Origin of the sequence: Pseudodesulfovibrio sp. JC047, from assembly GCF_010468615.1 — a bacterium.
Lineage (GTDB): Bacteria > Desulfobacterota > Desulfovibrionia > Desulfovibrionales > Desulfovibrionaceae > Pseudodesulfovibrio.
The window spans coordinates 115,344-160,376 of record NZ_WUEH01000008.1 but is presented as its reverse complement, the minus strand read 5'-3'; the positions used below and the strand labels follow the sequence as shown (position 1 = coordinate 160,376).

56 protein-coding genes and 1 tRNA gene (1 of these 57 cut by a window edge) are annotated in these 45,033 nt (G+C 50.5%); 45 read left to right on the top strand and 12 right to left on the bottom strand.

All coding sequences use genetic code 11. The annotated features are described in order from the left end of the window. Positions 1 to 88: 88 nt before the first annotated feature. The 4 genes from GO013_RS07425 to GO013_RS07410 form a co-directional block, all read right to left on the bottom strand. Positions 89 to 427, bottom strand: coding sequence for a hypothetical protein (locus GO013_RS07425; RefSeq protein ID WP_163809718.1), 339 nt, complete (start codon positions 425 to 427; stop codon positions 89 to 91). 19 nt (positions 428 to 446) lie between these two features. Beyond that, positions 447 to 659 (bottom strand): hypothetical protein, encoded by a 213-nt coding sequence (locus GO013_RS07420; RefSeq protein ID WP_163809716.1) that lies wholly within the window; start codon positions 657 to 659, stop codon positions 447 to 449. Positions 660 to 775: 116 nt separating this feature from the next. Beyond that, the gene (locus GO013_RS07415) at positions 776 to 955 is read right to left on the bottom strand and encodes a hypothetical protein (RefSeq protein WP_163809714.1); all 180 of its coding nucleotides are present in this window, start codon (positions 953 to 955) and stop codon (positions 776 to 778) included. Continuing rightward, positions 942 to 1,412 carry a hypothetical protein gene (locus tag GO013_RS07410; protein ID WP_163809712.1) on the bottom strand — a complete coding sequence of 157 codons (471 nt, stop codon included), beginning with the start codon at positions 1,410 to 1,412 and terminating at the stop codon, positions 942 to 944. The genes GO013_RS07415 and GO013_RS07410 overlap by 14 nt, the downstream gene beginning before the upstream one ends. Positions 1,413 to 1,566: 154 nt before the next feature. Here GO013_RS07410 and GO013_RS07405 point away from each other — a divergent pair, with 154 nt between their 5' ends. Further along, a complete protein-coding gene (locus tag GO013_RS07405; RefSeq protein ID WP_163809710.1) occupies positions 1,567 to 2,226 on the top strand; it encodes a hypothetical protein in 660 nt (219 codons plus the stop codon). Between the two features lie 133 nt (positions 2,227 to 2,359). Next, positions 2,360 to 2,536 carry a hypothetical protein gene (locus tag GO013_RS07400; protein ID WP_163809708.1) on the top strand — a complete coding sequence of 59 codons (177 nt, stop codon included), beginning with the start codon at positions 2,360 to 2,362 and terminating at the stop codon, positions 2,534 to 2,536. Positions 2,537 to 2,740: 204 nt separating this feature from the next. Here GO013_RS07400 and GO013_RS07395 read toward each other — a convergent pair whose 3' ends face one another. The 3 genes from GO013_RS07395 to GO013_RS07385 form a co-directional block, all read right to left on the bottom strand. Beyond that, the gene (locus GO013_RS07395; protein ID WP_163809706.1) at positions 2,741 to 3,553 is read right to left on the bottom strand and encodes a hypothetical protein; all 813 of its coding nucleotides are present in this window, start codon (positions 3,551 to 3,553) and stop codon (positions 2,741 to 2,743) included. Positions 3,554 to 3,564: 11 nt separating this feature from the next. Further along, complete coding sequence (locus tag GO013_RS07390) at positions 3,565 to 3,873, bottom strand: hypothetical protein (RefSeq protein ID WP_163809704.1); 309 nt, start codon at positions 3,871 to 3,873, stop codon at positions 3,565 to 3,567. A gap of 149 nt (positions 3,874 to 4,022) precedes the next feature. Beyond that, positions 4,023 to 4,364 (bottom strand): hypothetical protein, encoded by a 342-nt coding sequence (locus GO013_RS07385; protein ID WP_163809702.1) that lies wholly within the window; start codon positions 4,362 to 4,364, stop codon positions 4,023 to 4,025. A gap of 270 nt (positions 4,365 to 4,634) precedes the next feature. Here GO013_RS07385 and GO013_RS07380 point away from each other — a divergent pair, with 270 nt between their 5' ends. From GO013_RS07380 to GO013_RS07245, 28 genes are all read left to right on the top strand, one after another. Further along, positions 4,635 to 5,258, top strand: coding sequence for a hypothetical protein (locus tag GO013_RS07380; RefSeq protein WP_163809700.1), 624 nt, complete (start codon positions 4,635 to 4,637; stop codon positions 5,256 to 5,258). Further along, complete coding sequence (locus tag GO013_RS07375) at positions 5,213 to 6,010, top strand: hypothetical protein (protein WP_163809698.1); 798 nt, start codon at positions 5,213 to 5,215, stop codon at positions 6,008 to 6,010. The genes GO013_RS07380 and GO013_RS07375 overlap by 46 nt, the downstream gene beginning before the upstream one ends. 3 nt (positions 6,011 to 6,013) lie before the next feature. After that, positions 6,014 to 6,451, top strand: coding sequence for a hypothetical protein (locus GO013_RS07370; RefSeq protein ID WP_163809696.1), 438 nt, complete (start codon positions 6,014 to 6,016; stop codon positions 6,449 to 6,451). Next, positions 6,448 to 6,864 (top strand): DUF5675 family protein, encoded by a 417-nt coding sequence (locus tag GO013_RS07365; protein ID WP_163809694.1) that lies wholly within the window; start codon positions 6,448 to 6,450, stop codon positions 6,862 to 6,864. Before GO013_RS07370 ends, GO013_RS07365 begins: the two co-directional genes overlap by 4 nt. Before the next feature lie 2 nt (positions 6,865 to 6,866). After that, positions 6,867 to 7,067, top strand: coding sequence for a hypothetical protein (locus GO013_RS07360; RefSeq protein WP_163809692.1), 201 nt, complete (start codon positions 6,867 to 6,869; stop codon positions 7,065 to 7,067). 151 nt (positions 7,068 to 7,218) lie between these two features. After that, entirely contained in the window at positions 7,219 to 7,872 is a 654-nt protein-coding gene (locus GO013_RS07355; protein ID WP_163809690.1) for a tyrosine-type recombinase/integrase, read from the top strand. Beyond that, complete coding sequence (locus tag GO013_RS07350; RefSeq protein ID WP_163809689.1) at positions 7,869 to 8,135, top strand: hypothetical protein; 267 nt, start codon at positions 7,869 to 7,871, stop codon at positions 8,133 to 8,135. Before GO013_RS07355 ends, GO013_RS07350 begins: the two co-directional genes overlap by 4 nt. 190 nt (positions 8,136 to 8,325) lie before the next feature. After that, the gene (locus GO013_RS07345) at positions 8,326 to 8,697 is read left to right on the top strand and encodes a 3TM-type holin (RefSeq protein WP_163809687.1); all 372 of its coding nucleotides are present in this window, start codon (positions 8,326 to 8,328) and stop codon (positions 8,695 to 8,697) included. Further along, entirely contained in the window at positions 8,694 to 8,909 is a 216-nt protein-coding gene (locus GO013_RS07340) for a hypothetical protein (RefSeq protein ID WP_163809685.1), read from the top strand. Before GO013_RS07345 ends, GO013_RS07340 begins: the two co-directional genes overlap by 4 nt. Before the next feature lie 2 nt (positions 8,910 to 8,911). Next, a complete protein-coding gene (locus GO013_RS07335) occupies positions 8,912 to 9,406 on the top strand; it encodes a hypothetical protein (RefSeq protein WP_163809683.1) in 495 nt (164 codons plus the stop codon). Then, complete coding sequence (locus tag GO013_RS07330; RefSeq protein ID WP_343219544.1) at positions 9,384 to 10,646, top strand: terminase family protein; 1,263 nt, start codon at positions 9,384 to 9,386, stop codon at positions 10,644 to 10,646. The genes GO013_RS07335 and GO013_RS07330 overlap by 23 nt, the downstream gene beginning before the upstream one ends. Position 10,647: 1 nt before the next feature. Next, on the top strand, positions 10,648 to 11,010 hold the full coding sequence (locus GO013_RS07325) for a hypothetical protein (RefSeq protein WP_163809680.1): 363 nt from the start codon (positions 10,648 to 10,650) through the stop codon (positions 11,008 to 11,010). 4 nt (positions 11,011 to 11,014) lie between these two features. After that, a complete protein-coding gene (locus GO013_RS07320; protein WP_163809678.1) occupies positions 11,015 to 11,317 on the top strand; it encodes a hypothetical protein in 303 nt (100 codons plus the stop codon). A gap of 1 nt (position 11,318) precedes the next feature. Continuing rightward, the gene (locus GO013_RS07315) at positions 11,319 to 12,455 is read left to right on the top strand and encodes a hypothetical protein (RefSeq protein WP_163809676.1); all 1,137 of its coding nucleotides are present in this window, start codon (positions 11,319 to 11,321) and stop codon (positions 12,453 to 12,455) included. A gap of 9 nt (positions 12,456 to 12,464) precedes the next feature. Next, positions 12,465 to 14,069, top strand: a complete 1,605-nt coding sequence (locus GO013_RS07310; protein WP_163809674.1) for a portal protein — start codon at positions 12,465 to 12,467, stop codon at positions 14,067 to 14,069. Next, the gene (locus tag GO013_RS07305; RefSeq protein WP_163809672.1) at positions 14,062 to 14,337 is read left to right on the top strand and encodes a hypothetical protein; all 276 of its coding nucleotides are present in this window, start codon (positions 14,062 to 14,064) and stop codon (positions 14,335 to 14,337) included. Before GO013_RS07310 ends, GO013_RS07305 begins: the two co-directional genes overlap by 8 nt. Next, entirely contained in the window at positions 14,330 to 15,187 is an 858-nt protein-coding gene (locus GO013_RS07300) for a hypothetical protein (protein WP_163809670.1), read from the top strand. The genes GO013_RS07305 and GO013_RS07300 overlap by 8 nt, the downstream gene beginning before the upstream one ends. Before the next feature lie 147 nt (positions 15,188 to 15,334). Next, positions 15,335 to 16,168: a phage capsid protein gene (locus GO013_RS07295; RefSeq protein ID WP_163809668.1), complete on the top strand. Its 834-nt coding sequence runs from the start codon at positions 15,335 to 15,337 to the stop codon at positions 16,166 to 16,168. 14 nt (positions 16,169 to 16,182) lie between these two features. Beyond that, on the top strand, positions 16,183 to 16,524 hold the full coding sequence (locus tag GO013_RS07290; protein ID WP_163809666.1) for a hypothetical protein: 342 nt from the start codon (positions 16,183 to 16,185) through the stop codon (positions 16,522 to 16,524). Further along, entirely contained in the window at positions 16,514 to 16,756 is a 243-nt protein-coding gene (locus GO013_RS07285; protein WP_163809664.1) for a hypothetical protein, read from the top strand. The genes GO013_RS07290 and GO013_RS07285 overlap by 11 nt, the downstream gene beginning before the upstream one ends. Before the next feature lie 50 nt (positions 16,757 to 16,806). Beyond that, complete coding sequence (locus GO013_RS07280; protein ID WP_163809662.1) at positions 16,807 to 17,391, top strand: hypothetical protein; 585 nt, start codon at positions 16,807 to 16,809, stop codon at positions 17,389 to 17,391. Between the two features lie 8 nt (positions 17,392 to 17,399). Beyond that, positions 17,400 to 19,736 (top strand): hypothetical protein, encoded by a 2,337-nt coding sequence (locus tag GO013_RS07275; protein ID WP_163809660.1) that lies wholly within the window; start codon positions 17,400 to 17,402, stop codon positions 19,734 to 19,736. A 2-nt stretch (positions 19,737 to 19,738) separates the two neighbouring features. Beyond that, complete coding sequence (locus GO013_RS07270; protein ID WP_163809658.1) at positions 19,739 to 20,182, top strand: hypothetical protein; 444 nt, start codon at positions 19,739 to 19,741, stop codon at positions 20,180 to 20,182. Positions 20,183 to 20,191: 9 nt separating this feature from the next. After that, positions 20,192 to 22,156 (top strand): hypothetical protein, encoded by a 1,965-nt coding sequence (locus tag GO013_RS07265; RefSeq protein ID WP_163809656.1) that lies wholly within the window; start codon positions 20,192 to 20,194, stop codon positions 22,154 to 22,156. A gap of 5 nt (positions 22,157 to 22,161) precedes the next feature. Then, a complete protein-coding gene (locus tag GO013_RS07260; RefSeq protein WP_163809655.1) occupies positions 22,162 to 24,801 on the top strand; it encodes a hypothetical protein in 2,640 nt (879 codons plus the stop codon). Next, positions 24,801 to 27,467, top strand: coding sequence for a hypothetical protein (locus GO013_RS07255; protein ID WP_163809653.1), 2,667 nt, complete (start codon positions 24,801 to 24,803; stop codon positions 27,465 to 27,467). Before GO013_RS07260 ends, GO013_RS07255 begins: the two co-directional genes overlap by 1 nt. Further along, positions 27,467 to 29,665, top strand: coding sequence for a hypothetical protein (locus GO013_RS07250; RefSeq protein ID WP_163809651.1), 2,199 nt, complete (start codon positions 27,467 to 27,469; stop codon positions 29,663 to 29,665). Before GO013_RS07255 ends, GO013_RS07250 begins: the two co-directional genes overlap by 1 nt. Before the next feature lie 2 nt (positions 29,666 to 29,667). After that, a complete protein-coding gene (locus tag GO013_RS07245; protein WP_163809650.1) occupies positions 29,668 to 29,967 on the top strand; it encodes a hypothetical protein in 300 nt (99 codons plus the stop codon). 142 nt (positions 29,968 to 30,109) lie between these two features. On the opposite strand, the gene GO013_RS07240 is transcribed toward GO013_RS07245, so the two are convergent. From GO013_RS07240 to GO013_RS07225, 4 genes are all read right to left on the bottom strand, one after another. Beyond that, positions 30,110 to 30,202: transfer RNA gene (locus GO013_RS07240), tRNA-Ser, on the bottom strand. Positions 30,203 to 30,311: 109 nt separating this feature from the next. After that, positions 30,312 to 30,671: a NifB/NifX family molybdenum-iron cluster-binding protein gene (locus tag GO013_RS07235; RefSeq protein ID WP_163809648.1), complete on the bottom strand. Its 360-nt coding sequence runs from the start codon at positions 30,669 to 30,671 to the stop codon at positions 30,312 to 30,314. Between the two features lie 72 nt (positions 30,672 to 30,743). After that, positions 30,744 to 31,232, bottom strand: a complete 489-nt coding sequence (locus tag GO013_RS07230) for a nucleoside deaminase (protein ID WP_239057777.1) — start codon at positions 31,230 to 31,232, stop codon at positions 30,744 to 30,746. A 13-nt stretch (positions 31,233 to 31,245) separates the two neighbouring features. Continuing rightward, the gene (locus GO013_RS07225; protein ID WP_163809646.1) at positions 31,246 to 32,061 is read right to left on the bottom strand and encodes a phosphoribosylformylglycinamidine synthase subunit PurQ; all 816 of its coding nucleotides are present in this window, start codon (positions 32,059 to 32,061) and stop codon (positions 31,246 to 31,248) included. Between the two features lie 174 nt (positions 32,062 to 32,235). Between GO013_RS07225 and GO013_RS07220 the strand changes: the two genes are divergently transcribed. The 15 genes from GO013_RS07220 to GO013_RS07150 all read left to right on the top strand — a co-directional run bounded on the left by GO013_RS07220 (position 32,236) and on the right by GO013_RS07150 (position 44,572). Next, complete coding sequence (locus tag GO013_RS07220) at positions 32,236 to 33,873, top strand: CTP synthase (protein ID WP_163809644.1); 1,638 nt, start codon at positions 32,236 to 32,238, stop codon at positions 33,871 to 33,873. Positions 33,874 to 33,876: 3 nt separating this feature from the next. Then, the gene (kdsA, locus tag GO013_RS07215) at positions 33,877 to 34,683 is read left to right on the top strand and encodes a 3-deoxy-8-phosphooctulonate synthase (RefSeq protein ID WP_163809642.1); all 807 of its coding nucleotides are present in this window, start codon (positions 33,877 to 33,879) and stop codon (positions 34,681 to 34,683) included. Next, positions 34,673 to 35,200: an HAD hydrolase family protein gene (locus GO013_RS07210; RefSeq protein WP_163809640.1), complete on the top strand. Its 528-nt coding sequence runs from the start codon at positions 34,673 to 34,675 to the stop codon at positions 35,198 to 35,200. Before kdsA ends, GO013_RS07210 begins: the two co-directional genes overlap by 11 nt. After that, positions 35,200 to 35,817 carry an LPS export ABC transporter periplasmic protein LptC gene (gene lptC / locus GO013_RS07205; protein WP_163809638.1) on the top strand — a complete coding sequence of 206 codons (618 nt, stop codon included), beginning with the start codon at positions 35,200 to 35,202 and terminating at the stop codon, positions 35,815 to 35,817. Before GO013_RS07210 ends, lptC begins: the two co-directional genes overlap by 1 nt. 7 nt (positions 35,818 to 35,824) lie before the next feature. Then, a complete protein-coding gene (gene lptA / locus GO013_RS07200; protein ID WP_163809637.1) occupies positions 35,825 to 36,679 on the top strand; it encodes a lipopolysaccharide transport periplasmic protein LptA in 855 nt (284 codons plus the stop codon). Further along, positions 36,680 to 37,405: an LPS export ABC transporter ATP-binding protein gene (gene lptB / locus GO013_RS07195; RefSeq protein WP_163809635.1), complete on the top strand. Its 726-nt coding sequence runs from the start codon at positions 36,680 to 36,682 to the stop codon at positions 37,403 to 37,405. It begins immediately after the preceding gene. A 237-nt stretch (positions 37,406 to 37,642) separates the two neighbouring features. Beyond that, entirely contained in the window at positions 37,643 to 39,052 is a 1,410-nt protein-coding gene (gene rpoN, locus GO013_RS07190; protein ID WP_163809633.1) for an RNA polymerase factor sigma-54, read from the top strand. A gap of 35 nt (positions 39,053 to 39,087) precedes the next feature. Then, complete coding sequence (raiA, locus tag GO013_RS07185) at positions 39,088 to 39,630, top strand: ribosome-associated translation inhibitor RaiA (protein WP_163809630.1); 543 nt, start codon at positions 39,088 to 39,090, stop codon at positions 39,628 to 39,630. Positions 39,631 to 39,633: 3 nt separating this feature from the next. Next, positions 39,634 to 40,083: a PTS sugar transporter subunit IIA gene (locus GO013_RS07180; protein WP_163809628.1), complete on the top strand. Its 450-nt coding sequence runs from the start codon at positions 39,634 to 39,636 to the stop codon at positions 40,081 to 40,083. Positions 40,084 to 40,101: 18 nt separating this feature from the next. Continuing rightward, on the top strand, positions 40,102 to 40,983 hold the full coding sequence (gene rapZ / locus GO013_RS07175; protein ID WP_163809626.1) for an RNase adapter RapZ: 882 nt from the start codon (positions 40,102 to 40,104) through the stop codon (positions 40,981 to 40,983). Beyond that, positions 40,984 to 41,424, top strand: a complete 441-nt coding sequence (locus GO013_RS07170) for a PTS sugar transporter subunit IIA (protein WP_343219543.1) — start codon at positions 40,984 to 40,986, stop codon at positions 41,422 to 41,424. A gap of 9 nt (positions 41,425 to 41,433) precedes the next feature. Further along, complete coding sequence (locus tag GO013_RS07165; RefSeq protein WP_163809625.1) at positions 41,434 to 41,898, top strand: PTS sugar transporter subunit IIB; 465 nt, start codon at positions 41,434 to 41,436, stop codon at positions 41,896 to 41,898. A gap of 13 nt (positions 41,899 to 41,911) precedes the next feature. Continuing rightward, the gene (locus GO013_RS07160) at positions 41,912 to 42,592 is read left to right on the top strand and encodes a PTS sugar transporter subunit IIC (RefSeq protein WP_343219546.1); all 681 of its coding nucleotides are present in this window, start codon (positions 41,912 to 41,914) and stop codon (positions 42,590 to 42,592) included. A 91-nt stretch (positions 42,593 to 42,683) separates the two neighbouring features. Beyond that, positions 42,684 to 43,604, top strand: a complete 921-nt coding sequence (locus tag GO013_RS07155) for a manganese-dependent inorganic pyrophosphatase (RefSeq protein ID WP_163809623.1) — start codon at positions 42,684 to 42,686, stop codon at positions 43,602 to 43,604. Between the two features lie 188 nt (positions 43,605 to 43,792). Beyond that, entirely contained in the window at positions 43,793 to 44,572 is a 780-nt protein-coding gene (locus tag GO013_RS07150; protein WP_163809621.1) for a transporter substrate-binding domain-containing protein, read from the top strand. A 117-nt stretch (positions 44,573 to 44,689) separates the two neighbouring features. Here GO013_RS07150 and dapA read toward each other — a convergent pair whose 3' ends face one another. Continuing rightward, positions 44,690 to 45,033, bottom strand: the end of a protein-coding gene (dapA, locus tag GO013_RS07145) for a 4-hydroxy-tetrahydrodipicolinate synthase (RefSeq protein ID WP_163809618.1). 538 nt of this gene lie beyond the right edge of the window; 344 of the gene's 882 nt are visible here — the last part of the coding sequence; its start codon lies beyond the right edge, outside the window; the stop codon is at positions 44,690 to 44,692.

Here is a 45,033-nt window from a genome sequence, read left to right as displayed (position 1 = left end):
TGGAATACGATGCTGAGTCTGATTCCCATTCATCATATTGAGAGCCACAGAGCCTTTTGCCATCCATGTTTTGATAGACATTGTGGTACTACCCTCCATTTTGCGTGCGATTGAGAGCCTTCCACGCCATCTTGCCCAGAGATCCGATAATCGGCGATGTAGGGTCGTCGTAGTTGGGGTGCTGGTCTTCCCCGTAAATTGTCGAAAGAACTTTGCGAAGCCGCCTTGCTTCCGCTTCGAGTTCGCCAAGCCTTGAACTGTATTCTTTTCTTGCTGAATGCTCATATTCAAAGGCATCCATCAGTGTATTGAGGGCAACGACTTGCCCTTCAAGACAATCCACAATCTCAGTGGATTTTTTATCTGTCATTTTGTCCTGGTTGGCCTTGAGCCAATCTATGAGCTGCTGTGTCTTTGGTTTTGACATTGCCCACTCTCCTCTCAAACTATGCGGGGTTGTAGAACGGACAGGCGTCCATTTCCTGACACGGGGCCGGTCCACCAGACATCGCAACAAACGATTCTTTTTTTGCCGATCTAAAACCGGCAACGGCTTCGCCTTGTTTCCGATCAATTTTGATGGTGAACTCGCCCCCAAAATTGATTTCGTAGCAGTCCGGTATTTCTTCGATCATTTGGATCAGTTCTTCTTTGGTCATGTCGCAAAACTCCTAGAAATTTGTGACGGGCCGGGCCTAACAGGCTCACAATATTCGCCCTGCCGCACGGTGCGGCCCCGGCCCGTTGGTTCGGGGACCATCCCCGAAATGTGTGGCTAGTCCTTTTCTTCTGCCGCTTCGGAGTACGCCTCGGTTTCCCGGGCGACTGTGCAGGCCGCATCGTTGATGTCGTCCGCGCTGAGTCCATAGTGGACCGTGTGGCGCAGAGCCTCTTTACGGATGGCGTTTTCAAGAGCTGTCTTGCCTTGCTTTCTGAGGACTTCATTTTTCGTCATCGTGTGTCTCCATGCGTGTGTCTTCGCGATAGTTGAGGTCAGCCAGAAGAATCGGATTATCCTTGTAATATATCCAGACTCGCCATTCTCCATGAGAATCACGGAAGGGAGCTGTCTTGGTGTAGCTGGCCGTTGGCTGCGTTTCGTCGTGTGGCCAATAGCTCACAGGGGTGCGGACCGGGATGTCGGGGAGGACGCCGGGCTGCTTTTGCTCGACGTCCAATCCCTTGGACAGGTGGTGGAGGATAAGCCGACCAATCCCTTGCACGGTGAAAAAACTGACGGATTCTCCGGGCCGGGTGTGCCATTTCTCGCCGATCATCACCCGGTACAATCCCGGTTTGCCTCCGTGGTCTTCTTCCCACAATTCTGCGGGATAGAAAGAGGTCTTTTGTGTGCCGCTTTTCCCCTTGAACTTGGGGAGGACGGCGCACGGTTTATGTTTGCACGTTGCCATGATTTCACTCTCCTTTTGGCCCGGGACGAACAGGGATGGACGCCCCGGGCCGTTGGACACATCCTGCATTTCCGGGGGTGGGTGCAGGATGTTGAATAAATATCAGCGAAGGCGTAACGGTTGTTTTTTCAACCGTGCAAAAAGGACTTCACCGATGCGAAAAATAGTGTTGTTGCTGCTCATGCTGTGCTTGTGCGTGGGGTGTGCGAGTCGGGAAGATAAAATTGATCTTTGTTTTGATGATTTAATCTTTCTCGAAAGTGGCATGTTTGAACCCACAAAGCATAATGTAGAGACGTGTCTTGGAAATTGTTATGTGGCACTTAAATCAGACCCGGGAAATTCCGACATTGTAATTACAATGGGAAAAATGCGTTGGGTGTATGGTCTCAAAAATGTTGCATGCAAGGATTTTGCTTTGGCCATGGCGATGGGCAACAGTTCAGCTTTCCTTGAATATTGCAACGCTGACGGGAGTCCTAACGAAAAGCGTATTCAAAAGGATAAGGAAGATGCTTTGCGGGCGGAAAAACTTGCGTCACCAGAATGGAAGAGGGCTGCCTTGTGTATCGAAGATGCTGATAAAATCAAAGCTTCTTCCAGTTCTCTCTGGCTTTGGGGAGCTGAAGAGAATTGTGCTTCAGGAATAAAATCTTTCCCTGACGATTCCCGTGTTGCGACTGCCCAAGGAATCGTTTTGATGAACAATGATAAACCCAAGGAAGCGTGTGAAGCCTTCATGCGGGCCAAAGCCCTTGGAGATTCTTTCGAATTTACCATGTATTGCAATGCTGACGGGAGCCCGAAGGAATAGTTCGTGGAACGTTTTTTCCCTTTGATCTCTCAGTTCAGGCAGCTATCTATTTTCCCCGAATATTTTGAACCAAATCCGCTTGACGAGTTTTTAGATTAAACTCGTTATGTCAAAGAACAAATTGAGGTACACCATGAATCCTGGTGCTGTTATTTATGCAATCGGCTATGCGATCACATTTTTTTACCTCGTTGTGGTGGACTGGCATGAAACCAGCAACTTCCTTTCCTGGCTGTTTTGCGCAGGAGTGGATGTATTTCTTGCCACGATCTGGCCTGTTTACTGGGCCATTCTTCATTGGGTGTTTTAACCCTTTCCATGACGCCGCTATGCGTGCGCTCCAGCCGAGGCCGGATGGGTGAAGGCCGTTCGCGGGCCGAGGCCGCGCAGGTGGCTTTCGTTGACCTGTTGAAAAACAGATTAGGTCTTTTTAACCTAATCGTCAATATAAAATTAGGAAAAAAAGACCTAGGCATAAAGCTCGGTCAATTCGGATTGAAGGGAATGGGAGAGACTACTTGTCTTTCAAGATAAATTTCGGAACCGGTGTGAAGGGGGCGAGGGTTTTGAGGGCGTCTATCATGGTAAGTTTGACTAATTGATTGCCGTTTTCATTTGTTTCAACAACAAGAAGCGTTCCGATCAGGACAGGTATGCTGTATTGCTCAGCCTCTATGCTGGGAAAGATATCTTCAGCTCTTTCAAAAAGAGACTGAATTAAAGGTTCATCAAGTTGTTGAATCGGGGTGAATATGGGGGTTTTTAGGATATTGTTTGCGGATTGAATATCGCCAGCCTTGATTAAGGCGGCAGGATAGAATGCCAGAAAGGGTATTCCAATGTTTTTGTCTATATTGTTGTCTGGGCCAATTTCAGCAAATGCTTTTTGGTATTCCTGGGCACTTTTTCCGTATTTTTTGACGAGGTAAAGTCCGGATCCTTTTGCAAATCTCAGTGTCGTGGCAAAGCTTGATCGTTGTTTATCGCAAAATCCGAAATTGTTTTTTTCTGCCTCATGAATCAGCGTGCCATAATTGTCCGGGATGTTGCCGTTGAAGCAGGAAAGTGCTGCCTCGATGAATATCTTCTCCCTATTCTTAGGGGGTCTTGTATATGGGCAAGGGTAATCCTTTTCGTATTGTCTTCTAATCTCCTTGATCTGGCGACAGGCTTTTTGATCGCCATTCATACAGGCCTTGACTGTTTTGCGAACAAGGGTATCCCATTCCTGTAGGTTTGTTGGGTGCTTTGGAGTGCAGGCAGAGAGGATGCAGAGGAGTAGAGTAATGGCAAGAGTGGGGCGTTTTGTTTGTCCGAGTGACGGCATTTTTTTGTTTCCTATGGAGTGATGGGGGCAGACAGAATGTCCTTTTCATCTTGTCGTGTATTCAATTGGTATTGTTGGTCAACGCGAAAGATGAGGCTTGGTAAGTCTGTGTTCAAGGCTTTTGCAATGTCCCTTGCAAAAGAGAGTGAAACCTTTGGATATATTCCTTTGTCTCCATTACGCATCATTCTCCACCGCGTGGCCGAGGTCGCGCTGTCACCATAAATATGTTTGGCAAATTGTGTGTGATTCATGCCTTGCTCGATTGCCAATTTGATACTGGCGTTGATAAAATATCTTTCGAATTCTATTTTTGGCATGTTTTATTGCAAGGCTATAAGCTTTGTGGTGTTTTTATCGTTAGAGCGATTTTATTGGTCAAAAAAAATCGGCTTGAGCCATGTGTGCCGAGCCGGATCATAGGTGGTTGCGGTTTGGCGGGGACCCGATCGCCCCCCGCGAATAAGTGTCAGGCTACAGATTCCTTTGAAATATCCGTCTGGATTTTTGCGTCTTCAAGATCATCCAAAACAAGACTGAGTACTCTGTCTGGTTGCAGGCCAACGGCTTGGCAAAGCAGATAATAGTCAGCCATGGTTAATTGCCTTTTGCCATGTTTCAGGTTGTTTACCTTTTTTTGACGGTCAGTCACATACGTAAAAGCCAAATCCCCTAATTTTTGATCTGACAATCCGAGTTGCTCTTGTTTTCGCGCAATGCGTTCAACGAGCAAGTTCCCGAGTTTTGTGGCTACTTCATATTGATCTTTTACCATATGAATAATTGAATGTTTTTTTGTTTTTTTGTCCATGGCGTAACTGACCTTGACCAATCAGGTCAAAAAGACCTAATCTAGCGACATGACTGATACGGAAATTTTTGAACGGCTTTTGTTGAAGTTTGGTAACCATTCTCGTGTGGCTGGTAAGTTGGGATACAGGACAGCTCGATCATATCGTCGTATCCGCGAGCGTGGTGTTTTGCCTCCGGTCACTCGGAAACTTGCTTTACATCTTATCCAGCCTGACCGGGCTACGGAGAATTGTACAACACAATCTCGAAAATGAGTGAGGGGAATGACATGTGCAAAAAAACCATTCCCGTGCATCCGCACGAGTGGCAGAGGGATGCAAACGACCTACTTGGTGCCAACCTTGTGGGAGATGTTTGCGGGAAAAAGTCCAAAGGGCAGGCGTATCGGTGGGCCAGGGTGCCGGGCGTGGAAGAAGCGCAGCACGGACCGCTCAAGCATGTGATGATGGTTTGCGACAAGCTGGTGGACGAGGGGAGCCCGGCGGCACGTGACGCGGCAGTGGACGCGGCGCGTATTCTCGTGACGCATCTGGCTGGACAGGGGGTGCCAATTCGCTTGGCGCGTGATGTCCCTGATCTCGTTGATATGAGTGCCAGTCTTGCGTCTCAAGCCCTGTCTCGGGCCGTGTCCGATGTGGTACAGGCCGCCATCGAAAACAAGCCGCCGGCGTTGATTCATGCGCATCTTGAACATGTGGTTCAGCAGGCATTGGCTTTCGGTGTCCGGTATCAGGCGGAATACACCGAATTCGGCAGCGGTCGGGTGCGGTTCAAATGCGGTGGGCCGGTCTGCTCTGCGGATGATGTGGTCGGGCGGGTTGTGGATCGCAAAAAACGGCGCGGGGTGTGGGCGGAATTTCTCCGGACGTTTCGAAAAAAGGTTCGTGGGTAACGCCGGTGCATCGGGGATATTACAAGGCGTGGCGCAAGGTCACAGACTCCATTTCATGGAGCAGGGGACTTGAGTACCGTGGGCTTATCCATTCCATATTGGTCAAGGTGAATCACAAGCCATTGCCGTTTCGGGGTGAGGTTATTCCGAGCGGATCATTTGCCGTTGTCATGACGGATTGGTGCGTCAGCCTTGGGGTGAGTCGACAAAAATTGCACCGGATGTTGAAGGTCTTGACCAACAAGCCTGACCAGTTCATTTCCGTAGAGAATGTGGGCAACCGTTTTTCTCTCATAACTGTCTTGAATTGGGGACTTTATCAGTCCGATGATGAAGCAGGACGGGCAACCAATAAGACAACCGCCGGGCAACCGCCGGGCAACCGCCGGGCAACCACCGGGCAACAGAACAAGAATGATAAGAATAATAAGAAGGCTAAGAAGAAGAACCCCCCTAAATCCCCCCAGGGGGGGAGTGGGTACACGAAGGCCTTTGAAGCGTTTTGGATCGAATACCCGAAAAAAGTTGCCAAGGCGTATGCGTTCAAGTGCTGGAAAAAGATCAAGGGCGTGGACGCGCTGACGATTATCGACGCGCTGAAAGCACAGCTTGAAGCAGATCATTTTCGGGGTAATGACGGGCAGCACTATTTTCCGAATCCCGGCACCTGGCTTAATCAGGGGCGGTGGGAGGATGAAATTGACGGCATCAATGGCGGCGATGACGAACTGCCGCCGGAACTCAGGAGATGACGCATGACTGAATCAGAAATAATCATGCAAAAGTGGAACGAATTTTCGCGGGTATGGACACTCATGTGGCGTGCTTTTGGCCGGGAGACGCCCAAGAAAACGTTCAAGGAAGACGTGTGGGAGCAGTGCCAGTACATCCCGTTTGAAGCATGGGATTACATCTTGGCGCAGGTGCGGGACATGGATGCGCCGCCACGGAATTGGGCGAAGAAGCTCAAGGCCTTGCATTTTCAGTGGAAGGAAACGCAGTGCGGTCCGGCTGATGCGGCCATGCCTCAGCGGTCTGGCGAGGAAGGGCCGGTGTGTCTGAAGTTGCGGGAGCTGATGCGGATCAATCCGGGCATGGACCCCATGGCGCGGATGCGTGAGGCCAATCGGCAGGCGCACAATGAGTCGCGGTTATCGCGAAAAACAACGAATTGCAGTGGAGAAATGGCATGAAGGTCACGATTATTCGATACGACGAGGACCAGGACGGGACGTTTGGTGTGATGCTGGTTGACGGAATGCCGTTTGCCTCGACTCTGGAACCGATGGACAAGGGCAATGCCGTCAATATTTCCTGTATCCCGGCTGGTGAGTACGAATGCGGGATTGTGGACTCCCCTCGGTTTGGCCGGACGTTTGAAGTCAACAATGTTCCCGGGCGGTCGCACATCCTGTTTCATGCCGGGAATGTTGTTGGGGACACGCGTGGGTGTATCCTGCTCGGTGCCCATGAGGGCATATTGCACGGTGACAGGGCTGTGTTGAATTCGGGCAATACGTTTCGTCGGTTTCTGGCCATGTGTTCCGGTTTGACCGGGTTTGATGTGAAAATTCTGGAAGCAGAGCGACTCAAGGAGGCGGCATAGCTATGCGAATTTATACTAAAGTGCAAGATGGGCAACGGCTCAGAGTGGTCAAGGAAATTTTATCTAACGGCAAGGTTTATGTTGTTGCTGATGTGGAATCCGCTTCGTCTGAAACTTTTTTTAAAACCATGGCAAACATTGCTTTTGAGCGGAGGGAAGCGAGCCTTCAAGATGGATTGGTTTCACAATCTGACCCAATTTGAAGCCCGAGGGAATGCCTGTGCCTCTTTGAGGCAGGTGGGGCATGGTTTCGGGAGTGGTTCGGGCGTCTGAAAAAATCCGTTTGGAGCCTGAAAAGAGGGTGCGAGGTTTATCCGCACCGAGGACATTGTAAAAAATGACACAGGAAACAGCATGTTACAGACCAATCCAATGCAGGGTTGCCGCCCATTGAGCGGGGCTGAGGTGATTTCGATAGCCGAGACATTTTGTAGGCAGGAGCGATTCCGGGATATCTGTCTGTTCGTGCTCGGCGTGTCCTGCGGGTTCCGGGTTTCCGAGATGTTGGGCCTGCGGGTGCGGGACGTGTTTCAGGACGGTGAGGTGCTGGATTGGATTATCATCACCGAACCCAAGACCGGGCATGTGCGGCAGGTGGAGCTTGGCGAAGACGACAAGGCGGCCATTGGTGCGCAGGTCAAGGCGTTGCGCCTGGATGGGCTTTACTCGGATGGGACCATGCTTTTCCGGTCCAGGCAGGGGCGGAACAAGGCCATCAGCCGGGTACGGGCGTGGCAGATCATTCGCAGCACGGCGCGGGGCCTGGGCATGGACGGCAAGATTGGGACGCACTCCATGCGCAAGACCTTTGCGAACAACACCTATGAGGCTGTTCTGGCCATGGGCAAGGAAGACGCTTTGCGGGTCACGGCTTCGGCTGGGGGCTGGCGGTCCGTGGATGCCTGCGAGCGGTATCTGTCATTTCGGATCGAGCCGCAGCGCAAGGCCAAGCAGGTCAATACCGGGCAGTTCGGCACGCTGCCGGAGCCGGGGAGGGTGAGGGTGTGAGTGAAGAATATTTGATTAAGGGGCGGGAAAAGATTGCGCGGGTTGTGGGTAAAAAATCGAAAGATGTTCCTGCTCTCGTCAAAGAAGAGGGACTTCCTGCTTATCAGGAATGCTCCAATGGACCGTGGTATGCTCGGCCAGATGATCTGAAAATATGGTCTGTCTGGAAGGCTGACCAGTTCCTTCCTGCAAAATGGGGGGAAATCCGTGCTCAATATCAATACCTTGTTTCCCCTTCAAACAAGGGAAACGAAGCGGTCTGAAAAAGCTGTCAATAGGTAATCTTGGGTCAAAAGTACCCTCTAGGTAGTCCAAAATCGTTCATTCTCGGTTTTGGGCTTTTTCATGGGGTATGCTTTTTGTGCACAGCGTCATTCTCCTTGTACTCCCGGTTCCGCTTGTTTCTTTCCTTGAGCGGGGCCGGTGAGTCAGGGAGGCAAAAAAGGAGTGATGATGGCTTTCGGGATTGACAGCGTTTTGAACATCGGCAGCACGATCATAGACAAGATATGGCCAGATGCCGGGGAGAAGGAACGTGGCAAGCTTCAGCTCATCATGGGCGAGTTGGCCGGACAGATTCAAGTGCTTGTCACTGAAATGTCCGGGAACTGGCTTCAACGGTCATGGCGGCCCATTCTCATGCTGGTGATTGTCGCTATCGTGGCGAATAATTATTTGATTTATCCCTACCTATCGCTTTTCTGGCCAGCAGCTCCGACCCTCTCATTACCGCCTGAGTTGTGGCAACTGATGAAGATTGGTGTCGGTGGATACGTTGTCGGGCGAAGCGTCGAGAAAGGGGTCGATGTCTGGAGGAACAAGTGACTGAGGACATCAAGCAAGCCGTGCGCGAGGCCGTGCGTGAAGAGTTGAAGGCTGCAAACATCATTGATGGGCCAACTCACATCCGTCACCACGAATTCATTGACGAATTGTGTGAGAGTTTTGACACCGTGAAAAAAACCACGCTGCGTGTACTGGTCAATTGCCTAGTGTTGGGGGTGATCGCGGCGGTTCTCTATTACGCAAGACGATGAGTGTGACGGACAAGGGCGGCAGACCGACGGAATACGACAGCGAGAAGCACCCGCGTCAGGCTTTGGTGGCCTGCAAGCGGGGCGGGTTCAGTCAGCGGCAGCTCGCGGAGTTGTTCGACGTTGACGAGAAGACGATTCGGAATTGGCTCGGCAGGTTTCCCGAATTCAAGGACGCGGTTGAGGACGGGAAGAAACTCCACAAGGTTGAAGCTGCATTTTTCAAGCGGGCCGTTGGCATCCGCTACACCGAGACGGTGACCGAGACGCTGATTGGCGTGACCGAGATAGGGGAGCAGTCCTTTGCCCGAGTGGTGAAGGAAAAGAAGACGAAGAAATTTATTCCGCCGGATGTTCGGGCTGGTGAGGTCTGGATGACCAACCGGGACCCCGAGCGGTGGAAAAGCAGGCAGAATATCGAGATGACCGGCGCGAATGGTGGTCCGGTCATTATGCAGATTTCAACCGGAGTTGAACGTGGACCAGGCGAACGTGATTGATACGGGGTTTCGGCCTCGTCCTCTTCAGAGAGAGGTCAACGACCAGCTCAAGCGGTTTTCCGTGTTGATCTGTCATCGGCGTTTCGGAAAGACCGTGAATGCGGTCAATCTTCTGAATGATGGTGCCATGCGCTGTTCGTTGCCTGCTCCTCGATTTGCCTACATCGCTCCGCTTCGGAAGCAAGCCAAGGCCGTTGCCTGGGATTATGCCAAGCAATATGCCGCGCCGGTTCCGGGGGTCGAGTTCAATGAAGGGGATTTGCGCATCGATTATCCGAACGGCGGGCGCGTCTCGCTGTATGGCGGCAATGATCCGGATTCGTTGCGTGGTATTTATTTGGATGGCGTGGTGTTTGACGAAGTGGCGCAGATGCCGCACCGGGTGTGGACCGAGGTCATTCGTCCGGCTTTGTCCGACCGCAAGGGCTGGGCCTTGTTCATCGGGACACCGCAGGGCAAGAACGCACTGTATGAGGTCTGGGACCATGCCAAGCGTGACCCGGATTGGTGCGCCATCATGCTTCGGGCATCGGAAACCGGGATCATTGATCCGAAGGAATTGGCGGCGGTTAAACGGGAAATGGACCCTGACGAGTATGAGCAGGAATTTGAATGTTCCTTCACTGCGGCCATCAAGGGTGCGTACTTCGGTCAACTGATGGCAGATGCTCACAGGGATGGACGGATAACGAATGTGCCGTATGACCCGATCATTCCGGTACATACTGCGTGGGATCTTGGCATGTCCGATTCCACGGCCATTTGGTTCGTACAGGCCAAGCCGGGCGGTTCATTTGCTGTTGTCGATTACTATGAGGCCAGCGGTGAAGGGCTGGATCATTATGTCAAGGTGCTGGATGACAAGCCGTATAAGTACGGCACACACATTGCCCCGCACGATATTCGAGTTCGAGAACTCGGCACGGGCAAGTCGCGGCTGGAAGTGGCCCGGTCACTCGGCATCCGGTTCGACATCGCACCCAATATTCCGATTCAGGACGGCATCAATGGCATTCGTTCCATTTTGCCAAGATGTTGGTTTGACGAAACCCGGTGCGCGGTCGGGATTGATTCCCTGACGCATTATCGGCGGGCGTTCAACGAGCAGATGGGGGCTTTCAGTCCTCGGCCTGTTCATGATTGGACCAGTCATGCCGTGGACGCTTTTCGATATTTTGCGGTGGGATTCAAGGAACGGCGGACCGGCAACAACACGCAAACCAAGTGCGTGGAGGAGTAGCATGATTCAGCGTGTTGCAGAGCAGCCGAAACAATTATGCGGGTTCGAGTACGCACACGAAGAGTATGAGTGGTTGGAATTTCTGACTCCCGGCGGTGAAGTGTATGCCGTGGTTGGATTAGCCTTTCGGGGACCGGACAATGAAGAGGCGTGGATGTACTGGCGGATACTTGATCCCGGTCTGAGTGCGTGGCGGGAATTGAAGAAAAAGGATGCTCCGGCCATTCGGCGATATTGTGCCGAGAAAGGCGCGGCGGTTGTCATTGTGGCCTCGGATGATCCGGGGGATGTCAATTTCATCAAGATGGTTGGGTTCATGGGATTTCAGGTTCGGATGTTTGGTTTTCAACGGCTGGAGGCGTGAGAACATGTGTGGTGGAGCAAGTGATTTTTTTCCGACGGACATGAGTCCGTTTGAAATGTTGGTGTCGGGAGGGGCGGCATTGGCTGGTGTGGCATCCACGGCCATGAGCATGACCGGGAGTGAAGTCAAGGCCCCAAAAGTTTCGGCGGCTCCCGATCGATCAACAGCGGCAACGGCTCAACAGGCCAAGGATCAACGACGGCGGCTTTTGAACAAACAGGGCAAGGATTCGTTGCAGGATACCTTTGCATTGGGTGATACGAGTGCGCCGTCCGTCATGACTCGGACCTTGTTGGGAGGACGTTGATATGTGCGGTTCAAGTAGCACGAGCAAGGGCAAGGGCAAGGGAAAGGGCGCAATATCCAGTTTCGGCGGGTACACTTTCGGGCATGGCGTGGGAAGCACTGCCGATCAGCGGCGGGCCGAGAACAAGGCAGCCATGAGCCAAGGCACCAATGTCAGCAATAGCCCCGGATTCAATGGGAAATCATCCTCACTTGGTGGACCGCAGGCAGGAGAGGTGGTGGTTGCTTCAGTGGAGAAGCCGGGGGTCTTGATGAAACATGCCCCGGTTGGGCCGGGTATGGCTCCGCGCCAGCACACTTCGATCACTCTTGCCGGCATGGAAGATGAGATTGCTGATGGGCAGGTGGTTAACGCACGAGACTATGTGAATGCAGACTATGCTTCTCGAAATATCATGAGTCGGGAGATGTACAATGAAGGTGTGAAGTTGGGGAAGGATATTACAGAAACTGAGAGAATGATGTCCCCATTTGGCCATTTTAAACGAGAGCCTGGAACAAATCCTTTGAGCAGGATGAATTCTTCATTTGTTGCCGATCGTCATATTGGACAACGGGCGTATGACGCTATGCTTGATCGGAAAAGAGTTGTTCCAATGCGAAGGGCTGTTGATCTGTATCGTTCTGGGGTGCCAAAGGGAGCCACCCAAAATCGTGCTGAGATTGCCGCAGAAAATCTTAGTGAGGGTAATTTCCAATATGAAAATGGTAAGTTGGCACCTGATAGGATCGGTATGGGGATGGATGTGCTGAATGGCGTTCGCGGTCTTTTTTCCTTGAATCCTATAGGGTTTGCTAATGTGCTTACCGCATATGACACTTTGGCTGATTACCATTCCTTTTTTGGTACATCCAACAAAACGCCCTCTGCTTCCAATCCTAGTAATCAGCAAATGACAGGTTTGAGAGGCGGCAAGGGGAACGTGGGGTTGATGAAGAATGGTGATTTGAATGAGATGACGGCGGACTTGGTGTGGGATGCCAAAACGCAGACAACGAAATATATCAAAAGGGGAATGGCTCCAAATCAGCCGAAAGAATCGAGGAAGCCGAGGCGAGGCAAGAGTCTTTTGAACAAGACCGGTGCGGATGGGGTGGATTATCGTGCGCCTGTGCTCATGCAAAAGTTGTGGGGGTAGGGGATGCCATTGAGTGACACACGGTTTGACGATCTGCTCCGGCAGTATGAGTCCGGCTGCAAGCGGGTGATTCAGGACAAGATCGACGCGCAGGAAGCGGCGTTATTTTGCAAGCCGCGCAAGGCGAATGTCAATACCGGGCCGAAGTCTCGGGCGCAAAAGAAGAATCTCAGGAAGATCACCAGTTATGCCGAGACCGACATGGATACCTGGGCGTCGGGGACGCAGGGAACCACCATGCCCCGCGATATGTTGTGGTTCAACTTTACCACCGAAAATGAAGAATCGGCCAAGGTCCGGGAGCACCGGGCGTGGTTGCAACATGTGGATCAGGTGGTGCTGTCCGCGCTTATCGGGTCCAACATGGCTGAAGAAATTCACGAGGGATTGCTGGATGCCGGGTATGCCAATCGCTGCACCGTCTTCATGAAGGAAGGCCGGAAGCAGACGCTTTTTTTCGATACACGACCGCCGTTTGAATATGTCTTTTTTGCGGACAGTGATGGCAATGCGGACACGGCCATCGCCAAGGTGACCAAGACGGCCAGAGAATGGGACAGGGAGTTTCAGGGCAAGGCCGGTGCCGTGGTGGCCGAGCATATCAAGGACAAGGAACTGGATACGGATGTGGAATTTCTTCATGCCGTCTTTCCTCGTACCAAGCGGAATCCCAAGGTCCCGGGTGCGCTCAACATGCCCTTTGCCGAAGTCTATGCCGAGATATCCAAGAAGGAAACGGTGTTCGAGGCCGGATTCTCCCGGTTTCCGTTTCTTGCGTTCGGGACTGTGAAACCGGCCAGTGGTCCGGCACAAAAGGCTATTACCGAAATTTTGCAGCTCAATTCCATGGATCGTACTGTCATGCGCGGTGGGGAAAAACGGATTGACCCGCCGGTGATGGCTCAGAATGACGCCGTAACCGGTCCCATTCGCAATGGTGCGTCGTCCGTGACGTTTGCCGATTTCACGAGCGGAGACAAACCGCCGGTTCAGGCCATGCCGGTTGGTGATCCGGGTATTGGTGTTGATCTCATGGCTCGCAAGCAGGCGATCATTGACATGCATTTTTGTCGGGCGGCTTTTGAAATGGAGGAAATCCGATCTGGCGTAACCCTGGGGGAACGTCAGATGCGCAAGCTGGAGAAGGCCACGAACATGGAACCGTTTTTCTCCCGGTTCTTCAATCGGATACCGACCCCCATGTTGCTCAATGCTTTTGATATCTGCATGAGCAAGGGGTTGATTCGTCCGGCTCCGGAGTCCATGGGTGAGGATTCGCTCAAGGTCGTACTGACCGGGCCGCTTGTCCGGGCCATGCGATACGGTGCGGACGTGGAAGCCACTGACCAGATGTATGATCGAGCGGCCTTGATCGTGGAGCGGACCGGGGATCAGTCCGTGTTGGACAATCTGGATAATGATGCAGCCATGCGAATTTATGAAAAACGTTTCAATCCGCCAGCGGAATTGATGGTGGCGGAAAAGGCGCGGCAAGAGGCCCGGGAGAGTCGGGCTGCGCAAGCCGAAGAACAAGCGGCCATGCAAAAGGCGACCATGGGTGCTGACATGGCACAGAAGATGGCGGGAATGCAGGGGGTGGCAGGCAATGCCTAAGATCAATTTGAGATGGTTCAGAGTTTTCAAAGGCTTTTTGAATCATACGGATATTCAGGTGCATTATCGGGGCGTTTTCAAATCACCAATGGGGCAGGAGGTGCTCAGGGATTTGTATAAAACGTGTTGCATGAATTCTCGAAGCTACGTTGCCGGATGCCCTGATGCCACGGCTTTCAACGAAGGCCGAAGGTCTGTGTTTCTCGATATAACCAGAAAAATGGGGATTGACCCCGAAGAACTCGAACAGGAGATGTGTGATGAGTGAAGAGACCGCCCAGGTTCAGGACACCGGTCAGGAAGAAAGTCATTGGACCGCAACCCTTCCCGAAGGCGATGGGTGGACCATTGCCAATACCAACGAAGACGGCACCGAGACAGTGATTCCCATTCGTGAGCATCCCTCGCTTCAAAAATATGAGAATCCGAATGAAGCAATCAAGGCCCTTGTTCATGCTCAGAAACAGCTTGGGAAACAGGCCCATGGGCTGGTCCCTCTTGGCGAGGATGCATCTGATGAGGACAAGGCCGCATTCAAGTCTCAATTGCGTGAGCTGGCGGGAATGCCGGAGTCCTTGGAGGACTATAATTCCGGGTTGAACATGCACGATTTTGGTGAGGATTCCCTCATTCCGAAAATGGCTGAAATCATGTTTGAGACAGGTGCGCCTCCGCAGGGGATGCAGGCTGTTCTCGATCTGGTGGACGAGACACGAACCGCCAACATGGAAGCCAGAAAGGCAGCCTATGATGAAGCGTTTCAGGCGTCCGAAGCCGCTTTGAAAAAAGAATATGGCGTGGACACTCTCGACTGGCATATCGATCGAGGCGAGCGGGTGTTGGACGCGGTGTTTACTGATGACGCGGTGAAGCTCATTCAGGAAAGTGGAGCGGGAATCAATCCGCACATCATCAAGAGCCTGAACAATATTGCTGATGCCTTGCACATCGAGGGTGGAAAGGGACCGGTCGGTGGTCGTGGCGGTGGAGACATGCCGCTGAGCAAGGCGGAGCTGACCAATATGATGAAAGATCCTAAATATGCTGAATCCGATCAACGGGATGAGGCATTTGTCAAAAAAGTCAATGACGGCTTCCGGCTTCTTGCCGGGGAATAAGGTCATCGCCATGCGGCAGGGGCGTTATCCTGCCGCCCGGCCCCGACGGGACCGGAGGCCCGAAAGGATACCCTCCATGGTTTCAGCGAACGGGACACCCGGATTGATCCGAGGCGTTTTGTTGAACACAATCACAGGAGGGACAGTATGTCCGTGAGCATTACCAATGCCTTTGTCGAAAAATGGGAAGCCGGTGCGCATGTGGCGTACCAGCAGAAAGGATCAAAATTGCGCAAGACGGTACGGCGCAAGACCGGTGTATCCGGTCAAAAACTGCATTTCCGCAAAGTCGGACGGGGGCAGGCCGGAAAGAAATCCCGTCATGGAAACGTGCCGCTCATGAATCTGGGACACAGCTCTGTGACCTGCACACTGGAAGACTGGTACGCCGCCGAATACATTGGCCGACTCGACCAGAAAAAAGTGGACGATCTGTCAATCAGTCAGACTGCGTTGGACGCCGGTGGTTACGCCCTTGGTCGCAAGATTGATGAATTGCTCATCGGCAAGATGGACTTGGCCACCAACATCATTGGCAATGGCTCGAAAGGGTTTGAAAAGGGCGTGGCCCTGTCGGTTTTTCAGGCACTCAATGTCAACGATGTTCCTGATGATGGCAACAGATTTGCCGTGCTTGGGCCGCATCAGTGGAATGAATTGCTCAACATCGAGGAGTTCAAGAATTCCGATTATGCGGGTGACAAGTATCCGTGGCTCAAAGGCACTGAGTCTCGTACCTGGTTGGGGATCACCTGGATGTTTCATACAGGGCTGCCTCTGGACGACTCGACTCGCAAGTGCTTTGCCTACCATCAGACCGCGCTCGGTTTGGCCGAAGCGGAAGAGGTCAAGGGGTTCCTGGACTGGGTACCGGACAAGGCCGAGCATCTGGCTGATTCCATGCTGTCTGCCGGGGCCTGTCTTATTGATCCTGAAGGTGTGATCGAGATTCAATGCAATGATGATTCTGTCATCGTATAATCTGTGAGGTATCCATGAACGCAGCAGAACTGACCAATGAGTTCAAATCGATGAAGGCAGAATTCACGGCGGATATCAACAAACTCTTCAAGGCGATGGATGCCGTTGAGCGGCGTCTTGTCCTGCTTGAGTCCCGGCCTGGTCCCTCGGAAGAATGCGTGGTCCATGGCTCGGATGACGCCGTGCTGTCCGTGTTGATCGAGCATTTTGGGGCAAAGGAAAAGGAAGGGGTGTCCGTGCCTGTTCTTGAAAAGTTGCGCGGCTTGCGCGGCGATGAGCAGACCGAGGACGCGGAATCCGCAATCGATGAGGCCGCCCGAGACGGCGGAAAGGAGGGGCTGACCCATGCCCTTTAATCAGGACAACATGAGTCTGCAATCCGGGTATCCGGGCAAGCAGATGTTTACGTACCATTCGGCTGACACGATCGAGACTGTGGCCGAAAACGGTTATTTCAATGACGCGATTTCAAACAATAATTTGACGACCGGGGACATCATTACGGTTGTGGATAATGGCACGCCCACCGTGGATGTTGTCGTGGTGACCGTGAATGGCTCCATGGCGACGGTGACAAATGGAACCTAGCCCGGACAAACCGGCGGGGACAGTGTGTCCCCGCCTTTTGGAGAAGAATAATGGCTGACAAGACCACTCTTTGCAATTTGGCTCTTTCCGCGCTCAAGACAAGCGAGCGGATCACGTCCATAGCCAGCGGAACGACCGTGGCGGAAGCGTGTGCGCTTCATTGGGAGACCATCAGGGATGAAGTGTTGTCCATGTATCCATGGAATTTTTGCACGCTGTACAAGGCGTGTGAGAAAAGGGATGCGGTCCCTTTGGTTTCATCTGCCTGTGAACATGGGTTGACCAATGATGTCTTGCGGGTCGTCTGTGTATACGGACCGGATGGTCTCAAAATGGACGCGCCGGGAGAATGGAAACGGGTCGGTCGATCGATCTTTTGTGACGAGCAAGGACCGATTGTGGTCAAGGCCATTTGCCGGGTCGAGGATACCACCTTGTGGAGTCCGGTTTTTGTCGGGGCATTTGTCGCGCGGTTCGCTTCGGCCATCGGCCCGGAAATCGGCAAGAGCAAGGATGCCGTGACACAATATCAGCTCTATGAACAAAAGATTGCTACGGCCAAAACATTGGATTCCATGGAGGCTGCACCGCCTGAGGTCCAACCTGGTGAATGGGAAATTGCTCATATGGGCTAGGAGATTCCATGCCGACTTTGACACAGACGATTTTCAATGCTGGTGAGCATGATCTTGCGGCACTCGAATGGCGGCTTGATTACGAACCGAGAATTCGTGCCATGCGAACCATGCAGAACAGCCGTCCGCTTATTGGCGGACCGGCTGAAAAAGGTGCGGGAACACGGTTCATTTGTCCGCTCAAGGATGAAACCAAGCGGGCCAAATTGATCCCGTTCGAGTTCTCGTTGGATCAGGCATACATTATCGAGGCTGGGGATTCGTCTTTTCGGTTTATCATGAATGGAGGGCAGATCATCAGGCCGACCGGAGCGGATTGGACCGTGGATTCGGGATTCGGAATATCCGTCTCTGTCAATCATGCCGATTCCATCTATCGATGTATTCAAGGCCATACGGCGAGTAGTGAAAATGAGCCGGGTACAGGGGGGGCGTGGGAGTCCTTTTGGGTTCTTGAAACTTCAGCGTGGGAAGCCTCGATCGAGTATGCAGTTTCCTCATTCGTATGCAGGAATAATGTCATGTATCGGAGCCGTGTTGCGCATACTTCAAGCGATGACAACGCGCCCGGGACCGGTATTTCGTGGGAAGCCACATGGGAAGCGACTCCAATCTATGAATTGGCCAGTCCATATTCCGAGGCGCAGCTTGTGGACATGAAGCGGACGCAATCGGCGGATACGCTTATCATGACTCATGGGGACATGTGTCAGAAAATGCTCACCCGGTCCGCGCACAGTGCATGGAGTATCAAGGATTATCCTTTCGAGGCTGGTCCGTGGGAGGACGTGAATCCGAATGATGATTTCAAGTTTGCCGTTTCTGCCACGACCGGAACCAATAAGACGTTGACCGCCAAGGGGACGGGATTTGCGCCTTTCACGGAAAAAAGTGTGGGGCGATTCGTGCGGCTACAGCATACATCAGGTACGGACGTGACCGTTGGCTGGTGCGTGATTACCGAATTCGTGGATGCGACGCATGTCAAGGTCGATATCAAACAGAAATTTGGCAGTACGGCGGCCACCGAAGAATGGAATCTTGGCGCGTGGAGTGAGGAGACCGGATATCCGTTCAACGTGCATTGGGTCGGTCCGGCTCTCGGTTTTACCGGAACCAGAACACAACCTCGCAGGTACGTGCAGTCGGCGGCAGATGATATTTTTGATTTTTCTCCCACCAATGAAAAAGGGGAAGTGCTGGATAACAGCGCATTCACTCGTGATCTTGGCGGTGAAAAGGCCAATGCCATTCGGTGGGGAGCTTGGGCACAGTATCTCATGTTTGGAACCAATACCGGGGAATATCGGATCGTGACGCCGGGACAGGAACCCCTCACTCCGCGCAACCAGACGCCCCGGCAGGATTTGGCCCTTGGGTCGGCAAATGTTGATCCTGTTCGGATCGGTCCAGATGTGGTCATGGTGCAGGAACAAGGGCGCACGGTGTATTCCTTGAGTTATGCTTTTGAAACTGATGGCCTTTCAGAGAGTGAATTGACAGAGAATGCCGAGCATTTGACGACATCGGGTATTGTCGAGTGGGCGTTTCAACGCACGCCGCGTCCCACCTTGTGGGCGGTGTGTGCGGATGGGCGTCTCATATCCATGACCTACAGCAAGAAACACAAGGTGGTAGCCTGGACGCCTCGCGTTTTGGGTGGAAATTATCTTGGCGGTCCTCCAATTGTCGAATCCATAGCCTGTATCCCTGGCGATGGCCTGGATGACGTGTATTTGATCGTGCGCAGAACCATTCAAGGGCAGACGCGTCGATATATCGAATGCATGGAAGCCGAATACGAAGAAGGCGATCTTCAGGAAGATTGTTTCTATGTGGACTGTGGTTTGACGTATGCTGGACCGGCTGTGCAGACCGTGTGCGGTCTGGAGCATCTTGAGGGTGAGACGGTTGATATCCTTGCGGATGGGTCAGTGCATCCTCGGCAGATTGTTCACAATGGGACCGTTTCTCTTCAGCTCCCGGCCTGCAAGGTCCATGTCGGGTTGAATTATCGGGCAATTTGGTCACCGATGCGCGTGGAACTTCAGTCCGAGCAGGGCAGTACCGCAGGCAAGGACCGCCGGAATGACTGGGCTATCATCTACATGTGGGGATCTTTGGGACTGAAGTGTGGTCCAAGTCTTGATGAAGAAGATTTGCAGCCTGTTGTTTTCAGGACCACATCAGACCGAATGGATCAGGCTCCCGATTTGTTTACCGGTGTCAAGAGAGTTGAAATCAAGGGGACATACAATCCTTTTGCCGACCTCTATCTGGTCCATGACCAGCCCCTTCCCTTTCGTTTGCAACGACTCGACAGACATTTTGAATTCAAGGATTAATCATGAAAAACGGGTTTTCGAAAACGCTTTTTGGTGGAGCGACTGCCTTGGAGACGTTCGGGCAGATTGATGCTTCCGAATCCGCGTGGAAGACGGCTGTTTTCAATAGCCGACAGGCACATGTGGATGCGCAAAGGACCAAGGATGCCGGGGCACGAACTTTGGAACAATTCCTTCGTGAGGCGCGGCACACAATGGGGCAGGAAGTGGCGGTTGCATCGCATCAGGGAGGAACGGGGGGATCAGCTCAGTTCATTCTTGCCGACCTTGCCAATCAGCTTGAAAAACAGGCTGAAAATATTCGGACGGACACAGCCAACCAGATAGACAGATATAATGCGGAGAGCGAGGCCCATGCCCGGAGCGGGGCGAACAGCCGCCGGCAGGGATATCTCAAGACAGCGGGAACGCTCATGAAACACTCTTATGAATTTCTTAATCTGTAGAGAACTGAAATGACACTGGAACTCGGAAAATATACAGCGCAGGGACAGCAGGCTTCTCAGGGATTTCGTGCTCACGAATTGGACAAAAGCGGTGTGCAACATCTGTCAAACGCCTTGCAGTCCATTGCCCAGTCCATGAGTGACAATCGGGTCCGTAATGATGTGGAGACAGCTCGTGTTCAATTGGAATCCGGGATTGTCGAATTGGATGAAAAATACAAGGTGGACACGGATCTCGACACATTGGCCGAGCGGCGCAGTCAGGATGTGAAAGCTCTGGTTGACGGGATTAAGGGTGGGATTCATCACCGGGCATCTGATTTTCTGACCAACGATTTTGAACGGACCATGCAACGGGATGCACGGCATACCCGGGCATTCATTGATAAACGTGATGGGGAAATGCGTCTTGCCACCATGCCGGAAGGAATGGATGTGCGCATGAACAAGGCTATTCAAGCCGCTGATGGGGAAAAGTATCAGGCAGCGAGAAAAGAACTTGAGGGCTATGTGACATCGTTTCAGCCTTTTATGTCGGAAGGAGCCTTTGCCAAGACCTGGAATTCAACCATGGATGCAGTGGATTACAAGCGTTCCTTGCGCATGGTGCAGGGAATGGCCGAACGTGGTGAGGTGTTTAATCCAGAGCCGTTCATGCATTTGAGTCCGAATCAGGCCGCATCAGTGGAGGCGACATATCGGGCGGCGGTTCGTGAACAGGAGCGGACGGTTGCCCAACGGCAGATTGACAGGGGCACTGTCTTGTTGCCCAGGCTTCAAGACTCATTGGCTTCGGCCATGGAGACCGGGATTCCCATGGATGGAACTGAAACAATGCTGGCTGAATTGGCAACATTGGGGGAACAGGGAGCGGCAAAGGCGGCCCTGTTGCAATCCCAGTTCAACAGGACTGCCCGGGTGGCCGATTCGTTGAATGCAGTGAAAAATAAACCTTTCAGCGACCAGTTTGCCATGGTGGAGACCTTGAAGCCGGAGCCGGGCAGTGATGGGTATGTTGCGGATATGGAAATGTATCGAAGTGCCGGACAGATGGTGCAACAGCGGTACACCGCGTTTCAAGCGGATCAGGCGGGATTTGTGCGAAAAGACGCAGAGAACCGGGCGCGTGCAGCGGCTGACCCGTGGGTAAAGGATGAAGATCTTGAACCGTTCGTGGTGCAGGCATCCATGGCATTGCAGCGTGAACTTGGTGCGGTTGAGCCAAAGGTTCTGACCTCGGCACAGGCCAAGGGGTTGAAAGACCAATACGAACGGGCCAACGGGGATGGTAAGGCCAAGATGCTTCAGCAAATCTCCGCTTATGGTGAGTATTCGCGGCAGGCGTTGGCCGAGCTTGATCTTGGGTTGGGACATACGTTCATGGCTGAAGTCTACATGGATGATCCGGTTACAGGGCGCAAGGTCTTGGATATTGCGTCGATGAAGATGTCGGATATCGTTGTTGATCCTGTTGAAAAGAAGAGCATCACCAAGGACGTTTCAGACGCATACTTCGGGGGGCCGGGTGATGTGTTCATGCAATTGTACCGCGTGACCGGAAATCCTAAATATACGCGTATGAATCAGGAACTTTATGACATGACTTTGAAAATGGGGTTGGCCGATGGTGATGGAACCGGGGTCATGGACCAATTATGGGGACGATTCGAGACCGTGGCAGATGAAAATGTCTTGATTTTTACTCCTGCCGAGATGGACGCGGACGACGTGGCCGACAAGTTGCGTGAAATGAGCCGTCGGTTGCCTCCTGAAATGGAGGCCTATCGGAATGGGGTGTGGAAAAATTCAGAAGACGGCAAGGGCTTTTCGCTTGTGCTTCCTTTGGGGGGTGGTGTCATGCATCGGGACGGCAAGCCGGTTGTAGTCACGTATGACGAGTTGGACATGATTGATTCCCTTGATGTGCATGTGGGGACCATTGCCTCCGGTAAAAAAGATTGGGAGATTCACTAGTGTTCATGACTCCGAAAGATCGGTTGGCAACGAAGCATGATGAGGCGTTGAACCTTGGAATGCAGAACTCCTCATGGGGTGAGGCTTTTGGCGCAAACGTTTCGGCCGCGTGGGATTGGTTTTCTCCTCGTCTCTTGTGGGATGAAGATCAGATAGCGAGAGCCGAAAAAGCTGAGTACGGGGTATCCAAAAGTCGTTTTTGGGGTGGGGGTAATCCGTATGACCCGATTACTCAGTATGATCAGTACCGAGCGCATCAGGTAAAACGTGCAGAAGTTCCGGTGATGGACGAAGAAGAGTGGAAAGAATCTGATTTTTATCGAGACAATATTGAGTGGGAAGACAACATGACGCCAGTTCGTGCTCGTATTCTTGCAGAACAATACGACGAACGGCGTGCCCGAGATGCCGTGCTGGCCAAGCAGACCACGGCGCAGAAGGTTGTCGGATTTGGCGTACAGATGGGGACCGGATTTATCGACCCGGTGAACTATATCCCCTTGTTGGGGCAGGCAACCAAGCTCAAGATGATTGGAAAAATGGGGTCAATCGCCGGACGCATGGTGGCATCTGGTGCAGAGGCGGCAGCGGGCAATATCCTTTTCAATCCGGCTATCGGGGCCGATCTGAAACGTCGCGGCGAAACCATTACGTTTGAAGACTACGCGGTTGATACCGTGTTGGGTGGCACTGTGGGAATGTTGTTTGGTGGTGCAGGTGGTACGTGGGCCAAGTATTTCAGAGGTGAGACAAAGGATATGGTTTTGCGGTCGCTGCAAAAGGCGGCGTTGGATATTGGCGATGGTCGGTCCGTGGATGTGGCTCCCATTCTCAAGGAGACGGTTGAACAGGGACAGTTCAACCGTGATCGGGCCTTTGCGAGCCTCGTGAATGGAGGGTTGGAAAGTGAGCAGGCCGAAATATTCCTGAAGCATTGGGATGGGCTGGCAGCAGCGCAGGGCATGGACACGGATACGTGGGTGAAGAAGTATATTGCCGATGTGACCGTGGGTGGTGATGACGGGGATGGAATTCGATTTGCCAAGAAGGTGCTGTACGACGACACCGGAACGCCCTTGAGTCTCAAGGATAGAAGTTCCATGAAGGCATATTTTGAAAGTCTGGAGCCTCAAACAATTAAAAGGCTTAAATATGAAGATCCCAATGAGTATGTTGAGACGCTCAAAAAAATAGTCAACCACCTTTTCCCACATGGAATTACCCTCAAAAAGGTGAAGGGGGGAACTGATCTTGATTATGCGTATTTCATGAAGCAGAAGAAGAGACAGGAATATATTCATACTTTCCCCGAAACATTGAAAAATGAAGACGTCAAATTGACAATCTCTAAAAAAGATGGGGAAAAGGTCGTTTTTCTCAAGAAGTTTTTTGACGAAGAGACTCAGAAGGATATTTATGATACGATTGTGCTTTTTGCCAATGAAACACAAACGAAATTCCCGACGAGTGGAGGGAAGGGAAAGGCCGAATGGGCGAGATTGATAGATAAAGAAAAAGGCTGGGTTAAGCCTGAAGCGTCTCAGTCAACCAACCTTGCCGGGGATACGGGGAACGCTCCCACCCGCCAAGATATGCATCCTATTATAGACCAAGCGAATAGTGATGGCAAGTCATTGCAAAGTGGTGTCAGATCCGCTGTTGAAACTCTTCAAGCCCGAGCAAAGAATGCGGCCGTTTTGAAGGTCGTCAATACTTTTGCTGAACTGCCGGAGCATATCAAGGCCTTGTATAGACAGAGGGAAATGGTTGGCGGTGTCCGCGGCGTCCATGATGGGCAGACCGTATACATTGTGGCCGATGCCATGGAGTCCGTTGAACAGGCCGTTTCAACCTGGCTTCATGAACAGGGTGTGCATCATGGATTGCGTGGGCTGGTGGGCGATGATGCGGCATTCAATACACTCATGGATTCGGTTTTCGACCATTTCGGCCCAGATGAACTGGACGGCATTCGGCAACAATATGGATTGGATTTCAACAGGGTGGCACACCGGCGCGAGGCCGCCGAGGAGATGCTGGCGCACATCGGCGAGAAGATTGTTGAGGGCGGCGACCTGTCCGAACTGGAGATGTCGGCGTGGGAGAGCATCAAGGCATGGTTTGCAAAATTCTTGCGGGAATGCGGTCTCGATGTGGCCATGACGGACGAAGATGTTGCGTGGATCGTCAAGGATGCGGTGCGGTGGACCATGGATGGCAGCCCGAGCATTTCGCGTCACGGTCCACAGCGATTTGCAGTGGATGGTCGGTCCAACGGCGCAGTGGAGTTTTTGCCGGATGGACGGGCGCGGGTGCGGCTATTCAACGGGGCGGACATGGACCAGGCCGGTGAAGCCTTGTCCCGGATTCTTTCGGAACAATTTGGAGAGCATCCGCCAGCGGAACGGTTGGATTGGCGCACGGAGCGTCAGGAAACAGAAACGGTTGATCCGATTGAGGCCGTGGAAGTGGAGGAAATTTTGTCGCGAGACGCGGAAGATGTGCAGGCTCTTATCGAAGCCGGGCGGGTGACTGAAGAGGAGGTGTTGGAACTGAACGGAGCAGAACGTGGTGTTGAGCGTGCCAAACGGATTTCGAACGGTTTTCTGATTGCTGCCGAATGCATCATCAAAGGGGGCATGTAATGGCGCGGTATCAAGTTGATAATTGTGTGCAGGATATCATGAATCGGGCCGGAGTGGATGACAATACGGCCATGGATATCATGCAGGCCATGATGGATCAAAAAGAGCGCATATCCGCAGAAATGAAATTAGATAGTGCGGATATAGATTTGAATATGATTGCCCAAGGGTTTGGTGAGACAGCAAACAGTGCGGCCATTCGTGAAAAACAACAACTTTTGAAAAACATCATTGTTCGAGAAAAGTTCGACGCGCAGGTGGAAGGGCTTCGGCATAATGGGCAGTTGTCCTATGTGCAAGCTCTGGATGCAGTTCTGCTTGGACATCATGCAAACATGAAAGGGGGGCGTGTGTCCGTGTCCACGCGGCGCGCTGACCTTGAACAGCGGTGGGCAGGGAAAATCCTTTCCATGATCGAGGGGGAACGGCCTCATGTGCTCAAGCTCATCAAGCGGGACAAACAATTCCTTAATGATGTGACTACGGAAATGTTTCATATCGACGAAGGGCAATGTGTGACCGGCAACAAGGACGCGCAGTGGTTGGCGCAGGTGCTTTCCGACGTGGCCGATGTGTCGCGGCGCAGGGTGCAGAAGGCGGGCGCGGATGTGAAGCGGCTCACCAATTGGGTGCCGCAACGACATGACGTGGCCAAGATCATGCAATCCGGTTTGAATGAATGGCGAGATTTCATTGTCAAGCATGGCTTATTGGATATGGAGCGGACCTTTGGCAACATGCCGCCGGAGCATTTGAACGAGGCTTTGGAACAAATTTACAACAAAATCATACGCGGAATTGATGTGGCCACAGTGACAGACTGGCAGAACATGGTTTTGTCCGGGCCATCCGATTTGGCGCAGCAGCTCGCCAATCAGCACCGGATGTTGTTCTTCAAGAACGCTGAGGCATGGATGGAATATGCCGAAACTTTTGGCACGGGTAACGTTTTTGATTCGGTGATGCATCATTTGCGGGACAATGCGGTCAATGCGGCGTCAATGGAATTTATGGGACCGAATCCGCAGGCGTTCATGGAGCGATACGTCAAGCACCTTGAAAAGAAGATTTGGAACGACCCGACCCTGACCGACAAACAGAAAAAAAAACAGGCGGGCAAGTTGCCTCGGAGTTTCGATCAGGTGAACAGTCCTCTTGCCATGGGATTCAACCTTGTGACCGGACGGGCTGATCGACCTCATAATTATATTGGGGCAAAGGCCGGAGCGTTCTTTCGGTCGTGGACGTCCATGGCAAAGCTCGGCATGGCAGTCATGTCTTCTGTGACCGATCTTGCCACGGCGGCAGCTCGGCTTCGTGTGCAGGATATGCCGTTGCCTGAAAGTTATGCAGGGATATTGCATGGGCTGTTTGAAGGCAAGTTGCCTCATGAGAAAAAGGAAATAGCCTATCTACTTGGTGTCGGATTTGACGGTATGATGGGTGATATTCATGCTCGATTCATGGCAGAGGATCAGGTTCACGGTAAATTCAGCGCAGCGCAACAGACATTTTTCAAGTTGTCCGGTCTGACGGATTGGACCGAACGAAATAGAACCACTTTTGCCCTTATGAGTTCAGCGCACATGGCCATGCGCAGCAAACAGGATTGGGCCAAGTTGTCCGAGCGGTTCCGCTCCACGCTTCTCCAACACGGTATTGACGAACGGACATGGAAGGCTGTGCAGACGCTTGAGCTGCACGAGGTGGATGGTAAAGGCTATGTGACACCGGAGGCCGCGAAATTTCTCAGTGATGAAGTTGTGGATGCCTATATCGCCCCAAAATTGGCTGAATATGAAGCCTTTGTTCAAGATCAATGGTTGAAGCATCATAAGAAAAAGGGGGGTGATACTCCCGTTGATGATCCGGTCTACGTCATGCACGTGGACATGCAATTGCACAAACGTCGTGAAGCATTGCGTGAAGCTGCTCGTATGGACATCGAGGACAAGCTTGGGGCGTATTTTATCGATGAGACAAACTATGGCGTGATTGTACCTGATGAGCGCACGCGACGGTGGCAAACGGCAGGTTTGCAGCCGGGGACTTTGTGGGGCGAAGCAGCGCGGTTCATGATGCAATTCAAGAGTTTTCCCATTGCCTTCACGCAACGGCAGATCATGGCACATTTGCGCGGGGCACCAGGCGGCAAGGTTGATGTGGGAGGACTGGCTCACCTTATCGCTTCCACAACCGTGCTCGGTTATTTGGCCATGTTCTTGAAGGATGCTGCCAAGGGCAGGAAACCACGAGATTTCACTGATCCTGGGACATGGACTGCTGCCTTCATGCAGGGTGGTGGTGCTGGTATCTATGGAGATTTTTTGATGAACAAATTTGATCGATTCGGATCTAGTCCCTTGAAGACGCTTGAGGGACCGTTTCCGAATACGGCAGACGATTTTGTCAAGATGGCCATGAACACACTTCATGGTGACCCGCCGAGTGCTGCAAGGGCTTTTCATTTGGTGAAGAATAATTTGCCGTTCATTAACTTGTGGTACACGCGGATTACACTTGATTATCTCATTCTCTATCATCTTCAGGAAATGGCGAGTCCGGGGTATTTGCGGCGTATGGAACGACGACTGAAAAAGGAAAATGGGCAGGAGATGATCTTCCCGCCTTCAACGTATATCAAGCATGGAGGGGGGTATAGGTAATGTCTTTTTCCAATACCAAGAACAAGGAAGCGTATATTGCCACGCAAGGGCAGGTGACATTTCAGATAACGTTTCAGGTGTACACGGTCAATGAACTGGATGTGTATGTGAATGGTGTCTTGGTGACATCCGGGTATACCGTGACACTTCCTGCTGATCCGTCGCGTGTCACTGACAACGAATATGGGCATGTGGCTTTCGAAACCGGGCTTTCGGCCGAACAAAGGGTGCTTTTGTATCGATCTCCCTCCATGACGCAGGAAGAAAAGATGTCATTCAATGGCCCTTTTCCATCCTCGGTGGTGGAACGGTCTCTCGATCGTTTGGCACAAGTGAATGTTGCCCAGGCTGAAAAATTAAGCAGGGCCATTTCGTTTCCCGTGGATTCTGACAGTGCCAATGTCGAATTGGCCAATCCAACCGGAAATAGGACGCTTGTTTTTAATGAGGATGGAACACGGATTGAAAGCGGGCCGAGCGTTGACGAAATTTCGAATGCGCAGGGGTATGCGGAAAACGCTGCCACCAGCGAAGCCAATGCGGCGAGTAGTGCACAGGCCGCGCAGGAGGCATGTGTCAGGGCTGAGGCCGTGCAGACGGCCACGGAAAACGCGAGAGATGCGGCTATCGCCAATATCTCGGCGCAAGAGACCACTTCGGTCAATGCCGTGTCTTCCGAAGGCGCGGACCAAGTGGCGGCAGTGAATACCGTCGGGACCACACAAGTGAACGCCGTGAACTCGGCGGGTGCTACTCAGGTCGGTAATGTTGAGGGCGAAGGAGGCACACAGGTTACCCGCATTGTCTCCGAGGGGAACACCCAGAACGCACGGGTTACGGCAGAAGGTGACACACAGGTTACCCGTATCGCTGCAAGTGGTGATGGCTTTGTCAAAGATAGACAGGCCATCCTTGACGACAAGGTAAATGAACTCATATCTGGCCAGTTGATTGGTGAAGAGGGAGCTTGGGATGTTGTTGGGGTATTTGAGATAACGCCAAATATTGTCCGCACTCATGTCTGGACAGGCGCAACGAACACAGCGATACAAAATACTGCGAACACTCCCACAGTAGAGTACGGAGGATATGATCGACTTTATGAAGATACTTTTGGTTTTGTTTTCGGTAATTCCGGAACGCCATATCTTACGCACCTTGTTCAAGTATCTGGGATTGATGGGCATCAGGTCGGCATACATCCCAAACATGGCGATGTGACAGCCGACTTTACAATCTCCAACACCTACACCGTTATAGCTTGCAAAGAAGATACCGCCAACAAAACCGCAGGTACTCAGACCCGCACGGAATACTTTCTTGGCTCTGACAGGGATACCGTTGCAGAGATTGAGGCTGTTATCGGCGGCTCTGGAACGCAGTCCGGCACAATCAACGCTGGCTACTGGAACGGCAAGACTTGGCAGAGTCAGTTGTTGGGGGATTTGCAAACTGTCGGTACCGGAACCGAGCAGCGTCGAGCAGTTAAGGTCGGGCGTTCGATCAGCTCAAACGCAGACATATCCGGTTTGTATTTACGCAAAAATGACGGCTCTTGGCAGGGCTATGCAGTCAATGGGTCGGAGAGCAGTCAGTACGGTGCAGGTGTTTACGGCATAGGCAACATGCTGTGGTTTAACACAGGTGGGTCATTTGCAGGGCTTGGCTACGCCTCTGAAGCTGACATGTTGGCAGATTCTGCAGTGCGTGTGATTTACGATCATGCCGCGAGACGAGTAAGACCTGTTGCGAACCCGAATGACGTAAAGGTGTTTGGTGATGTTTGGTATCTTAACGACCATCGCGTTGTCTTTGGTTGTGGTCTTGTATCCGAGCTAACTGGCAGCGTCCCTACCCACACTGGTGGCTATGCAACAACGCATATGAGTAAAACTCTGTTTGAGCCATCTATAAAGCAATACACGCTGTCAGCATATGGTGGTGGCATCACACATGATACCCATGCCTTGAATTCGGGCGGCCCAAATGCTGTCAAAGTATTGTTTAGCCTCGCCGACAACGGACAAACTTGGGACTTGGTTTGCTGGTTCAAGGAACTTATTTACGATACGGATTGGGATAATGATGGAGAAATTTATGTTGTCGATAATGTTGTCACGAAGACCGATGACAATGGAAACGTCATTCAAATTGGCTGCATGTCCGTTGATACAGGCATCCCGTCCATAGGAGCATAACCATGTTTGACAATTTGATTCGTGTGATCGGCAAGGGCAAGGCGGAATATATCCAGCATCTCAAGCTGTGGGACGACCTTGATGTCGCAAAAATTTGTATATCGGAACTTCCAGACTCTGCTTCCGAGGTAACTTTGAACTGGCTCAAAACAACCGACTGGTACAAATCTGGCGGGTGGTCGGAGATTAGGGAAGCAGCCTACGGGCCGATTGGTGAGCAAATGGATATGCTGTATCACGGGACGTGGGCAGTGCATGTGGAAGCGGTCAAGACGGCGTGGCCGAAGAGAAAAAAAGAGTAAGTATGCCCGATTCATGGGTGCAATAAATGGGTGCAATGAGAAAAAGGACTTTTTTAGACCAATTGCATATTTTTTTGCATATTTTCCCATAAAAGACATAAGAAAAGGGGTTACGTGTTAACACGTAACCCCTTGAGAATGCTGGCGGAGAGGGTGGGATTCGAACCCACGTATGGTTTGACCCATAACTCGATTTCGAGTCGAGCGCGTTACGGCCGGACTTCGCTACCTCTCCGTGATTCAGCCTCGGTTTGCCCGAAGTGGAAATGGTTTATAAACAGACTCGGCCCGACTGGCAAGACTTTTTGCCGATCTTATTGAAATGTTTTGTCGAAAGACCCGATTTATGCGTGATTGCCGCAATCGTGGTGCGTACAAACAATGAGTTCATCCTTGATTTCTCCGGCCAGCCATTGCTGGACAACGCGCTCGATCGGGCCGGAACAGCTTCGAATGACTTCAATTTTATTCGCCTGAAGCACATTAACCGCGCCTTGGCCCATATTGCCTGCAAGCATGACTTGTACGCCTTTTGAGGCCAGAATCGGGGCGATGTCGGATTTGCAACCGCATCCCTCCGGCGAATCCATGCGCTCTTTCTGGATAATGTTTTTATCATCATCCAACGTCATAATAGTGTAATGGTCACAATGACCAAAATGATCGTCAATACGCCCGTCTCGGGTCGGAAGTGCTATCTTCATTGGTTCAACTCCTGAAAAAAATTGGTGGAGGAGAAACAATAAGGCGCATTTCAGACTTGTAAAGAAGGGAATCTATTTTCGACGTTCAAGGAAAAATCGTTTGAGGAGGGTGCTGCACTCTTCTTCCATGACGCCGTGAACGGTCCACAGCGAATGATTCGTGAAGGGCAGGGCGCAGCCATTCAGATTTGAAACCAGCGCACCGGCCCGTGTGTCGAATGCGGCAAAAATAACCCCTTGCACACGGGCGTGAATCAGTGCGCCGGTACACATCAGGCAGGGTTCAAGCGTGACGGCCATGATGGTGTTCGTCAGGCGATAATTCTGTTTCTTTTGCGCGGCCTTGCGAAGGCACAACACTTCGGCGTGTCCGGTGGGATCGAGGCGGGAAATGGGCTGGTTGTGCGCACTCGCAATGAGCGTCCCATCCATGTCAAACAAGGCCGCGCCAATGGGCGTTTCCCCCATATGGGCGGCCTTGCACGCCTCCTGAAACGCCACGTCCATAAGCGAACGCCAGCGTATGCCGGTCGGTGGTTCAGGAGGAATTCGTTGTGACATGGAAATCGTGGACCTATTGGTCGGCCAGATATTTAACACCAGCTTCCAACATGGCCAGACCAAGCGGCATGTTCGGGTCAGTACCCCGAGTCCATGACGGATGGTTGGTGACGTGATTGTATGCTTCCGGGTGCGGCATGAGACCCAGGATGCGTCCTGACGGATCGGTGAGACCCGCAATGCCGAGTGGTGAGCCATTCGGATTATACGGATATTCCTGGGTCGGTTCGCCAGTTTCGGGATGAACGTATTGCACGGCGATCAGGTTTTCTGCCTGCAACGCCTGAAAGGTCGGTTCATCCATGGGGATGATTTTTCCTTCACCGTGACGAATCGGGACGTCGATCATGTCTATCCCCTTGGTAAAGACACATGGGGATGCCTGATTCGTTTTGAGTCGGACCCAACGATCTTCGAATCGACCTGAGTCATTATAGGAAAGAGAGACCTGTCGTTCGAAATATTTGCCACCGAGAGCCGGAAGCAATCCCAATTTGCACAAAAGTTGAAAACCGTTGCAAATACCGAGTATGATACCGCCGTTGTCAAAAAAACTTTTGAGCTGGTTTAAAACCGGTTTGCCGTCCGCATCATTTGACCAACGCCAGCGAAGTGCGGCAGCCTGTGCGGCACCCAGGTCGTCTCCGTCGAGAAAACCACCGGGGCACAACAAATAATTGTATTTATCCATGCGCACATGGCCTGCGGCAAGGTCGGAAAAATAGGCGATATCGGCAGTCGCTGCTCCCGCCTGCTTGAGCGCATAAGCGGATTCCTTTTCGCAGTTGGTACCGTATCCTGTGATGACAAGTGCATTGACGCGCGCCATGAAATTCTCCTCTTCGTATTGACTTTGTCGTACTACCTTGCATACTTTGCAGAGCAGTGCAGTGTTGGGCAAGGAACATACGTGTCCGGCGCACGACAGTCAACATGATCGATGCAGAAGGTTGATCATAATATATTCAGATAATTCAAGCAGAAAGAAGGGGCTTTTTTTCGTATGAAAACCAAATTCATATTTATTACCGGCGGTGTTCTCTCATCTCTGGGCAAGGGACTTTCCGCCGCATCTATTGGCGCGCTTCTCCAGGCACGTGGTTTGAAGGCGACAATTCAGAAGCTCGATCCATATATTAATGTTGATCCTGGAACGATGAATCCTTTTCAGCACGGTGAAGTGTACGTCACGGATGACGGCGCGGAAACCGATCTCGATCTCGGCCACTATGAGCGGTATCTCGGTACCGCATTGAGCCAGCAGAATAACTACACCTCAGGTTCAATCTATAATTCCGTTATTCAGAAAGAACGTCGTGGCGACTACCTTGGCGGCACGGTACAGGTCATCCCTCACATTACGGATGCGATTAAGGAAGCGGTTATCAACCTGCCCAACGGCGAGGATGTCGTTCTCATCGAGATCGGTGGAACCGTCGGTGATATCGAAGGGCAACCTTTCCTTGAGGCTATCCGCCAACTCAAGAACGATTTGGGTAAGGAAAATGTCCTGTATATCCATCTGACCTTGGTCCCGTATTTGAAAGCCGCTGGCGAACTGAAAACCAAGCCCACGCAGCATTCGGTCAAGGAATTGCGGAGTATCGGTATTCAGCCGGATATCATCATCTGTCGTTCGGAAGAAAAACTCGAAAACAATTTGAAACGCAAAATCGCGTTGTTCTGTGATGTTGACGAAGACGCTGTTTTTACGAGTGAAGACGTCAAATCCATTTACGAAGTGCCGCTGCATTTTTATGAACAGGGCGTTGACCAGAAAATTGCTATTTTGTTGAAGTTACCTGCACGTAATGCTGAATTGTCTCCGTGGGTGAATCTTGTCCACACCCTGTACAATCCCAAAGGCTCGGTAAAGATTGGTATTATTGGTAAATATGTCGATTTGACAGAAGCATACAAGAGCCTGCATGAAGCGTTGATCCACGGTGGTGTTGGCAATGAGGTCGCCGTTGAACTGGAGTACGTGAATTCTGAAAAAGTGAATGCCAAGAATGTCGAGAAAAAACTGCAAGGCCTGGATGGTATCCTGGTTCCTGGTGGTTTTGGTGCTCGTGGAGTGGAAGGAAAGATTCTCGCCATTCAGTATGCTCGTGAAAACAAGGTGCCTTTCTTTGGAATTTGCCTCGGCATGCAGTGCGCCTGTATCGAGTTCGCCAGAAATGTTATCGGTCTGGAAGATGCCAACTCCGAAGAGTTTGATTCCAAGACGCCGAACAATATCATTTATCTGATGAAAGAATGGTATGATTTCCGGACCAAGAAAACGGAAACTCGGTGTGAAGATTCTGAAAAAGGCGGCACCATGCGTCTTGGTTCTTATCCGTGTAAATTGAAAAAAGACACGGTTGCGTATGCTGCGTATAAAACTGAAAAAATTAATGAACGCCACCGGCATCGTTTTGAATACAACAATGCATTCATCCCGCAGTTTGAAGAGCACGGTATGGTTCTGTCCGGGACAGCACCGGATGAATCGCTCATGGAAATTGTGGAACTTCCGGATCATCCGTGGTTTTTGGGGTGTCAGTTCCATCCGGAATTTAAGTCCAATCCCATGAATCCGCATCCGTTGTTCCGTGATTTTATCAAAGCAGCCAAGGATGAGAAGGGCAAAAAATAATCTATGGTCAATTTGTACCAAACCAGCCGGTCCGGCCCGTTTATTCTGGCCGGACCCTGCGCTATCGAAAGCCGGGAAATTGTGCTCCGAACTGCGGGTACATTAGCGGAATTGGCAGCAAAACTGGATCTTCCACTCGTCTTCAAAAGTTCTTTTGATAAGGCGAACCGGACGTCCGTGACAAGTTTTCGCGGTCCAGGCATGGAAAAAGGGTTGGAAATACTCGCAGAGGTCAAGAAAATCACAGGCTTGCCTGTGGTGACTGACATCCATCATCCAGAGCAGGCCGCGCCTGTTGCCGAAGTCGCTGATGTCATTCAAATTCCGGCTTTTTTATGTCGTCAAACCGATTTGCTTGTTGCTGCCGCAAAAACCGGCAGGGTCATCAATATCAAGAAGGGGCAGTTCCTGGCCCCGTGGGACATGAAAAATGCGGTGGAAAAGGTCCGCGCTTCAGGCAACGAACAGGTTTGGTTAACGGAACGTGGGTCCACATACGGGTATAACAATCTGGTGGTGGATATGCGATCCATTCCGCAGATGCAGAGCTTTGGAGTTCCTGTGGTCATGGATGCCACTCATTCGGTGCAATTGCCCGGTGGGTTGGGCGGAATGTCTGGTGGACAGCGTGAGTATGTCGCGATTCTCGCTTCGGCTGCGGTTTCGGCCGGGGCCAATGGCGTGTTCATGGAAGTGCATCCCGATCCGGATAATGCGTTATGTGATGGGCCGAACAGCCTGCATCTCAGCACTGTTGAAAAACTTTTAGTGCGTTTGAAAGCCTTGTGGGAGTTGAACCGTGAAGGATAGCGCGGCAGTGCTCGCACAAAACGTCAAGCTCTTGATTCTTGACGTCGATGGTGTCCTAACTGACGGTGGCCTGTATTATGGCGACCAGGGATTCATCATGAAACGATTTCATGTTCAGGATGGATTGGGCATAAAATTGGCGCAAGCCGTAGGACTTGAAATTGCGGTAATCACGGGACTCAATCAAAAACCTGTTGAAAAACGGGTTCGGGAATTGGGGATCACGCATTATTATGCAGGGAAGCATGATAAGGCACCTTTGGTGCAAGAAATATGTGAAAGTATTGGGATTTCAGTCTCTGAAGCTGCCTTTATGGGCGATGATTGGATTGATCTTGGTGCCATGAGTACTGTCGGTTTGGCCATGAGTGTGCCCAATGCTGTTTCTGAAACCATTGAAGCGGCGGATTGGGTTGCTTCCCGTGCTGGAGGAGAAGGGGCTGTCAGAGAAGCCATTATGTTCATCCTCGAAGCCCGGGGCCTCAAGGACGCGGCATTGCAGCAGTGGATCAAGTAATGAAACGGCGTCCTACGCTCATAATTCTTTTGATTTTTGCCATTGGTCTTGTTGCCGGGCTGACGATCAACGCTGTTTTTTTTGCTGATCCGATTATCGAGCACGAGGCCTTGCAGACAGAAGGTTCCAAATCACGCCAACGTTTGCTGGAAGAAGCGAATGTCGTTGCCAAGGACATTGAACTTGTTCAAGGTAAACAGGGAAGCCTGACGTGGAAATTGCTCGCAAAAACGGCAAAATATAATCAGGAAAGAGGGTTGATCGGTGTCGAAACGCCGCAGTTGACGGCTTTTTTGGGCACGGATCGTAAAGAAGTCTATGTCCGGTCTGATCGTGGAGAAGTCGATCAGGCCAATGACAATCTGACATTGTATGATAATGTTTCCGGACGATTCGGGACACTGGCCCTGGATGCGCAGCAACTTGATTATGTTGGTGCAATCGATAAAGTGTATCTCAAGGGCGGGGTGACAGTTCGTCGTCCAGATTTGACCATTCAGGCCACGGCCCTGGAAATTGATCTTGTGACTCGACAGCTTGTGGCTGCCGGAGCTGTGACGGCTTTGCTTGCCCCCGAAGGGTTCGATACCAATTTGCCGGATGAAGATGAGGAGTGAGTCGTTCATGACAAAACGAGATATATTGGCCCTATTTTTTGGGGTGGCATTGTTGATTTTCCCTTCTACGGTCCAGGCTGGGGAATGGGGAGAGCTTCGAGAAGCCACTGTTAATCTCAATGTCCGGGAACGTCCTGACAAAGCGAGTGAGCATGTGCTGACTTTGACCAAAGGACAACGGGTCAAAGTTGATTTTATCAAAAATGGATGGGCAGCAGTTTTTAATCCCACCGAAGCGGTTCGGGAAAAGAAAAAAGCCATAGGATATTCCAATATCAAATTCTTGGAGCCAGTTGAAGAGACCGTGCTGTCTCAGGTTGAAAAACAACAACAGGCTCAAACCGTTTCTTCCACGGAAAAAGGAGAGGGTAAGGTCAAGGCCCCCGTTGTCGCGGCACCTCGGGAAGATGCCTCAAAAATTGGAATCGATCCAAGCAAAATGCCGGTCAAAATTACTTCTGACCGGATGACGTATGACGAGACCGGAAAGGTTGTTTCGTTTGTGGGGAATGTTGTTGCCGAGCATGGACAACTTACGTTGTGGGCCGATTCCTTGTCTGCATATCTTTCTTCCAAAACCGGCAAGAAATTGACCGCGGACAGTGTTGATCGCATCATTGCAGAGGGAAATGTCAAAGCCAAGAAAGGTACATCGGAAGGTACCTGTGGCAAACTCACGTATTTTGTCACAGAACAAATGTTGCAAATGGAGCAGAACCCTTTGTTGCAGGACGGTCCTAATAGTCTGACCGGCGAAATTATCAAATTTGATATCAAAGACAATCGATCTGAAGTGGTGGGTGGAACCGGGCAACGGGTCAAGGCTATTTTCATGACACCTGGCAACATGAAGGTGCAATAAATGGAAAAAGGACTCCGGGCGACAAATCTTTCCAAACGGTATGGCCAAAAAGAGGTCGTGCACGGCATCAATCTGGAGCTGAATCCTCAAGAGGTTGTAGGGCTACTCGGTCCGAATGGCGCGGGAAAGACAACGACATTCTATATGCTTGTGGGCATTGTCGAGCCAAATACCGGCAATGTGACTTTGAGCGGCATAGATTTGACGGAAAAACCGCTTCATGAACGGGCTCGAATGGGAGTGAGTTATCTTCCACAGGAAAGTTCCATTTTCAAAAAGCTAACTGTCCGACAAAATTTGGAAATCATCCTTGAACAGACTTCATTGTCTGCCAAAAAGCAAATGGCCCGGGCCAATGAATTGATGGAGATGTTTACCATCACGAAATTGGCCGATCAGGCTGCCATGTTTTTGTCTGGTGGAGAACGTCGTCGGCTTGAGATTGCACGGGCTTTGATTCTTGATCCACAATTTATCCTTTTGGATGAACCGTTTGCAGGGATTGACCCCATCGCGGTCATTGATATTCAAGAAATTATTTCAGTCTTGAAAAGTATGGGAATCGGTATTCTGATTTCCGATCATAACGTGCGTGAGACGTTGAACATTTGTGACAGGGCATACCTTGTGTATGAAGGCAATGTTATTCTTGAAGGATCGCCTGAAGAAATTGTTCAAAACAGTCGTGCACGACAGATTTATCTTGGCGAGGACTTCAGCCTGTAATTCCCGCGTTTCAACTTTTACGCTTTCTCGATTTACAGTGTACCCAATCGTTGGTACACTTTTTCATGCTATTTCAATGCCACTATATAATGAATAGTAACGGCAGGTTATAACAATCTCCTTGCTTCGTTGTCGTAGGTGTGACATACTTAAATCAGAATCATAAAGGGAGAACCGGAACCTGCTTTGAACCCGGTGGATCAAACAAGACTCTATTAGCCTTTCGAGAAATACATTATGGGATTGGAACTTAGACAACAACTCAAGCTTTCTCAGCAATTGGTCATGACACCACAGTTGCAGCAGGCCATTAAATTGCTGCAACTCTCTCGTCTGGAGTTGCTTGAAACTGTTCAGCAGGAACTTCTGGAAAATCCTTTTCTTGATGAAAAGGAAACGGAAGCTGATGTTGCTGATGCGTCGGAAACGTTGACCGAATCCCAGGCTGAAGAAGAGTTGGTTCGTAATGCCGACTGGGAAAATTACCTGGGAGAATTTTCCAGCACTTCAAAACAGGCCACTGGTCGCGACGCCGAAATCCCCGAAGAAGGGATGTCTTTCGAGGCTCGTCTCGCTTCGAAGCCCTCTCTTGAGGGGCATATCAATTGGCAAATGCGGCTTTCCAATTTTACCGAACAGGAAATTGCGATCGGTGAAATGATTCTCGGTAATCTTGATTCAAATGGTTATTTGCAGGCCTCCACCGAGGATCTGCAATCCATGGTTGACGCGTCCAGCGAAGACATTGAATCAACCATTCTTCGGATCCAACGACTTGATCCTGTCGGGGTCGCTTCACGAACGCCACAGGAATGTCTGTTAGTTCAGATGGATGTCTTAGGATATGACGATCCCGTTCTTGTTTCGCTTGTCACCGACCATTTGGAAGATCTCGAAAAGAATCGGTATAAGCCTTTGGCTCGTAAATTCAAGATTTCCATGGAAGATCTCAAGTCCTATCTGGATTTAATGCAAACGCTTGACCCTATGCCCGGGACCAATTTTTCCAGCACCGAGCCGCATTATGTCAGCCCGGATGTCTTCGTGTACAAGTATGGTGACGATTTCATCATCATTTTGAATGAAGACGGATTGCCACGATTACAGATGAACGCCTTTTATATGGATTCCATGAAAGGGGCCGCACACAAAGAAAAAGAATATTTTCAAGAAAAAATGCGGTCTGCCGCATGGCTGATGAAAAGTCTGTACCAGCGTCAGAGAACATTGTACAAAGTGGTTGAGAGTATTGTCGGTTTTCAACGAGATTTTTTTGAAGAAGGCGTGACAAAACTCAAACCATTGATCCTCAAGGAGGTCGCCGAAGATATCGAGATGCATGAATCCACCGTGAGCCGGATTACCACGAGTAAGTATGTTTCGACTCCACATGGCATTTATGAGCTGAAGTTTTTTTTCAACTCAGCCTTGGATTTGGACGATGGGTCACAAGTGGGTTCAGAGAGCGTCAAGGCGCTCATCAAGAAAATGATTGCAGATGAAGACTCGAAAAAACCTTTAAGCGATGAACGGATTGGTGATATTCTCAAGGAAGAACTCGAGGTTAATATCGCCCGACGCACTGTTGCAAAATACCGTTCCGCCATGGGCATTCCGTCTTCTTCAAAACGCAAGCAGTATTTCTAATCCTGTTTGCCGCACTCAAAACAAGGAGGCAACGTATGAACATCAGCTTCACTTTCAAGAACTTTGAGCCGTCCGATCATCTCAAAGGATACGCTAAGAAGCGGTTTGAAAAGGTAGCACGATACGTTTCCGATTCGGAAGCCGATTTGCAGGTCAACCTGCTGGTCGATAAATTTCGCCACAAGGCGGACGTCATTTTGAACTCGGATCGCATTCATATCTCCGCGTATGAAGCTTCGGAAGACATGTATTCCACCATTGACATGGTGTTGGACAAGTTGGAAGCTCAGCTGCGGAAGATGCGTGAAAAAATGAAAAGTCGCTCGAAAAAGGGCCGTGGAAACAAGATGGTCCACATGAATGTCCTTTCTTATGAGGATATGCCGAGTGATTCTGCGCCCACCATTGTCGGTACTGACGAATATGTTCCGAAACCGATGTCTGTTGATGAAGCCGCCATGCAACTCGATGCGCTTGAAAATGAATTCCTGGTGTTCCGTAATGCCGAAACTGAAGGCCTTAATGTCATCTATAAACGAAAAAATGGCGATTATGGTCTTATTGATCCTGGGTACTAGAAAATGAAACTTGGTGATTACCTGGCGAAGGACTGTGTCCTTCCCGAAATAGTATCCGAAACACGATCGGATACCTTGAAAGAACTTATCGCCCCCTTGGGCGCAAAATATCCAGAGATGGACACGGACCTCGCGGTTCGTGTCCTTCTCGAACGTGAAAAGCTGGGGACCACCGGCATTGGTGATGGCATTGCCATCCCTCATGGCAAAGTGGATGGCCTCGATGCCATGCATGTTATTGTGGGTCGAAGTCTCAAGGGAGTCGAATATGATGCCCTTGACCAGAAGCCATGTACCATCTTTTTCCTTGTTCTTGCCCCGGAAGAAGCCGTGGGCATTCACCTGCGAGTTCTTGCGCAAATTTCTCGGTTGTTGAAAGACGAGACGTTTCGTCGTTCTTTTTTAGAAGCCGAAGGACGTGACGAGTTGTGGGGACTGCTTAAAAGTGTTTAATCCAAAAAGGACTTCTTCGTGACGCCTTCCAATCCTTTTCCCGTTATCATTGTGACCGGGCTTTCCGGTTCGGGGAAAAGCACAGCCCTCAATGTATTTGAGGATCTGGGCTTTTTCTGTATTGATGGCTTGCCCTCGAAAATTTCGCCAAAGATTGCGGATCTTATTCTCAAATTCGATTCGCAATATCGTGGCTTGGCTCTCGGCATGGATTTGCGGCAGTTTGAATTCGTCGATGGATGGGACCAAGTCTTGGATGATTTCAGGGAACTTGGCATTACTCCACAGGTTGTCTTCCTTGAAGCTCGAATGAGTGAACTGGTGCGCCGGTATGCGACGACTCGTCGTCCGCATCCTTTGGAATATCGAAATCTTGGATTGGAACAGGCTCTTGAGCAGGAAAAGGAACTTCTCGAACCAGTGAGAGCCGGTGCAGCTTTGGTTCTTGATACAACCAATTATTCCATTCATGACCTTCGGCGCGTTGTTCAGACAAAATGGTCGGCTATTGAAGAAGTCGGGCGCGGAATGCGGGTTCATCTTATTTCTTTTGGTTTCAAATATGGTGTTCCGTCCGAAGCTGATTTGGTCTTTGATTTGCGATTTTTGCCAAATCCCTATTTTGAAGAGAATCTTCGGTCGCTTTCCGGACAAGACAAGGCCATTGCCGACTATGTACTTCACAGCAAGGTCGGGGGAGAATTCAAAACACGTTTTCTGGATTTCCTGACGTATATGCTTCCACTCTATGCGGATGAGGGACGATATCGAATGACTGTCGCTCTCGGATGCACCGGAGGACGCCATCGGTCTGTTTCTGTTGGAGAGTCCGTGCTGGTGGCCCTGAAGAAAAAAGGGTATACTGTTTCAATTGAACATCGACATATGGAACTTGGGTAAATGATGGCTGTAAAGTCTGATAAAAAAGAAGCAATGGTCGGCATCGTTTTGGTGACTCACTCCACTTTTGGAGCAAGCTTGCTGGATGCGGCAACAATGGTCATGGGCGAACAGAAAAACTGTTTGGCTGTGGGTGTTGATGTCGAAAAGAGCGTGGATGAGACCATGGAAGCTGTCAGGAAAGCCATTCAGACAGTGGAAACTGGCAAGGGGGTCGTCGCCTTGACGGATTTGTTTGGAGGGTCTCCAACCACCATGAGCCTTTCCCTGATGAAGTCAGAAAATCTTGAAGTTATCACCGGTGTCAATTTGCCGATGCTGGTCGCGACCATACAGTCACGCAAAATGAATTTGGATGCCTTGGCTGAAGCGGTCAAGAATGCTGGCCGCCAGGGAATTAAGGTCGCGGGCGCGATGCTGCGAAAAAAAACGAAAAAATAGGGTGTTGCCGTGATTCTTGCCCGTATAGATAACCGCCTGATTCACGGCCAGATTATTGAGACTTGGCTTCCGTATACTGGAGCTAAACATGTTGTTGTGGCCAATGATGAATTGGCGCATGACATTTTGCAACAGGAAATCATGTCTTTGGCCATCCCGCAAACAGTCGACAGCGTTTTTGTCGATGTTGACGACCTTCATGAAACCTTAGCGAAAATTGTGCCTGGCGGGGATCAGGTCATTATTCTTTTTTCCAGTTGTGCTGATGCGAGACGGGCGTATGAAGCCGGATTTGATTTTAATGTTCTGAATATTGGTAATGTTCATTACAGCCCCGGGAAAAAACAGATTTCTCCAAGTGTCGCACTATCCGATGAAGATGAAAATTGTCTTAAAATGCTCAATCGGAAAGGGGTAAAACTCGATTTTCGATGTGTTCCCAATGATCCGGTCCAGGTGAGGTTCGACTCATGATTATCCATACACAATTTACCTGGTTTGCATCTGTCGCTTTTTTTTTGCGCTCTTCTCTCTTTTTAGAAACGCCCTGAGCATAGGCTTTTTAGAACGGCCGCTTGTCCTGGGCTTTTTTTGGGGACTTTGGAGCGGAGATTTAACAACCAGTCTTTATATTGCCATATTTTTTGAATTGTTATGGCTTGATTTGCTTCCTGTCGGAACATTTATTCCGCCGCACCTGACTGCGGCCAGTTTCGCGGCGTTGTCCCTGACAACATATTTTGGATTGGAGCATCCTGCGCGTATCATGGGGGTGCTATTCGCAAGTATGCCGCTGGCCTGGCTCGGAACAAAAGTCGAAATGATCATCCGTGACCAAGAACAGGTGAGCTATAACCAATTGTTGAATTGGACAAGAAATCCCGAAAAATCGAACGTTCCTGGCACACTCATCATGAAATCCATGGTGCGTTCTTTTCTTTATTCCGGTCTTTCTTTTTTGGCGGCAATACTCCTCATAAAATACTGTTTGCAGTTTATTTTTTCTGTATATCCAGGATTCCTTTCCTCTATTGATGTCACTTGGACACACCTGTGGGTTGCTGCCTCGCTTGGCGGCTTGATGGCTCTTCGAGTGAAACGTGCGTATGCCATCTTGATGGTCGGCATGTGTCTTTTCGTCCTTTTCTTGGTTTGGAGCAGTTTTTAGCTTGGCAGTTCGGGTAGGTTGTGATATTCCTCACATTCTATTTCGAAGGCACATTCCCTGGTAAAGGACAATTCAATTAGGAGGACTTGATATGGCTATTTTGGTTGTTGGACACAAAAATCCCGATACCGACACTGTTGCTTCTGCAATTGCTGCCGCTGACCTGTATTCGAAACGAGGCATGGAAGCCAAGGCTGTGACGCAGGGCGAGATCGCTCCGGAATCTGTGTTTGTTCTCGAAAAATTTGGTTTCGCTGCTCCTGAAATCGTGGCCGACGCGACAGATCAGAAGATCATTTTGGTTGACCATACCGATATTTCCCAAACCATCGACAACCTTGATAAAGGTGAATTGGTTGCTGTGGTTGATCACCACAAATTGGGTGATGTCACGACCTCCGGTCCGCTGGAAATGTGGGTTTGGCCAGTGGGATGTACCGGAACTGTTTTGAAAAACATGTATGATTTCTACAATGTGGAAGTCCCCGCAAATATCGCAGGTATCCTGCTCTGTGCTATCTTAAGCGATACGGTCATGTTTAAATCCGTTACCTGTACCGAAGCTGATAAAGAAGCTGTTGCCGCACTTGCCAAGATCGCTGGTGTGGATGACGTTATGGCTTTGGGTATGGAGATGTTCAAGGTCAAATCCGCTGTAGACGGGGCTTCCCCGAACGAATTGGTCTTCCGGGACTACAAAGATTTCGACATGAATGGCAACAAAGTTGGTATTGGCCAGTTGGAAGTTGTTGATTTGTCTATGCTTGACGCTCATAAAGAAGCGCTTCAGGCTGAAATTGAAAAAGTCAAAGCAGACGGTCGCCACTCGGTTTTCCTGCTGCTGACTGATATCATGAAAGAAGGCTCTGAAATGCTTATTGCTTCTGATGACATCTCTGTCGTCGAAAAAGCGTTTGGCATTGCTCCTGAGGGAACCTCTGTGTATCTCGACGGCGTTATGAGCCGGAAAAAACAGGTTGCTCCCAATTTCATCAAGGCCTTTGAAGGGTAGTTGAAACGACTTGATTGAAGCGCAAAGTATGGGCCTGTCAGCAGCGTGCTGACAGGCCTTTTTTTTGCGAAATTTGACATTCTTGCTCTTCTTTTCACAAAGTGAACTGTGTGCTTGATTTCACAACCTGACAAAAATCATAATGTACTTGACTGCAAAAAAGTGTACTATTCTCTATGGTCAATAGTATGTACCACACGCAAAGCCTTTCTTTTGTCCTTCGATGTTGTTTGTACATCGTCTTTCTGTGGTGTGTCTTTTTTACTCCACAGGTTTGGGCAGAATCACCAAAATCTTTGATTATTTGCGGCGTTGCAAAAGGATTTCCTCCGTATCAATATCAATCAATGCATGATGAAGCGACAGGATTAGATGTGGATGTGATGCGAGCTCTTGCGAACCATTTGCACAAACCTGTTCTTTTTCAGCAGGCAACATGGAACGAGGTCATGACCCAGCTTCGGCTCAACAAAACCGATTGTATAGCGGGTATAGAAATTAATGCAAAACGACTGACTTATTTCGATTTTACCACTCCTTATTATATGCGAAAGGTTGTTGTTTTTGTGCGAGAGGACAACACGGAGATACACACAATTCATGATCTGCGTTGGCAGGTTGTGGCAGGGGACAGGGATTCTTTCGTGGAGGCCTATTTCAATGACATTGGTTTGAGAAGTCAGATTCGGTTATATCAAACTGAAAGCAAGGACAAATCTGTTCAAATGTTGAAAAAAGGAACTGTTGTTGCCATGATAGCTCCTTTGGAAGTGGGGCTTCATCTTGCCAAACGATATGCGATTAAAGTCAGAATTATTGAAAATTCAGACCCAGGATCACCTGTCGCCATTGCCGTTAAAAAAGGAAATAGCAAACTTTTACACCGCATTGAAGCTGCCTTGCAGATTCTGCGAGAAAGCGGAGAGCTTGATGCTATTATTACCAAATGGCGTCCTCAGAATCCGTAATAACGAAGAAAAAGGTGGATGAGCTATTTTAGTCGAGACAAAAAAAGGCGACCAAATGGTCGCCTTTTCAAGGAGATGACGAAAAAGCCCCAGCCTGACGGCTGGGGCTTTAAAATATCACAAAAGACCGGCTGTTTTGAGCACGGATTTCAGTTTGGGTTTGTTCTCGTCCTGCAAGGAAACGAGCGGCAGACGGAACTGTGCATTTTTGAAAATCCCCATCATCGCCAAAGCCGTTTTAACCGGAATGGGATTGGTTTCCATGAACATGGCACGGTTGACCGGAGCCATTTTCAAGCTCAAATCCAAGGCGGCTTCATGTTCATTATTGAAAAATGCTGCACACATATCGCTCATGGCACGCGGCATGATGTTGGAAACCACAGAAATGACGCCGACACCGCCAACAGCAAGAAGCGGGAGAACCGTAAAATCATCACCGGACAGCAAATTGAAGTCCT

What these genes read in the sequence shown, in the direction of transcription:
- GO013_RS07425 (WP_163809718.1), bottom strand. Translation starts at nt 427, where the DNA reads ATGTCAAAACCAAAGACACAGCAGCTCATAGATTGGCTCAAGGCCAAC.
- GO013_RS07420 (WP_163809716.1), bottom strand. Translation starts at nt 659, where the DNA reads ATGACCAAAGAAGAACTGATCCAAATGATCGAAGAAATACCGGACTGC.
- GO013_RS07415 (WP_163809714.1), bottom strand. Translation starts at nt 955, where the DNA reads ATGACGAAAAATGAAGTCCTCAGAAAGCAAGGCAAGACAGCTCTTGAA.
- GO013_RS07410 (WP_163809712.1), bottom strand. Translation starts at nt 1,412, where the DNA reads ATGGCAACGTGCAAACATAAACCGTGCGCCGTCCTCCCCAAGTTCAAG.
- GO013_RS07405 (WP_163809710.1), top strand. Translation starts at nt 1,567, where the DNA reads ATGCGAAAAATAGTGTTGTTGCTGCTCATGCTGTGCTTGTGCGTGGGG.
- GO013_RS07400 (WP_163809708.1), top strand. Translation starts at nt 2,360, where the DNA reads ATGAATCCTGGTGCTGTTATTTATGCAATCGGCTATGCGATCACATTT.
- GO013_RS07395 (WP_163809706.1), bottom strand. Translation starts at nt 3,553, where the DNA reads ATGCCGTCACTCGGACAAACAAAACGCCCCACTCTTGCCATTACTCTA.
- GO013_RS07390 (WP_163809704.1), bottom strand. Translation starts at nt 3,873, where the DNA reads ATGCCAAAAATAGAATTCGAAAGATATTTTATCAACGCCAGTATCAAA.
- GO013_RS07385 (WP_163809702.1), bottom strand. Translation starts at nt 4,364, where the DNA reads ATGGACAAAAAAACAAAAAAACATTCAATTATTCATATGGTAAAAGAT.
- GO013_RS07380 (WP_163809700.1), top strand. Translation starts at nt 4,635, where the DNA reads ATGTGCAAAAAAACCATTCCCGTGCATCCGCACGAGTGGCAGAGGGAT.
- GO013_RS07370 (WP_163809696.1), top strand. Translation starts at nt 6,014, where the DNA reads ATGACTGAATCAGAAATAATCATGCAAAAGTGGAACGAATTTTCGCGG.
- GO013_RS07365 (WP_163809694.1), top strand. Translation starts at nt 6,448, where the DNA reads ATGAAGGTCACGATTATTCGATACGACGAGGACCAGGACGGGACGTTT.
- GO013_RS07360 (WP_163809692.1), top strand. Translation starts at nt 6,867, where the DNA reads ATGCGAATTTATACTAAAGTGCAAGATGGGCAACGGCTCAGAGTGGTC.
- GO013_RS07355 (WP_163809690.1), top strand. Translation starts at nt 7,219, where the DNA reads ATGTTACAGACCAATCCAATGCAGGGTTGCCGCCCATTGAGCGGGGCT.
- GO013_RS07345 (WP_163809687.1), top strand. Translation starts at nt 8,326, where the DNA reads ATGGCTTTCGGGATTGACAGCGTTTTGAACATCGGCAGCACGATCATA.
- GO013_RS07325 (WP_163809680.1), top strand. Translation starts at nt 10,648, where the DNA reads ATGATTCAGCGTGTTGCAGAGCAGCCGAAACAATTATGCGGGTTCGAG.
- GO013_RS07320 (WP_163809678.1), top strand. Translation starts at nt 11,015, where the DNA reads ATGTGTGGTGGAGCAAGTGATTTTTTTCCGACGGACATGAGTCCGTTT.
- GO013_RS07315 (WP_163809676.1), top strand. Translation starts at nt 11,319, where the DNA reads ATGTGCGGTTCAAGTAGCACGAGCAAGGGCAAGGGCAAGGGAAAGGGC.
- GO013_RS07305 (WP_163809672.1), top strand. Translation starts at nt 14,062, where the DNA reads ATGCCTAAGATCAATTTGAGATGGTTCAGAGTTTTCAAAGGCTTTTTG.
- GO013_RS07300 (WP_163809670.1), top strand. Translation starts at nt 14,330, where the DNA reads ATGAGTGAAGAGACCGCCCAGGTTCAGGACACCGGTCAGGAAGAAAGT.
- GO013_RS07295 (WP_163809668.1), top strand. Translation starts at nt 15,335, where the DNA reads ATGTCCGTGAGCATTACCAATGCCTTTGTCGAAAAATGGGAAGCCGGT.
- GO013_RS07290 (WP_163809666.1), top strand. Translation starts at nt 16,183, where the DNA reads ATGAACGCAGCAGAACTGACCAATGAGTTCAAATCGATGAAGGCAGAA.
- GO013_RS07285 (WP_163809664.1), top strand. Translation starts at nt 16,514, where the DNA reads ATGCCCTTTAATCAGGACAACATGAGTCTGCAATCCGGGTATCCGGGC.
- GO013_RS07280 (WP_163809662.1), top strand. Translation starts at nt 16,807, where the DNA reads ATGGCTGACAAGACCACTCTTTGCAATTTGGCTCTTTCCGCGCTCAAG.
- GO013_RS07275 (WP_163809660.1), top strand. Translation starts at nt 17,400, where the DNA reads ATGCCGACTTTGACACAGACGATTTTCAATGCTGGTGAGCATGATCTT.
- GO013_RS07270 (WP_163809658.1), top strand. Translation starts at nt 19,739, where the DNA reads ATGAAAAACGGGTTTTCGAAAACGCTTTTTGGTGGAGCGACTGCCTTG.
- GO013_RS07265 (WP_163809656.1), top strand. Translation starts at nt 20,192, where the DNA reads ATGACACTGGAACTCGGAAAATATACAGCGCAGGGACAGCAGGCTTCT.
- GO013_RS07260 (WP_163809655.1), top strand. Translation starts at nt 22,162, where the DNA reads ATGACTCCGAAAGATCGGTTGGCAACGAAGCATGATGAGGCGTTGAAC.
- GO013_RS07255 (WP_163809653.1), top strand. Translation starts at nt 24,801, where the DNA reads ATGGCGCGGTATCAAGTTGATAATTGTGTGCAGGATATCATGAATCGG.
- GO013_RS07250 (WP_163809651.1), top strand. Translation starts at nt 27,467, where the DNA reads ATGTCTTTTTCCAATACCAAGAACAAGGAAGCGTATATTGCCACGCAA.
- GO013_RS07245 (WP_163809650.1), top strand. Translation starts at nt 29,668, where the DNA reads ATGTTTGACAATTTGATTCGTGTGATCGGCAAGGGCAAGGCGGAATAT.
- GO013_RS07235 (WP_163809648.1), bottom strand. Translation starts at nt 30,671, where the DNA reads ATGAAGATAGCACTTCCGACCCGAGACGGGCGTATTGACGATCATTTT.
- GO013_RS07230 (WP_239057777.1), bottom strand. Translation starts at nt 31,232, where the DNA reads ATGTCACAACGAATTCCTCCTGAACCACCGACCGGCATACGCTGGCGT.
- GO013_RS07225 (WP_163809646.1), bottom strand. Translation starts at nt 32,061, where the DNA reads ATGGCGCGCGTCAATGCACTTGTCATCACAGGATACGGTACCAACTGC.
- GO013_RS07220 (WP_163809644.1), top strand. Translation starts at nt 32,236, where the DNA reads ATGAAAACCAAATTCATATTTATTACCGGCGGTGTTCTCTCATCTCTG.
- kdsA (WP_163809642.1), top strand. Translation starts at nt 33,877, where the DNA reads ATGGTCAATTTGTACCAAACCAGCCGGTCCGGCCCGTTTATTCTGGCC.
- lptC (WP_163809638.1), top strand. Translation starts at nt 35,200, where the DNA reads ATGAAACGGCGTCCTACGCTCATAATTCTTTTGATTTTTGCCATTGGT.
- lptA (WP_163809637.1), top strand. Translation starts at nt 35,825, where the DNA reads ATGACAAAACGAGATATATTGGCCCTATTTTTTGGGGTGGCATTGTTG.
- lptB (WP_163809635.1), top strand. Translation starts at nt 36,680, where the DNA reads ATGGAAAAAGGACTCCGGGCGACAAATCTTTCCAAACGGTATGGCCAA.
- rpoN (WP_163809633.1), top strand. Translation starts at nt 37,643, where the DNA reads ATGGGATTGGAACTTAGACAACAACTCAAGCTTTCTCAGCAATTGGTC.
- raiA (WP_163809630.1), top strand. Translation starts at nt 39,088, where the DNA reads ATGAACATCAGCTTCACTTTCAAGAACTTTGAGCCGTCCGATCATCTC.
- GO013_RS07180 (WP_163809628.1), top strand. Translation starts at nt 39,634, where the DNA reads ATGAAACTTGGTGATTACCTGGCGAAGGACTGTGTCCTTCCCGAAATA.
- GO013_RS07170 (WP_343219543.1), top strand. Translation starts at nt 40,984, where the DNA reads ATGATGGCTGTAAAGTCTGATAAAAAAGAAGCAATGGTCGGCATCGTT.
- GO013_RS07155 (WP_163809623.1), top strand. Translation starts at nt 42,684, where the DNA reads ATGGCTATTTTGGTTGTTGGACACAAAAATCCCGATACCGACACTGTT.
- GO013_RS07150 (WP_163809621.1), top strand. Translation starts at nt 43,793, where the DNA reads ATGTACCACACGCAAAGCCTTTCTTTTGTCCTTCGATGTTGTTTGTAC.